This is a genomic window from Desulfitobacterium dehalogenans ATCC 51507, assembly GCF_000243155.2.
In the GTDB taxonomy this organism is placed as follows: domain Bacteria; phylum Bacillota; class Desulfitobacteriia; order Desulfitobacteriales; family Desulfitobacteriaceae; genus Desulfitobacterium; species Desulfitobacterium dehalogenans.
Genome location: NC_018017.1, coordinates 922,746 through 980,416, shown reverse-complemented (window position 1 = coordinate 980,416; position 57,671 = coordinate 922,746). Strand labels below are relative to the sequence as shown.

At 46.9% G+C, this 57,671-nt stretch carries 43 protein-coding genes, 1 riboswitch and 1 other annotated feature (1 of these 45 only partly in view); of the genes, 9 read left to right on the top strand and 34 right to left on the bottom strand.

What is annotated here, in order from left to right; genetic code table 11:
• A protein-coding gene (locus tag DESDE_RS04655; protein ID WP_014792881.1) for an Ig-like domain-containing alpha-2-macroglobulin family protein crosses the window boundary here: on the bottom strand, positions 1-638 show its beginning. The gene continues 4,267 nt to the left of window position 1, outside the view; the window shows 638 of its 4,905 coding nt (coding positions 1-638); its start codon is at positions 636-638; its stop codon lies beyond the left edge, outside the window.
• A gap of 197 nt (positions 639-835) precedes the next feature.
• Here DESDE_RS04655 and DESDE_RS04650 point away from each other — a divergent pair, with 197 nt between their 5' ends.
• The gene (locus DESDE_RS04650) at positions 836-1,285 is read left to right on the top strand and encodes a CBS domain-containing protein (RefSeq protein ID WP_014792880.1); all 450 of its coding nucleotides are present in this window, start codon (positions 836-838) and stop codon (positions 1,283-1,285) included.
• Positions 1,286-2,081: 796 nt separating this feature from the next.
• Here DESDE_RS04650 and DESDE_RS04645 read toward each other — a convergent pair.
• Positions 2,082-3,053: an MBL fold metallo-hydrolase gene (locus DESDE_RS04645; RefSeq protein ID WP_014792879.1), complete on the bottom strand. Its 972-nt coding sequence runs from the start codon at positions 3,051-3,053 to the stop codon at positions 2,082-2,084.
• A gap of 208 nt (positions 3,054-3,261) precedes the next feature.
• Positions 3,262-3,347, top strand: a riboswitch (cyclic di-GMP riboswitch).
• Positions 3,348-3,477: 130 nt separating this feature from the next.
• On the opposite strand from DESDE_RS04645, the gene DESDE_RS04640 reads away from it, so the two are divergent.
• A complete protein-coding gene (locus DESDE_RS04640; protein WP_014792878.1) occupies positions 3,478-4,539 on the top strand; it encodes an HD-GYP domain-containing protein in 1,062 nt (353 codons plus the stop codon).
• Positions 4,540-4,638: 99 nt separating this feature from the next.
• Here the strand turns inward: DESDE_RS04640 and nrfD are convergent, their stop codons facing one another.
• The 16 genes from nrfD to DESDE_RS04560 form a co-directional block, all read right to left on the bottom strand.
• Complete coding sequence (nrfD, locus tag DESDE_RS04635) at positions 4,639-5,937, bottom strand: NrfD/PsrC family molybdoenzyme membrane anchor subunit (protein WP_242831338.1); 1,299 nt, start codon at positions 5,935-5,937, stop codon at positions 4,639-4,641.
• A 66-nt stretch (positions 5,938-6,003) separates the two neighbouring features.
• A complete protein-coding gene (locus tag DESDE_RS04630) occupies positions 6,004-6,690 on the bottom strand; it encodes a 4Fe-4S dicluster domain-containing protein (protein WP_014792876.1) in 687 nt (228 codons plus the stop codon).
• Positions 6,690-9,272, bottom strand: a complete 2,583-nt coding sequence (locus DESDE_RS04625) for a molybdopterin-dependent oxidoreductase (RefSeq protein ID WP_014792875.1) — start codon at positions 9,270-9,272, stop codon at positions 6,690-6,692. The genes DESDE_RS04630 and DESDE_RS04625 overlap by 1 nt, the downstream gene beginning before the upstream one ends.
• Positions 9,273-9,601: 329 nt before the next feature.
• Positions 9,602-9,889 (bottom strand): ferredoxin family protein, encoded by a 288-nt coding sequence (locus tag DESDE_RS04620; RefSeq protein ID WP_014792874.1) that lies wholly within the window; start codon positions 9,887-9,889, stop codon positions 9,602-9,604.
• The gene (locus tag DESDE_RS04615) at positions 9,886-11,178 is read right to left on the bottom strand and encodes an FAD-dependent oxidoreductase (RefSeq protein ID WP_014792873.1); all 1,293 of its coding nucleotides are present in this window, start codon (positions 11,176-11,178) and stop codon (positions 9,886-9,888) included. Before DESDE_RS04615 ends, DESDE_RS04620 begins: the two co-directional genes overlap by 4 nt.
• Before the next feature lie 63 nt (positions 11,179-11,241).
• On the bottom strand, positions 11,242-12,480 hold the full coding sequence (caiB, locus tag DESDE_RS04610; RefSeq protein ID WP_174270139.1) for an L-carnitine CoA-transferase: 1,239 nt from the start codon (positions 12,478-12,480) through the stop codon (positions 11,242-11,244).
• 45 nt (positions 12,481-12,525) lie between these two features.
• The gene (locus tag DESDE_RS04605; protein ID WP_014792871.1) at positions 12,526-14,094 is read right to left on the bottom strand and encodes a class I adenylate-forming enzyme family protein; all 1,569 of its coding nucleotides are present in this window, start codon (positions 14,092-14,094) and stop codon (positions 12,526-12,528) included.
• Between the two features lie 59 nt (positions 14,095-14,153).
• A complete protein-coding gene (locus DESDE_RS04600) occupies positions 14,154-14,933 on the bottom strand; it encodes a TIGR03084 family metal-binding protein (RefSeq protein WP_014792870.1) in 780 nt (259 codons plus the stop codon).
• Between the two features lie 31 nt (positions 14,934-14,964).
• Entirely contained in the window at positions 14,965-17,022 is a 2,058-nt protein-coding gene (locus DESDE_RS04595) for an oxidoreductase (protein WP_014792869.1), read from the bottom strand.
• Positions 17,023-17,187: 165 nt separating this feature from the next.
• Positions 17,188-18,429 carry an MFS transporter gene (locus tag DESDE_RS04590; protein ID WP_014792868.1) on the bottom strand — a complete coding sequence of 414 codons (1,242 nt, stop codon included), beginning with the start codon at positions 18,427-18,429 and terminating at the stop codon, positions 17,188-17,190.
• A 162-nt stretch (positions 18,430-18,591) separates the two neighbouring features.
• Complete coding sequence (locus DESDE_RS04585; RefSeq protein ID WP_014792867.1) at positions 18,592-19,743, bottom strand: acyl-CoA dehydrogenase; 1,152 nt, start codon at positions 19,741-19,743, stop codon at positions 18,592-18,594.
• Positions 19,744-19,782: 39 nt separating this feature from the next.
• A complete protein-coding gene (locus tag DESDE_RS04580) occupies positions 19,783-20,730 on the bottom strand; it encodes an electron transfer flavoprotein subunit alpha/FixB family protein (protein ID WP_014792866.1) in 948 nt (315 codons plus the stop codon).
• Between the two features lie 14 nt (positions 20,731-20,744).
• Positions 20,745-21,515, bottom strand: coding sequence for an electron transfer flavoprotein (locus DESDE_RS04575; protein ID WP_014792865.1), 771 nt, complete (start codon positions 21,513-21,515; stop codon positions 20,745-20,747).
• 47 nt (positions 21,516-21,562) lie between these two features.
• Complete coding sequence (locus DESDE_RS04570; RefSeq protein ID WP_014792864.1) at positions 21,563-22,777, bottom strand: CoA transferase; 1,215 nt, start codon at positions 22,775-22,777, stop codon at positions 21,563-21,565.
• Between the two features lie 314 nt (positions 22,778-23,091).
• Entirely contained in the window at positions 23,092-24,669 is a 1,578-nt protein-coding gene (locus DESDE_RS04565; protein ID WP_014792863.1) for an MFS transporter, read from the bottom strand.
• A gap of 31 nt (positions 24,670-24,700) precedes the next feature.
• On the bottom strand, positions 24,701-25,468 hold the full coding sequence (locus DESDE_RS04560) for an enoyl-CoA hydratase/isomerase family protein (protein ID WP_014792862.1): 768 nt from the start codon (positions 25,466-25,468) through the stop codon (positions 24,701-24,703).
• A gap of 450 nt (positions 25,469-25,918) precedes the next feature.
• On the opposite strand from DESDE_RS04560, the gene DESDE_RS04555 reads away from it, so the two are divergent.
• Positions 25,919-27,898 carry a sigma 54-interacting transcriptional regulator gene (locus DESDE_RS04555; RefSeq protein WP_014792861.1) on the top strand — a complete coding sequence of 660 codons (1,980 nt, stop codon included), beginning with the start codon at positions 25,919-25,921 and terminating at the stop codon, positions 27,896-27,898.
• A 111-nt stretch (positions 27,899-28,009) separates the two neighbouring features.
• Here DESDE_RS04555 and DESDE_RS04550 read toward each other — a convergent pair whose 3' ends face one another.
• Both DESDE_RS04550 and DESDE_RS04545 read right to left on the bottom strand, forming a co-directional pair.
• The gene (locus tag DESDE_RS04550; protein ID WP_014792860.1) at positions 28,010-28,978 is read right to left on the bottom strand and encodes an MBL fold metallo-hydrolase; all 969 of its coding nucleotides are present in this window, start codon (positions 28,976-28,978) and stop codon (positions 28,010-28,012) included.
• A 130-nt stretch (positions 28,979-29,108) separates the two neighbouring features.
• The gene (locus DESDE_RS04545) at positions 29,109-30,770 is read right to left on the bottom strand and encodes a 2-isopropylmalate synthase (RefSeq protein WP_014792859.1); all 1,662 of its coding nucleotides are present in this window, start codon (positions 30,768-30,770) and stop codon (positions 29,109-29,111) included.
• A 49-nt stretch (positions 30,771-30,819) separates the two neighbouring features.
• Positions 30,820-31,090 (bottom strand) — a binding site (T-box leader).
• 212 nt (positions 31,091-31,302) lie between these two features.
• Here DESDE_RS04545 and polC point away from each other — a divergent pair.
• On the top strand, positions 31,303-35,643 hold the full coding sequence (polC, locus tag DESDE_RS04540; protein ID WP_014792858.1) for a DNA polymerase III subunit alpha: 4,341 nt from the start codon (positions 31,303-31,305) through the stop codon (positions 35,641-35,643).
• Between the two features lie 62 nt (positions 35,644-35,705).
• On the opposite strand, the gene DESDE_RS04535 is transcribed toward polC, so the two are convergent.
• From DESDE_RS04535 to DESDE_RS22395, 7 genes are all read right to left on the bottom strand, one after another.
• On the bottom strand, positions 35,706-35,954 hold the full coding sequence (locus tag DESDE_RS04535; protein WP_019849629.1) for a hypothetical protein: 249 nt from the start codon (positions 35,952-35,954) through the stop codon (positions 35,706-35,708).
• Between the two features lie 84 nt (positions 35,955-36,038).
• On the bottom strand, positions 36,039-38,255 hold the full coding sequence (locus tag DESDE_RS04530; RefSeq protein ID WP_014792856.1) for a molybdopterin oxidoreductase family protein: 2,217 nt from the start codon (positions 38,253-38,255) through the stop codon (positions 36,039-36,041).
• 48 nt (positions 38,256-38,303) lie between these two features.
• On the bottom strand, positions 38,304-40,061 hold the full coding sequence (locus tag DESDE_RS04525) for a sigma-54 interaction domain-containing protein (RefSeq protein ID WP_014792855.1): 1,758 nt from the start codon (positions 40,059-40,061) through the stop codon (positions 38,304-38,306).
• Between the two features lie 42 nt (positions 40,062-40,103).
• Positions 40,104-40,508 (bottom strand): hemerythrin domain-containing protein, encoded by a 405-nt coding sequence (locus DESDE_RS04520; protein WP_014792854.1) that lies wholly within the window; start codon positions 40,506-40,508, stop codon positions 40,104-40,106.
• 109 nt (positions 40,509-40,617) lie between these two features.
• A complete protein-coding gene (locus DESDE_RS04515; RefSeq protein WP_014792853.1) occupies positions 40,618-42,129 on the bottom strand; it encodes a sensor histidine kinase in 1,512 nt (503 codons plus the stop codon).
• Positions 42,126-42,809, bottom strand: coding sequence for a response regulator transcription factor (locus tag DESDE_RS04510; protein ID WP_028305457.1), 684 nt, complete (start codon positions 42,807-42,809; stop codon positions 42,126-42,128). Before DESDE_RS04510 ends, DESDE_RS04515 begins: the two co-directional genes overlap by 4 nt.
• Before the next feature lie 122 nt (positions 42,810-42,931).
• Positions 42,932-43,255, bottom strand: a complete 324-nt coding sequence (locus tag DESDE_RS22395; RefSeq protein ID WP_014792851.1) for a hypothetical protein — start codon at positions 43,253-43,255, stop codon at positions 42,932-42,934.
• Between the two features lie 249 nt (positions 43,256-43,504).
• On the opposite strand from DESDE_RS22395, the gene ilvA reads away from it, so the two are divergent.
• Positions 43,505-44,752 carry a threonine ammonia-lyase IlvA gene (ilvA, locus tag DESDE_RS04500; RefSeq protein WP_014792850.1) on the top strand — a complete coding sequence of 416 codons (1,248 nt, stop codon included), beginning with the start codon at positions 43,505-43,507 and terminating at the stop codon, positions 44,750-44,752.
• Between the two features lie 83 nt (positions 44,753-44,835).
• Here the strand turns inward: ilvA and DESDE_RS04495 are convergent, their stop codons facing one another.
• From DESDE_RS04495 to DESDE_RS04480, 4 genes are all read right to left on the bottom strand, one after another.
• Entirely contained in the window at positions 44,836-45,429 is a 594-nt protein-coding gene (locus DESDE_RS04495) for a Uma2 family endonuclease (RefSeq protein WP_014792849.1), read from the bottom strand.
• Positions 45,430-45,545: 116 nt separating this feature from the next.
• Positions 45,546-46,349 carry a hypothetical protein gene (locus tag DESDE_RS04490; protein WP_014792848.1) on the bottom strand — a complete coding sequence of 268 codons (804 nt, stop codon included), beginning with the start codon at positions 46,347-46,349 and terminating at the stop codon, positions 45,546-45,548.
• Between the two features lie 231 nt (positions 46,350-46,580).
• Complete coding sequence (locus DESDE_RS04485) at positions 46,581-47,360, bottom strand: energy-coupling factor transporter transmembrane component T family protein (RefSeq protein WP_014792847.1); 780 nt, start codon at positions 47,358-47,360, stop codon at positions 46,581-46,583.
• Complete coding sequence (locus tag DESDE_RS04480) at positions 47,354-48,865, bottom strand: ABC transporter ATP-binding protein (RefSeq protein WP_014792846.1); 1,512 nt, start codon at positions 48,863-48,865, stop codon at positions 47,354-47,356. Before DESDE_RS04480 ends, DESDE_RS04485 begins: the two co-directional genes overlap by 7 nt.
• Before the next feature lie 181 nt (positions 48,866-49,046).
• Between DESDE_RS04480 and DESDE_RS04475 the strand changes: the two genes are divergently transcribed.
• The 3 genes from DESDE_RS04475 (at position 49,047) to DESDE_RS04465 (ending at position 51,810) form a co-directional block, all read left to right on the top strand.
• Entirely contained in the window at positions 49,047-49,622 is a 576-nt protein-coding gene (locus DESDE_RS04475; protein ID WP_014792845.1) for a biotin transporter BioY, read from the top strand.
• A gap of 186 nt (positions 49,623-49,808) precedes the next feature.
• Complete coding sequence (locus DESDE_RS04470) at positions 49,809-50,144, top strand: hypothetical protein (RefSeq protein WP_014792844.1); 336 nt, start codon at positions 49,809-49,811, stop codon at positions 50,142-50,144.
• 301 nt (positions 50,145-50,445) lie between these two features.
• Complete coding sequence (locus DESDE_RS04465; RefSeq protein WP_014792843.1) at positions 50,446-51,810, top strand: monomeric [FeFe] hydrogenase; 1,365 nt, start codon at positions 50,446-50,448, stop codon at positions 51,808-51,810.
• Between the two features lie 33 nt (positions 51,811-51,843).
• On the opposite strand, the gene DESDE_RS04460 is transcribed toward DESDE_RS04465, so the two are convergent.
• Both DESDE_RS04460 and glnA read right to left on the bottom strand, forming a co-directional pair.
• Entirely contained in the window at positions 51,844-52,416 is a 573-nt protein-coding gene (locus tag DESDE_RS04460) for an ANTAR domain-containing response regulator (RefSeq protein ID WP_014792842.1), read from the bottom strand.
• 31 nt (positions 52,417-52,447) lie between these two features.
• A complete protein-coding gene (gene glnA, locus DESDE_RS04455) occupies positions 52,448-53,776 on the bottom strand; it encodes a type I glutamate--ammonia ligase (protein WP_014792841.1) in 1,329 nt (442 codons plus the stop codon).
• 326 nt (positions 53,777-54,102) lie between these two features.
• Between glnA and asnB the strand changes: the two genes are divergently transcribed.
• Positions 54,103-55,956, top strand: a complete 1,854-nt coding sequence (asnB, locus tag DESDE_RS04450; protein WP_014792840.1) for an asparagine synthase (glutamine-hydrolyzing) — start codon at positions 54,103-54,105, stop codon at positions 55,954-55,956.
• Positions 55,957-56,066: 110 nt separating this feature from the next.
• On the opposite strand, the gene DESDE_RS04445 is transcribed toward asnB, so the two are convergent.
• Complete coding sequence (locus DESDE_RS04445; protein ID WP_014792839.1) at positions 56,067-57,665, bottom strand: hypothetical protein; 1,599 nt, start codon at positions 57,663-57,665, stop codon at positions 56,067-56,069.
• Positions 57,666-57,671: the final 6 nt, after the last annotated feature.

Genomic DNA, 57,671 nt, shown 5'->3' with positions numbered 1-57,671 from the left:
TAGATGGTGGATGGTTCGAGTCCTTTAGGGACAAAAACCAAAGTCTTTTTGTGTTTTTCGAAAGCACCTTCCACATGAGGGGATATGCTAAAATAGTCTTTGAGGGTGCCGATTTCATAACTATCATGGGAAAAAGTTATCTCAATGCCCGTGCTGATTGGGACATGGGTACTCTCACGCCGGGGCAGAGCGTTGATGACCCGAAATTCCCCTTTGGTCTGGAAGGCCCAGCTCAGGTTCTCTTGCCCTGACCCGTTTGGGTCAAAGGTTAGGGTATAAATAGTATTGGCTGTTAACTGCTCTTGGGGGATAATCTTATATTCCAGTCCCCCGGTTTGCTTATCCAGGGTATAAGAAAATTGGGGGTTAATATGTAAAGCTGTGGTTATAGTCTTTTCGCTCAAAGGTTCCGAACTGGTTAAGACAAAAGGACTGTCAAGATCCACTCCCAGCTTATCTGTATGCAAGGCCTTAATGGTCACCTTAGAGGCATGTACATTAGGAGGGGTACCCAGTTCTCCCGCTCCCCAGAAAAAAGCTGCCAGCAAGAGAATTACAAGGCTCAAGCCGGCAGCGGCTTTCCAATTCTTTGGACCTCTGTACCCTTTTCCTTGTGATGGCTTCGGTTCATCCTTCATAGCACCCCATCCTTTCACCTTAAATATAGGCAGTAATTCGTAAAAGATGAGAAAAAATTCTTGTCTAAGAATTCTATGAAAGATTGTTATTTCCTTTTTTACCAGATTACCTCATTTGTTCTTGTCAAAATCGTGGTATACTAGTACTAAATTCAGACAAAATATGTCCCAAGGTAATTGTCAAGGGGGTATTAGCAATGAAGGTTCAGGATATTATGAAGACTAATGTTATTACAATTTCACCGAATACCGAGATTAGAGAAATCGCTAAGCTACTATGTGACCATCATATTTCCGGGGTTCCAGTCCTCGACTTTTTCGGCAATTTAATTGGTATTGTCAGCGAAGGCGACCTGCTTCATAAAGAAACCAACCCTCGGGTTCCTGAAGCGGTGGGATTCTTGGGTGCTCTGATCTATTACCGTGGAGTCAAGCAATATGAATCTGATCTAAAAAAATTAGTTGCCCTCAAAGCCTCGGAGATTATGACTCAAGAGGTTATAACCCTTAATAAAGACGCTACTATTGAGGAAGCCGCCTCTCTGATGATCAAGCATAATGTGAAACGATTGCCCATCATGGAGGACGGAAAAATGATCGGAATCATCAGTCGAAAAGATGTCATTAAGGTTCTTATTGAGGAGTAGACGGCTATGCCGCTGGCGCAGCACCAGCAGAGGATGAAAAAACGCTTGCTCGGGTCGCGTAGCTTTACGCACAACGCTTACTCCATAGCTCCAGGGCTGGTCAACTCGCTTTCTTAACAGCTACGCCAAACCTCTGGGTAATACCTGATGTGAACCGGCGGCTTCGCTACGTTAAGAAAGCGACATTGACCCGACCGCCCCTCCGCTAAATCCGTTCGCTTTTGTGCGTAAAGCTACGCTTGCGGGTCTTTTCGTGTCTTTTCTGGGGTCTTTTTCATCATCTGCCGGCCATGCCGCGGGGCGGCAGATGATGAAAACCTTTGCTCGGGTCTGGTAGCGTATCCTACAACGCGCCGCTCAAACCCGAAAGACAGCCCAAGGATTTTGCTTTACAAGAGTGAGCGAATTTAAGCGAGCGGAAACAAAACTTCGCGAAAGCACGCAGCGGAGAAAGGTTGGAAACAGGACGTTTCCAACCGGCTATTGAGAACAAGTGCGAAAGCAGTGCTTTCGAGGAGCAATTTGGCCACGAAACCCGGGCGAGGGTTTCGCCCAAGCCGCCTGCCACAGAGAAGACTTAGCGGCGCAGGTGTACCTTTCGGAGCGAAGAGCTTGAGCGTTAGTTTTGTCTGCGCAGCTTATCTAGCGACCAGTGTAAAGCAAAATCCTGGAGAATTAGCTTTCAGATTTTTTCCAAGTACATAAAATGTGCTCAAACAGTTAGCCCGCCAATTCCCTTTGAGAACCGGCGGGCTAACTTTATTTGTCCAAACTCCCTCTGAAGTAATTCCCTTTATCACGGATTAACCAATTCATAGTTATGCTTCCCATCGAAACTCACTCGCTGGGCCTCTCCTTTATACACCAGATGCTCCAGATGAGCCATGGCTTCGCCAGAGGCAAACCACTTTTGGGTTAGGGGAAAATCATTCCAGCTCTTATAGTTCAAATCCCAGCGCATTCTTGCAGCTGTCTCCATAACGGTTTTTTTACCATCACACAGAATCCCGGTGATTTCCTCGAGTCGTTCCTGGTGATGAGCTATCAATTCGTCAATTCGTTGCCGGTGGTTTCGAATAAGGCTGCGATGAGCTGGAAACACCCAATCAATATCAAACTGGCGAATCTTGTTCAGGCTTTCAATAAAGTTTCCCAGACTATCGATTTTGTAGTGCCAAAAGGTAATATTGGGAGTTATCTCATTAAGAATATGATCCCCGCCGAAAAACAGCTTATGCTTTCTTTCGTACAGACCTATGTGCCCTGGGCTATGACCAGGAATATCGATAACTTCGAATTGATAGGGCCCCACCTCCAAACAGTCCCCTTCTTGCAGTGGAGTGTATTCAAAAGGCTCCTTAGGAGCTATATCGAAGGCTTCTATCTCCTTTATCCCGATTCCTTGTTTCAAATTAAGGCCCTCACTCAGATGGTTCAGCACAAGTTCAGGAGAAGTTCTGAAGTTATTCAGCAGGGTGCCATCTTTCTTCCCGATATAGACCTTACACCCTTGTTTCCATAGATAGTCGGCCAGTCCGGAATGGTCGATATGCATATGGGTCAGCACTAAATCTGTCCGTTTAAGATCAATGCCTGATGCAGCAATCCCTTCCATAAGAGCCTTTTTACACTCTTCCTTATTAAACCCCGTATCAAAAATCAGGGGACGGTCTTCGGAAAGGATAATATAGCTATTTAATGCCTTCAGTGGATTTTTCGGCAATGGAACTTCATTTAAATAAATTTGGGGATAAACTTCACGAATCATTTCTTTTCACCTCAACGCTTTAAAGATAAACTATTCTGACTATTCTAACATAGATATTCCGTGATTCATAGAGGATGTACCCTATTATTTAAAATTCCCCATTTGGGCGAGAAGATGTTGTGAAGCTAAAACTTAACATTTATAATAGGATGAGTGATAAAAAAACTTATACTTTAGATACATAAAATATGTATAGCCTGCACTTTAGTGTCGACAATAGCAAACTTGGCGAAAGCCAAGGACGCAAAGCTATGGGTCTTCCAGGACATGCCTGATGATTGCCAAGCCACCGAAGCCTTAAGCTTTAAACTACTTTGTCGCCAGTTCACATGGCGATTTTTAATTTTATATCCCTTTTTTATAAATTGATCCCCTCTTTATAAATTTGATCTATGAAGATAAGTTTGAAAGGAAGAACAATTCAATGCGTCAGTTAAGTATAAACAGGCTTCAAGAAGGAGATATCCTGGGGCGAACCATCTATACCAATGACGGTCGTGTACTCCTGGGAAGAGGAATGTCTCTGACCAAGTCTTATATAGAACGTTTGAAAACCCTTGGTATCAGCATTCTCTATATTGACGACGAGGAAAGTAAGGATATCGTGGTGGAGGATGTTATCTCCGAAGAACATCGGCGTGAGGCCATGGCGTCCCTGGATAATGCCGTACAAGCTGTGAAAGTAGGAAAAGACTTTGATGGCTTTAATGTAAAAAAGAACATTGACAACATCATTCAGGATGTCCTTTTCCAAAAGGATATCTTCATCGGATTAGCGGATATGAGGACCTATGACAATCAAATTTTTGCACATTCCGTCAATGTATGTGTTCTCTCCACTGTACTGGGTAAGGCCTTAGGCCTGGAGCGGGAAAGTCTGGAAGGATTAGCCATCGGTGCCTTATTTCATGATATCGGCACCGTGAAATTGCCCAAGAAGCTGTTAAATAAGCGAGAGCCCTTTACTCCTGAGGAAGCGGAGCTTTACCAAACTCACACCAATCACGGCTTCGATATACTCAGAACAAAACGGGAACTGAATTTATTGAGCGCCCATATTGCCTTCCAGCACCATGAGCGTCTCAATGGCAACGGCTATCCCCGTAAACTGGAGGGAGATGCCGTTCATCAGTGGGCACAGATTGTAGGCATTGCTAACTTCTATGATAATTTAGTGAATGACGGCCCAGGACATACCCGCATCCCGCCCCATGAAGCCTGTGAAATTCTTATGGGTAGCGCAGAGAAATTTTTCTCTAAGGATCTGGTGATCACGTTTCTTAAACATATTGCCGCATATCCCACGGGCTGTACCGTTAAACTGAGTACCGGAGAAACAGGTATCATCGTCGATCAAAATAAGAGTCTGCCCATGCGCCCCATCGTCAGGGTTTTAGTCGCCGACGACGAGCTTTCCAATGTCCAAGCGAAAGAATACAATCTCGTGGAGAAGCGCACTCTTTTTATCGAGTCCATTCTGGAGTAAGCTATTTAGACAGAGTTAAACAATTTACATTCTAGGAGCGCAAAATGAGAGCGCAGCGAATTTACCCGTTCGTTGCGCTCTTTTATGCACTAGGGATGCTTATTTCTTCGGAGAGCTGGGCAAGAAGGAATACAATCGAAAGGCTAAAGAAACGACAAACAGAACCACGCCAAAAGGAAAGAGTCCTAAAGCCATTTCGATCCCCGTGGGAAAATAGGGCCAGGAACTGGTAAAGGACGATATTCCTTCTTGATATTCACCGATGGCTACAGGATATGCCCAGGCCTCGATACCGGTACCATGAATAGTGAAGCTTAACGGTATGGCATTAAACGACGGGAACATCAGCATCATACGGTGGGCAAAAACCCCTATAAAAAGCAGCACACAACCAAGAATTAGGGTTTGCCGTGTACTTTTGCCCTTTTGGGTAAAGAAAAACAGCATGGTAAAGGCCGGCAAAAGAAGCTCTATGCCGTAGATCATCCCATATTGGCCAAAGAGAAGGGCGAAAAGTTCATGACCTTCGGTCCCTCCCCACCAGCCATGAATCAGCAGATCTACAGCCACGAAGAAAAAATGAACCAGGAGTGCACCGGCTACTATGAGGGCTAACGTCTTAAAGGCATCCTGATATTCAGTAAACCCTTCTTTCCCTACATAAATGAGGGAAATTAAAAGCACTAGGGCCGTTCCCGAAGCCACCGCTACCGCAATAAAGTCCGGGGGTAGTATCGCCGTGTTCCACCAGCCCCGGGAGGCTTGGGTGGCAAAGATCAAAGCAGTGACCGTGTGAATCAGTACGGCAAAGGGCAAGCCAATGATCGCCACACGCTTCGACCACTTTTGGGAGAAACGTTCTATCTCCTCTTGGGAATAGTTCTTGGTCCAACCCTTAAAAAAACCATGTCCCTCCCTTTTCCAATCGGGAAGAAGCTGGACATACACACTTAAGAAGGTTACGACCATGTAAGCACTGATAACAACCATATCCCAAACAAGAGGAGAGTTCACATTGGGGTGGAGGAGTATATTATAGATCCGGTCGATGCGACCCATATCGGGCAGAATCATAGCCCCTGCTCCCAGGGTACAGGCAAAGGCCGACAAGGAAGCAATCCTCGTCAGGGGTTTTAGGTTCTCCAGGTTAAAAAGATAGACAGAGGAGGATACGATCAACCCACCTGCAGCGATGCCTACAAAAAAGGCAAAGGTGGCAATATAGAGTCCCCAGCTGAAGGAATTACGCATATTGGTGACAATAAGACCTTCCTTGAATTGAAATCCCCAGGCGCTCAAGCCTATCAGCAATAGGATTACCGCCAGCACAAGCATCCCATTGAAGGGTTTGCCGGCAGCAGGCACCGTTCGAGTGGTCACCACATTATTCTGTGCCAAAATTCTTTCACCCTTTCTATTCTCTTGATTATATTTTGTCATCACTCTTTTTATTTTCTATAATTTCTACCGGTTGAGCTTGCTGGCGGACAGATAATAAACTTTAGGTTGGGTCCCTAAATCCTCCCTGAGACGAAAGGCTTGACGTTCTCGGATTAAGCGGCTTACTTCCGAGTCCGGATCATCCAGATCGCCATAGATCCGCGCCCTGGAAGGACAAGATTGAACACAAGCCGGCTCTTCCCCTTGGGAGGTGTATTGGAAACAGAAGGTACATTTCTCCACAACCCCTACCGGACGGTTGGGCGTATACACTAACCTTCTATCCTTGTCCCTTACATCAACTGGATAGCCATATTCATAGTCCTCTTTATATCCAGCCCGCTCCTTGGCTTCTTTCGGATCTTCCCAATTAAATTGCCGAACATTATAGGGACAGGCAGCAATGCAATACCGACAGCCGATGCACCGTTCAAAATCAACCAAAACGACTCCCCGTTCATCCGTATAAGTAGCTCCTACAGGGCAGACCTTTTCACAGGGCGCATTGTCACACATCTGACAGGACACCGGCAGGAAGTTCATTTGCAGATTCCCCTCTTCACCGACAGCGCTTTGATGATAGGAACTCCCGAGAGTAAAGACCCGATTCCACCAAGTTCCGGGGGGCTGGGCATTATGGGACTTACAGGCAACTGTACAGGTACGACATCCGATGCATTTATCACTATCAATGACCATTCCCAATCTCATTAAGATTCACCACCCTTTTTAACATCACAGAGGCATTCATTCCATGCGGTATTGGGGGCCCACATCCCCGGTACAAAATAGGCTTCATGGGTGGGCTTAATAAAGGGATAGGTTAAGCTGTTATAGGAAGTCTCTTTAAGATAACGGCTCCACCAGCCCTGTTCAAACATGGCGACTTTCCGCCCCACTCCGGGATCAAGAACAGCATAGGCTTTGAGAATTCCCCGGGCATTATAGAGCTCCACTTCATCCCCTTCCCGAATTCCTTTTTCATCAGCATCCGTTGGATTGAGCCAAACCCTGGCTTTGCCTTCCTGCAGCTCGTTCATCCAGATATTATTGGAATGGGTGGAATGCACCCGGTAGATAGCGTTACGAGTAACAAAGTTGAAGGTATATTTCTCACGGGCCTCCGGGTGCAGAGCGTATTCACTTTCTACAAAGGGCGGCTTATGGACCGGCAGTTGTTCTCCCGATTCCAGGAAAATGTCCTCATCTTTGTAGAATTCAATCCGCCCGCTTTTGACGAATTGAGCCGTTTGCTCCAACTTAGCGGGGAGACTTTGAGGTGGAAAAGGCAGTTTTGAATGAACTTGCTCATAAAAGGGAATCTGCCGATCGCCGGGAACTTGTGATTTTAAGCGTACCGGTCCCTGCTTGAGCTGTTCCAGGCTAATCCCCGCCACCGCCGGCCCGCCGGTGCGGAGCATGAGTTTGATCGCCTCTTCGGCTGCCTGATCCGGTTCCAGTCCAGGGTAAAAATAGTTCTCAAATTCGGGGTTCAAACGTTTTGCTAATTCTCTTATAATCCAGAGCTCGGGTTTCCCCTCATAAACAGGAGGGATGGCCGGCTGCTGCAGCTGGAGGTAAGGATGGACAGGAGTTGCTACCAGATCCATTTTTTCGTACCAAGTGACTCCTGGAAGAACCACATGACTGTACTCACAGCTTGTGGTCATTTGGAAGTCCATCGTTGCCACGAATTCCAGTTCTCCGGATTGGACCCGTTCGCGAAGAATATTAGCCATATTGTGTTGATCAAAGGGGTTCCCCCAGCCGAAAATCAAGGCCTTGATTCCATGTTCTGGGTAGGCGGCTTTCATACGGGATGTAGGCCCATTAAGGACATAGAGGAAGGGCAGCCAGTTTTGCTTGCGTCCTTCCGGAACCCACCATTCACCTACTTTTAAGCGGATTCGATATTGCCCGGCATAGGTTGAAATCCCTGCACCCGGTTGCCCGATATTCCCCGTTAGGACATTGATTAGAGCCAAGGCCCGTCCCTTAAGATCCCCATGATACCATTGATAATTACTGGCCCCGTAGACGATATGAAGGGGTTTGGCAGTGGCCATTTCTCTGGCTATACGGACAAGGGTATCCGGCCCCATTCCCGATTCTTTTTCCACGGCTTCCGGGGTATAGTCATGCAGTTGTTCCCTAAGAAGCTGGAAAACAGTTTTAACATTGACCTTCTCTCCGCTCTTAAGCGGGACCTCCGCTTCTCCTTCCAGAATAAGATCTTGAGGCAGATCCAGCTTCTCCGGATGAACTGCCAAAAGACCTCCATTAAAGGCTACATAGACCTCCCGGTAGGCTGGTGTATCTGTTGGTTTCGTCAGGCCTTCTACTTCATCTGCCTTAAGTCGTTTTCCATTATCTGTACGCACCAAGAGAGGCAGATCGGTGAAGGTTTTTATAAAGCTTTCATCATAAAGCCCCTCATCGAGAATGACTTTGCATATGCCTAAGGCTACCGCGGCATCACTACTCCCCTGGATGGGAATCCACTCATCGGCTTTGGCGGCCGTGGGACTATAACTGGGGTCGAAGACAACCACCTTCGTTCCCCGGTTTCTCGCCTCCACCAGGAAATGGGCGTCCGGAAGACGAGTCGCTAGAATATTAGAACCAAAGATAGCCATATATTTTGAGTTCAGCCATTCTTTCGGTTCAAGCTCCTCAGATTGAACACCGAAGGTCATGGGCCAGAACATGGGAAGATCTCCATTTTGGTCATAGGCATGATGAATATTCCATCCTGCTAAGGTGGCCAGCCGTGATACGGCTCCCTTGTGGACATAACTTGTCCCGCCGACTTGGAAAGCGACTCCAATGGATTCGGGACCGTACTTTTCAGCGATTCCCTTGAGTCTCTGGGCTGTATAATCAAGGGCCTCTTCCCATGTAGCCTGCTGCAACTCATCCACACCAGGTTGTCCTTTTTGAATTAAAGGAGTTTGCAAGCGGTCCGGACCATAAACCAGATTCATCATGGATAGACCTTTCAGGCATCCCCGAGGATTATAATCCTCATCCGGATAATCTGCGGCTTGGATGATAGCCTTGATTTGGTTATTTTCTACAATAGCATTCATTCCGCAAGCCCCGGTACAGTTGGGGGAACAAGTGGTCCGAATGGTTTTGAGATCAGGAGCATTTTCTCCCTCTCCAGAGACAACCTCCCCGGCGGCAGCCTTCCGGGCAATTCCAACAGCTCCCATGGTGCCTACCAATACTCCTGTTGCTGCTGTACCTTTTAGAAATTGGCGTCGCGAGAGTCTAGCCTTGCCTTTTTCCACTACATATCACTCCAATTCCAACCTTTTGTCTTGAATAAGCACTTTTTAAGGTTTTAAACTATAAGAAGTAGCAAGTTCTGTGCCAAGATTAAAAGAATTGAATTAGTAATTGAAAAATCCCATATTAGCAGGGTTCCGGAGCTTTTGAGAAAAAATTTTTTGACTATCAATCTCGCAAATTCTCTAAGGAGACCTTCTAAAAAACAAGAAACCCTCTAGAAATCTAGAGGGTTAAAATCCCAGAAAAAGATCCTTTGCACATGCTCAGGAAAAATCCGCACTATGTCATTTTTTCCATTGATTTATTGCTTTCTATATCCAACAAAACATTATCCATATCTAAATTCCACACCTAAGGTCCCCAGCGGAAACTCCCACTTTTCGAGGAGGGTTTTACCGCAAAGCACCCGGCAGGTGCCGCATTCCAGACACCCGGCGTAGTCGAACTGAATATTGCCGCTTTCATTGATTGTATATAGTCCTGCAGGGCAGGCCAGGACCAATTTGCGATATTCCGCCCGGTCGATATTCCCCTCTTTTATGACAATATGGGCGTTCTCTTCATCCACATGGAACTTATTGACCCCAAGCTTCTGATCGACGTTAACCTGACTCATAGCGAACGCACCCCCTTCCAGCCGTCTTTGGCAAGGTTTAGCAGTCCTATCTTGCTCACATGCTGCATAATGGTTTTTCTTAGAGGCTGTGCCGGTTCTCCTTTGACCACAAACAGATCCGCCAACAAATCGGTGGCCATTTTCGGATATCCATTGAAGATTCTCGGAGTGTCCTCCAAGAAATGGGGGAAATCCTTATAGTGTTTTAAGTCCTGCATGACAAAGCTTTGATCCAATAAGCCTTGGTAACATTGAAGGTATCCCTCACTGAAATCTTGGGCTTCTTTGGCCTTAAGGACAGCTTTCGCTGCACATTCAGCCGATGCCACGGCAAAGTCCATCCCGCGTACCATATAACCTAAATTGATGCAGAATCCTGCCGCATCTCCGACGACTAAAACTCCATTCCCAACAATCTTTGGGATCATGGCTAAACCGGCTTCCGGTACAAGATGACCGGAATACTCGATCATCTTTCCATCCTTAATGAGCGGTTGGATAGACGGGTGTTGTTTAAAATCCTCCAACATTTGCGGTACTGTTTTGTTTCCCTTGATCACGTCGCTTAACGTCGTGACTACTCCCAGGGAAATGCTCGATTTATTCGTATACAGGAATCCACCGCCCACACGCCCGTCAGAGGGGGACCCGGCAAACAACCAGGCCGTTCCTTCATTGCCGTTGCAGTTAAAACGCTCTTCAATGACCCGAGACGGTAATTCAATAATTTCTTTCGCTCCCACGGCGACATGGTGCGTCGCTAACTCTCCCCGGAATCCTAATTTCTGAGCCAAGAGAGAATTGACACCATCGGCGAGAATTGTGATATCAGCCTCCAGTTCATCTTCCCCTGCAACCACACCGCAGACTTTCCCCTCACGAAGGATTAAATCATCGACCCGGATACCCGGTATAATTTGGACACCGGCTTCTTCAGCTTTTTCGGCCAGCCACTGGTCAAAGACCCCTCTCAAAACGGAATAAGAATCGCTGCCCTGCACTCCCAGCAGGGAAGAATAGAAATCCAGAGTAACATTGCTTTCTTCGGTCATTAAGCTGATTTTTTCTCTGGTAATTTTGCGTTCGACGGGAGCTTCCCGGGCAAAATACGGCATGATCTTTTCCAGGCTATGGCTATAGATCCGCCCCCCTGTCATATTTTTGCTGCCCGCATAATTGCCCCGTTCTACAAGGATGACTTCCAATCCTTCCTTAGCCAGCAAATAAGCAGCTACTGTTCCGGCGATCCCGCCTCCGACGACTATTGCATCGAATTTATCCTCTGACATTGCTTACACCCCTTTGCATCTTACTCATTGCCAATCACCGGCATCTTTTGATGCTTCTCTGCTTCAGATATTGTTTATATAATCTCTTTGGGTCAGGACTCCTTTGGCATATAATTCTTTAATCTGCTCTTCAGAGAGCCCCAGATCCGTCAGAATATCTTCGTTGTCCATGCCTATATTGGGAGCTCCCCGCCAGATTTTAGCAGGGTGGTTTTTAAATTTAGGAAAAATGTTGACTCCCCTTATAGGTTCCCCATTGGCTTTCTTCCACTGGGTAAACACTTCCCGGGCCACATACTGGGGGTCCTTAAGGCAATCGTTGTAATCCATAATTCTGGAACAAGGCACGCCATTGGCTAAGAAGGCTTTCTCGACCTCCTCTGCTGTATGGGACTGACAGAAAGCTTTAATCTTTTCCTCCAAAACTTGTCCTTCAGAGGAAGAAAGGTAGAGAAGATTTGTACTGGACGGGATTTTTTCCGTACCGAACTCGATACCCATAAAAGGCAGACCTCTTTTCAGCACTCCCGCACCTAAATAAAGCATATAGACTTCTTTTTCATCCAGACAGCTATAAGTCCCATAGCCGGCAAAATATGCACTATGGCTGCCCTCTTTAACAAAGGGAATCCCCTGTTCCAGAAAATCCATGGGATATCGGGACTGAGTGCGCATCAGGACTTCATATTGGGCTAAATCAATGCTTTCCCCCCGGCCTGTTTCCCTGCTTTTCATGACAGCCGCTACAGAGGTTCCGAAGGCGAACAAAGCGCTCATATAATCAGCAGTTAAGGGATTAGTGGGCATGGAAGGCATCCCTGGAAATCCATTCATAGCCATATAGCCGCCAAAAGCCTGAGCGATGGGATCATAACTGGGCCGGTTCATATAGTCCGGCAGACCGGTTTGCCCAAAACCGGAAATCTTTACGATAACCAGGCGGGGATTTCGCTCCCAGAGCACTTCATCTCCCAGGCCCATTTTTTCGTACTGCCCGCCCCTGGCTGCTGAAATAAAAACATCCGTATCTTCCATCAGCTTCAGGAATATTTCTTTTCCCTCGGGAAGGGATATATCAATAGAAAGATTCCGCTGATTGCGGCGGTCCTGCTGCCAGGCATTGCCGGTGGCTACACGGCTCATACAGGGAACCTTGGCATTTTCGATCCAAATGACATCCGCCCCATATTCGGCATAGAGCTCCGCCGCAAAAGGGCCGGCAATAGAAACGGTATTGTGAACGACTTTTACACCGGATAACAGGCCAAAATGAGGGATTTCTGCTCTTGTTACCATGATCATAACCTCACTTTATTTAGCACTCTCTGATAAGCAATCCGCCCCGGCTCAGGATTCAATAAGATGTCCGTAGATTCCCCGGTATTTTTTTCTGAGTCTGAATTTCTGAATCTTGCCGGCACTATCCACGGGAAACTCATCGAGAAACTCCACATAGCGCGGCTTTTTATAGCTGGATAAATCCCTTTTGCAGTGTTCCTGAATGTCTTCCGCCGCTGCGGTGTATCCCGCCCTGAGTTTGATGACGGCCATGACGGCCTCCCCAAAGGTTTTGTCAGGCACCCCAATCACCGAGCAATCCAAAACCGCGGGGTGTTTGCGAATGACGGCTTCCACTTCCTGGGCGAAAACATTCTCGCCCCCGGTTTTTATCATGTCTTTTTTCCGATCCACCATATAATAGAGGCCTTCCTCATCCTGCCTCATCATATCCCCGGTACGTGTCCAGCCATCAGCGATGGTCTCGTCCGTTAACTCCGGTTGCTTGTAGTAGCCTGAAAAGATAGCCGGTCCTTTGGCAATCCCTTCTCCCACCTCACCTTGGGGAACATCTTTTCCTGCCTCATCCACAATTCTCAGTTGGAAAAAGGGCATCGGTCTTCCTACGCTTTGGGTCTTCTCCGGGTGATGCAAAGCCATTTCCCTGGTGATCCGGTGAACAGTCCCTGCTCCCGTCTCGGTTTGCCCCCAGCCGTAATACACTTCACAGTTGGGAAAGGCCTCAACCATCTTCTGTACAATGGCAGGAGAGGTACCTCCTGCGGAAGTATGCACGACTTTGACCGAGCTCACATCATAGTCTCCAAAAGCCGGTGCATCGATTAAGCGCAGATAGGTGCTCGGCGGCAACAGCAGCATATAGGTTACCCGTTCTTTCTGAATCTGCCTCAGGATCTCTACCGGATCAAATCCGTCGCAAATAACAAATTGCGCACCGGTAGCCATAACACAAAGCATCCAGGTTATCCCGCCCTGATGATGCAAGGGGGACTGGGTCAGCACCACCTCATCCGAGCTGGCTCCCATTTTATTGGAGGTCATGACCCCAATCGTCTGGAAGAGGTCAGCCTCGTGGGTGCGCATAACTCCTTTGGAACGCCCTGTGGTCCCTCCGGTGAACTGAATTCGGAATAAATCCCGGCGGTCAACAGCAATATCCGGTTCACTGGTATTGCCATACTCCAGCAGTTTCTCGAAGGAATATTCACCAGGGGCGGGCTCTCCCAGGCGAATAATATGCTTTACCGTCCTGAAGCTGCCCTTTACTTCACTTACCGGCCCATCATACAACCGGCTGTAGACAAAAACATCACATTCCACTGAGTCCAGCAGGCATTTTATTTCTCTGGATACCAGCCGATGATTGAGGGGCACGGCAATGGCACCGATCTTGGCAATGGCAAAGAATAACTCGACAATTTCGATGGAGTTCGGAAAAAGATAGCCGATCTTATCCCCCTTGCCAATGCCGAGATCCAGGAATGCATGAGCCAGGGCGTTTACCCTGCAATTCAATTCTTGATACGTTAAGCGCTCGTCCTTGCAGACAAGGGCAATTTTGTCAGGGTATCTGGCTGAATTCAGGGTCAGAAAGTTCCCTACGTTCATCGGATACATGATTGATTCTCCTTTCCGACAAGGTAGTGTTGAATACTTCATCTCAGATGCGCAGGATCTTACCTTTGTCGTTTTGCTGCCGGTGCCGGGTCGGCCCATCCTGCATAAGTCTGAACGATCGAAGCATAGCGCCGGGCTTCTTCTCCCACGACTTCCAAATCCGTGTCCATCCAGTTCCGGCGGCGAATGGCCACGAGAGCCCAGTCTTTGGCACTGCCCTTAATCCTGTTTTCTGCGCTTGGCTCTCCTTTGGCCCAGATCTCCCCGGAGGGAAGGATAAGCTCCAGATAAATGGGAGTAGCGGGCATTTCCAAATCATTGATCCGATAGGCATTAGGTCTGGCTTGCCAGGATAAGAACAGGGTACTGGTAATCCGCTCCCGAACCACCGGCTCCAGTCCCAAAGCGTCATAGATATCCACAGAGTGAGCCCACAGCTCCATTAAGCGGGCAGATGCCAGTGACTTGGCCGACATAGGCAGCCCTGGGGCCCAGGGTATCCTGTCTTTGGGGTTTTTCTCATAAAAAGAAGCTGCCATCCGTGTACGTTCTTCCCGCCACCAGCTTAGGACTTCAGCTCCGGTCAGGTGATGAAAGCTTGTCGCTCTGACATATTGATCCTGACCTGACTCAGCATCGGCCAGCTTCACCAGGTCTTCCGCTTCACCGCTCATCAGCTTGTTGGCTGCATAATCAAAGAATGCAATATGAATAATGGCATCTTTAATATTCCACATTTCTACGGGCAGGGGTTTCAGCCACTGTTCCTCACTTAAGTCAGACACCAAGGTATCCACCAGGGATTGTTCCGCTAATAAATCACTAAGAATTGCCTTCATGAGCCTTCCTCCTTGCTTCATCCGAATTATCTTAGATTTGGCAAGCCGCTTTGTAGCCTGCTTTGGTCGCATCAGCCATACGGGCAGGACTGCTGCAGTCTCCTACGGCATAGACTTCGGAAACTTTGCCCTTGATGGCTTCCGCCAGCTCCATGTTCTCTTCAAAGCCCAAAGTTACCGCCACTGTATTGGCTTGATGGAATGTCTCTGAGCCATCTTCATGAACGACCTTAACTCCTGCTCTGGTGATGGCCTTTACTTTTGTCAGGGTCTCCATCTCTACCCGGGGGGATTTCTTAAAGACTGGAACAATATGGAAACGGTCACTGCCGCCCACATCATGACCAATTTTCTTTTTTTCTTCGATGATTACAAGATCCCGGTCATAATGCATCATTTCTTTGGCCAGCTCACAGCCCGGCAAACCGCCGCCGATGATGGCAATTTTCTTGCCCAGAGGCCAGGGGAATCTGCCCATGAAGGTACGGGCTAAATCCGGGGTATAGAAAAACTTCAAGAAGACAGAACCGCAGTTATACATAATTTTATTCATTATCCCCGGTTTTTGGGGAGGCTTGCCATTGAGCAATTCCAGGAAGTCATGGGATTTGACCACATTCCCGCCTTCCGCTCCCGGTACCTTCAGATCAATCGGATGTCCCCCGACGGCCACAACGACTGCATCGGGTTTTTCACGGGCTGCCAGATCAGGGGTAACGGCAGTATTAAAATTGACTTTAATTTCAGGATGTTTCTTGAGCAGGGTTTTATAATAGGTGTTCAGGCGATCATAGGTCGGGCTGAAGATGGCACTCATGACCAAACAGCCTCCTAAACGGGGTCCCCGCTCGTAGATCGTCACTTTATGCCCTCTTTGGGCTGCAGTAACAGCTGCCGCCAGTCCCCCCGGCCCACTGCCGATGACCATGACCTTCTTGGTCTTATTCGCTTGGGCAAGAGGTTTTTCCAATTCCTCTCCCAAGCGGGGATTCACTCCGCAATAATTCAAAGGTTTTCCCTGGCTGATGACGTCATCCAGGCAGCGGCAGCAGCAGATGCATTTGTTAATGTCTTCCGGTCTGCCTTCCATGACTTTTTTGGCAAATTCAGGGTCGGCAATATTGTATCTCAGGCCTGCGATCACGTCGGCCTTATCCTTCGCCAGAATTTCTTCCATATTAAAAGGATCTGTATTTCTATAGGCGGTGGCCACCGGTACTTTGGCTACGGATTTGATTTTTTCGGAAACCCAGGACCAATGCCCTTCCGGCACATCCTTAATGGTTAAGGGTACGGAAGTTTCATGCCAGCCCGGAGCTAAGTTGTGCAAAACAGCGCCCGCCTTTTCCAGGATCTCCACAATCTGTAAAGACTCTTCCATGGTTAAGCTGCCTTTGATAAAATCCACCGGGGACCAGCGGACAATGATAGGATAATCATCCCCGCAGGCTTTTTTGATCTCTGCCATAACTTCAACCGTCAGTCTGCATCTGTTTTCCAAGCTGCCGCCGTATTCATCCGTCCGATCGTTGGTCGCCAGGGACATAAAGCGGTTCAAAATGCCACCGACACCTGCCATGACCTCCACCCCGTCCCAGCCGGCTTTTTGCAGCGTAACAGAGCATTGGACGATATTTTCCTTGAAAATCCGTATATGCTCTTTCGTCATGGGTTTGGGACTATGCTTGGAGATAGATAAGGTGGATGGGCCCCAGTATTCTTCCTTCTCTTCCGGCGCGGACTTCCAGTCATGCACGGCATAAGGCTGGCCAACGATCAGCCCCCCATGTTTATGCACAACCTCAGCCATCTTGCTCAGATGGGGGAGATGTTCCTCCGCATAGCCCAGGGGCAAAGGATGGAGATGATCCAACTGACTCTTAAGTCTGGGATAAAAGCAAACGGTTTGGCAAATTAAGGCCGTTCCGCCGGCAGCTCTTTCCTCCAGGTAATTATAAAATCTCAGAGTCGGCTGTCCTTCTTCATTGGTATAGTCATGGCCCGGGGACATGGATGTAGTTATCATGCGGTTTTTCAGAAGCATACTGCCTAATTTGATGGGAGAACTTAATAATGGAAATTGTGACATAAGCGTTCCTTCCTTTATCCTATGGGATTATTCTTTAGTGCATTGATGACTTCAAGGGGCTATTTAGAATGTAAACCTCAATCGAGACTGTCCATGATTGAGGTTTACATCATGCTTAGGATCTTTATTTCAGTTCAGGGGAGTTGGAATGGGAATCAGCCTAGTTTATACATGGACCAGCTTTTTGCCGACCTTAACGGCTCCGAAGAGCATCAGGATAGCAATGGCCAGGGTCACAATATTCATCTGCCAGGCAAAGACAAAGCTTTGAGTGATATCGAAGATTCTTCCATAGATAATTGCAGCTGAGGCGGCCATTAACTGCTGCACCAAGGTAACGTTGGCATAGATTTTTCCATAATCTTTTTCGCCAAAGATCCCTTTGACAATCAGAGGCAGCATAACGGTCAGTGAGGAAAAACAAATACCAAAGAAAACCAAACCGGCATAGAATACGCTGACATTGGAGCCCCCGGCCAAAATAATCAAGACCCCTGCTATGCCGCAGGACAGAGCCGCAACCATAGAGGGAAGGAAGCCTTTGCGGTCCGTTAACCAGCCCCAGAAGATTTTCCCGCCCATATTGGCAAGGTTCAGAATGGTCATGGCATAGGCCCCAAAAGCAGTCGCCAGCCCGATTGAACTAGCATATCCCGGAATCTGAGTGTTCATGGAGGAATACAAGACCACCGCACAAGCTATGAACATAACCATATATAGTGCAGGGGATTTCAGGGAATCAGCGGCAGATACCCCTTTCAGAGATACAGCGGCTTTCGTCTGCTGCCCTGAGGCTCCTTCTTCATAACCATAAGGTTTCAGACCAACATCGGCAGGTTTAAAATTAACAAATAAGAGAATACCGGGGATGGCAATGACCCAGGCCGCGATGGACATGGCGAGGCGGGCGGTTCTCCATCCATACTCCGTAATCAGCATTCCGGCAACAGGGTTGGCTATGGCTGAGCCCAGGGTTCCAATGGCCAGGGCGATACCTAAAACCATACCGGTCTTTTTGTTGAACCAGTTGCTGATGATGACCGGAAGGGTCAGGTACATAATGACAGAATAGCCCAGACCCATGAGAACACCGGAGATGTTCCAGGCCATGACGGTTTGGAACTGAGACGCAGCACCGGTAGCAGCACACACAAGGGTCATACTGACGAAGAGCAAAACTTTTGAATTCACTTTATAAAGAAGTCTGCTGGCAATGGGCTGGGTTAAAGCCATGGTCAGCATATAAATGGTCAAATACCAGGATGCATCGGTCCTGCTCCAACCCATTTCTTTGGAAACCGGAGTCAGATACAGACCATTGGTATTCCCAAGCATTCCCAACGCGGCAAAGAACAATAGGGCTAAAGATAGAAATACAAGCCATGGACGAGTCGATTGTTTACTCATGTCTTATCCCTTCCTTTTGAAAAATAAACTGATAAGTTCCTCGAATGATTATATTTGCTTTCCCCATCCGCTTACTTCCCTGACACCTCTTTTCCTTGGATTTGGGGAAATAAATAACTGGAAAAAGGATTGAGAAAACAGTGATAAGCTGTGCCCGGCGGTTTATTTATATTGCTTTAAAATGGCTCTTCCCGCTGCGTGAATCATGATCTCGTCCGTACCGCCACCAATCCTAAAGACCCGGGCATCCAGCCATAACCTGGAAATACGGGCATCCTTGGTGTAACCGATTCCGCCCATGATTTGCAGGGCATCGTCAATGACCTCATTGGCCGCTTGTGCACAATATAATTTGGCAATTGCCGAAGAGATTTGTACCGGAAGTCCGTTGTCCACTTCCCAAGCGCATTTGTAGACCATGTTTTTCATGTTTTCAATTTTGGCTTTCATAAAGGTGAGTTTTTCTTGAATCAGCTGGAAAGATCCAATCGTTTTACCAAACTGCACCCGTTGGTTGGCGTAACGGACGGCATCTTCAAAAGCGCACTCTGCCATGCCCAGTACTGAGGCCGCCATCAACAAGCGTTCCATCTCAAAGTTGTATAAGACTTGCATAAAGCCATTGCCTTCCACACCGACAAGATCTTTTTCTTCGACTTCCACATCTTCCAGGTAGACTTCACAAGTATCCTGCATATGCCAGCCGATCTTTTCCAGCTTTTCGATCTTAATGCCGGGAGCATTCATGGGAACCCACCACATACTAAAGGCGTTGCGTTTGTCGGCATTGCCGGCCTCTTCCGAATTGCGGGCCAGGCAGAGCATATAGGGTGCCCGCAGTGCTCCGCTCATGAAGGTTTTGTGGCCGTTGATATAGACCTTGCCGTTTTTGCGGGTATAAGTGGTCGCAGCGGCACTGCTGTCGGAACCAGCTTGAGGCTCTGTAAACCCTAAGACGAAGGCCACTCCGCCTCTTTGCACTTCAGCCATGGTATCGGCGATTTGCTCCTCGGAACCAAAGTGGAGCATATCGGCAATGGATAATGCTTGTCCGAATACAAAGTGAGGACCGCCGTTCTTGGTGATTTCCTCAGCAACCAGCATCATGGTCAGGTTATCCACCGGGGTGCCGCCGTGTTCTTCCGGAACTCCTAACATCCCAAAACCATTATCCATGAGTGCCTGGACGAACTTCATGGGATGCTCGCCTTTTTCGTAGCATTCTTTCATATAGTCTTCTGTACAATCCCTGGCCATAACTTCCCTAAGGCTTTCGAGCAGTAATTCTTGTTCTTCTGTCAGTCTAAAATCCATTAACTTTCCCTCCGATAAGTTCCTTATATTTGCCTTTGCCTATTTTTCTGCCTTAAACTTCTCAATTAAGGAAGGAAGAATCTTATAAAAATCTCCCACGATTCCATAATCGGCCTGGCTGAAAATCGGTGCTGCTTTATCCTTATTGATGGCTACGATGGCCTTGGCCTGATTGACTCCCACCATATGCTGAACCTGACCGGAAATACCTAAGGCCAGATAGAGATCGGGTTTGAGCATAGCACCGGATACACCGATATACCTCTCTTTGGGCAGCCAGTTCATTCCTTCAGCAACAGGTCGGGAACAGCCCACTTCAGCTTCCATCAGGCCGGCCAGTTCTTCAACCATCTTGAGGTCTTCCTGTTGAGCAAGGCCACGGCCAATACCTACAACCCGTTTGGCCGCATTCAGGTTGACTTCTGAACTTGCTTTGCTCTTTTTCTCCAGGAGCTTGATTTTAGCGGCGGGTTCTGAAAATTCCACCTTGATGATTGAGCCTTGACGTCCGGCATCTTCCGCAAGAGGAGTAAAAACCCCGGTTCCAACCGTAATGATCGCTGTTTGCGGCTGAATTCTCTCGGTGCGGAAAGCCGCTCCTCCATAGACCATGTGCTGGATTTGAACCTTATTTCCGTCCGTCAGGATCTCAACTGCATCAACCAGGGCAGATGTCCCCAGCCCTGCTGCCAAACGGCCGGCGATCAGTTTTCCTCTTTTGGTCGGCTGGACCAACAGAGCATCCGGTTTTTCTTCTTGGAGCAGCTTCAGAATAGTCTCCACATAATCTTCCCTAAGGGTCTCCGGCCTGAGAGTACCTAGCCAATAAACTTTATCCGCACCCATCTCAATGGCTTTGTCAGCCTCTTCCTTTTCTCCCCATAGAATTGCGGAGACTTCCTCTCCCAGCTGGCGTCCGCCTGCGCATAGCTGACCTAAGCCTATTTGTTTTTCTGCCAGTATCCAAACTTTTTTCAATATGCTCATCTCTTTCACCATCCTTAAAGAAGTTCTTTGCGAATATGCGCAAACAATTGCTGAATGACTTCTTCCGATTCGCCTTCCCAAATGATCTTCTTGCGATCCGCTTGTTCCGGTGCCAGAGTGCTCACCACTTCAGTGGGAATATCAATACCAGTCATACCAATGGCCGTAAGATCCCAAACTGTCGTCGGCTTCTTCCCGGCAGCCAGGATATTTTTCATGCTGGGAATCCGGGACAGGTTAATATCCGTAGTTACCGAGATCACCGCAGGTAAGGGGATCTCCAGTACTTCAATCTCGTTCTCCAGGGTGCGCTCTGCAATCAATCGATCTCCATCTGGTGTCATTTTGCTGATCCCATTGATCGTCGCGACATTCAGCATCTGGCCCAGTTGGGCTCCCACCTGTTGTGCATATAAGTCCGAGGACCCTTCACCGCAGATAACCAAGTCAAAGGCGCCGATTTTACGGATGGCGGCAGCTAAGGTCTGGGCCGTTGTATAGCTGTCTGCATTCCCTAATTTCTCATCGACGACCAAATAAAGCTCCTCTGGGCCTCTGGAAAGAATCCCTTTCTTGAGTTTGGAGTTATCCAACTCCTTGCCGCCAATACTTAAGGCCATGACTTTGCCGCCTGCAGCTTCGGCAATTTCCACCCCGGCTTCCACGGCATTCAGGTCATATTGCCCGATTTTCCATTCGGCCCGGGCGAAAGACAAGCTGCGATCCTTCTCAACCACAATATCCTGTTCTTCCGGAACGATTTTGTAGCATGCAATAATGTTCATCAATTCCCACCTCATTTTTGTGTAAAAACGTTTTAGCACATAAAAGTCTATTTTTTCTTGATAACACCTTTCTCATAGAAAGCTTTGATCTCATTTTCGCTGTAGCCGAACTCACTCAGCACATCCTCGTTATCCATACCGTAGGTATGCCCGCTGCGGAAGATTTGGCTTGGGTTATTCCTGAACCTGGGAATGGGTGCTACCCCTTTAACCTTGCGGCCGCTGATCTCGTCATACCATTCCGTTATGGTCTCCCTGGCTTTGTACTGTGGGTTATCCAGCATTTTGTCATAGGTCATGACAATACTGCAGGGGATTTGATTTTCGTTCATAATGCGATCCACTTCTTCGGCAGTATGACTACGGCAGAATTCCACGGCGGCTTTCACGAATTTTTCAGCGCGGGGGCCATCCTCTTTGAAGATCACCGTATGAGGCTCCTGAAAGTCCGGATCACCGTCAAGACCCCAAAGCTTTTCAACTCTCCTTAATACTGCGCCTCCCCCTAAAGCCAACATAACGTAATTGCCATCTTTGCATTTCTGGACGTTTTCCAGGGCGGATTTCAAATCTTTATTGCCCATACGGGGCGGTTGTTTGCCGGAATTGACTCCTTCCAGGAGAAAATTCCCTTGAATACGGACCAGGCACTCGTACTGGGCGACATCGACACTTTCCCCCACCCCGGTTTGTTGGGTCCGGTAGAGTGCCGCCAAGGTGGCCCAGGTGGTATTCAACGCCGTCACATAATCCCCGGTAAAGGGTTTTGGTGCATAAGGAGGGGCCGGTTCCGGTTCTCCATTAATGGCCATATAGCCGCTGAAGGCCTGACCGATAGGGTCAAAAGATCCTCGTCTGATGTAGTCCGGATCGCCAGTCAGTCCAAAACCTGAAACATGAGTGATGACCAGTTTGGGATTGATCCCCCAGAGAAATTCGTCCGTAAGCCCCCACTTGGCCCAAGTACCTCCTTTGGAGGATTCAATCAGGATATCGCACCATTGGACAAGTTTGACTAATATTTCCCGGCCTTCGGGAGACTGAATATCCAAGGCCATGGTTCTCTCATTTCTATGCTCGCTTGACCAAACATCTCCAAACATACGAAACATATCGGGAACAGCCGTATTTTCCAGGTAAATAACCTCAGCACCCTGCTCTGCAAAGAGCGCCCCGGCAAATGGGCCTGCAATTGCCGACCCGGATGTAATGACCTTTAATCCCTGCAGGTTCCCAAATTTCGGAATCTCAGACTTTTTCATGCTTCACTTTCCCCTTTCAATCTGTCATGCACTGGTAGCTTCGATATCTATATAAAGCAAGAATGATGCCAACTCAAAGAAGGAAGAAAAATAATTCTCTTTGGCCTGATATTGCTGGGGAAATCCATTAGGAGACTTTTTCCATCCCCCAAAAACGAAACAAAGTGTTCAGTCAAAGTGTCTCATGCAAACACTTTCACAACAGAAAACATGTTTACTTTATACGTATTTCCTGAATGCCGAATAGCCGAGAAGCTGTGGTTTAAGGCACACAGCTTCTCGGATTAATCTTTTTAAATGGGTCTGTTTCTGTATTATTTGCTTCTATGGTCAAGGCCACTGGGACTTCCGTTGGTATTCGGCAAAGCAAATACAGCTACTATAAATGCTGCTACCGCTATAGCAATAATGATCGTACTCATCTGGTTGACCGCAATGACCATTCCATCAAAATTTGCTTTGGCATAGAGATCCTGAAAGCTAACCCCAATTTTGGCCAGATGATCTGCTAAGGTCGGGTCAATGACTTTGCCGGCTGTTTTTCCCGCTTCCACCACGGCAGGTATCATGTCTTCGCTTACTCCTGAATTCTGAGCCTCAGCAGCTATCTCTGTCGCCAGGGAGGAGGCAGAAATCGCTCCAAAGGCAGCCAGCATGGTCGTTTGTCCGGTGGGACTTCCCAAATCGCGAATCATAATATAAGTTCCTGAGCCGCTGCCAAGCTTTTCCGACGGAACAGCGGACATGGACATTTTCATGCAGGCGGGGGCAATAAACAACAAAGAACCGGACATAAACACCAAAGTCAGTACAATATACCAAAACGGTGTATCCACTGTGTACTGGGAATAAAGCAACGTACCGGCGATAAAGGTTCCCATTCCTATCAGCAAGACCGTTTTAATTTTAAACGAATCAATCAACTTGCCGCTGAGCAGCGATGTTGCCGCTCCGGCAAGATAAATCGATCCCGTCATAATGCCTACATAGGCAGTGCCTAAGCCCGGTTTGGCTGTAACGAAGTAGGAGTTAGTAAATACGGAGCCCTGGGAGCAGAGAGCAATAAAGAAATAGAGCAGGATCGGTGCGGCAAAGTAGCGGTTTTTAAGGATGGATAAGTCCATAAAGGGGTGACTGGTTCTTTTCTCCACATTCCAGAAACTTATGGCAAAAACAATGGCTAAACCCAGCATACCCAGGGTATAGGGTGATACCCAGCCAAAATTGGCAACCAGTACGGAAAGGGATAACCAAGTTCCTATGGTAAGCAGAAGCAAGATCGAACCGATATAATCAAAGGGCTTTCTCTCCGCAGTGGGAGTCTCGGGAACCGTTATATGCACCAGCGCAATGCCCAGGACTGCTAAGACGCCGCTTATAATATAAAGAGATTGCCAGCCGAATTTCGCAATCAAAATCCCGCCTAAAAAACCACCCATCGCTGAAGCAAAGGTCCCGACGGCAGTATACACTCCAACCGCTATTCCCCGCTTGTTGGGCGGAAATAAATAGCTGGCATAGGAAAGGCCGGCAGGGAGAACAGCAGCCACGCCAATTCCCTGACACAATCTGGCCAATAAGAAAAAGGGATAGTTTGTGGCAAAAGCAGCCATAAATTCACTTATAGCAAAAATAATCATACCGATCATGGCAATGCGTTTGCGGCCTATCTGATCGGCAATATTGCCAAAGACAGGGCCGCACACGGTAGCCGTCAGATAATAGCATAGACTGATCAAGGCTGCTGTGGCTACCGGGACTCCAAATTCCTTCGTCAGCACCGGCAAAGCGGGAATTTGAAAGGCCATTGCCTCGATCATGGTGAAAGTTCCCAATAATAACCCCAGATATGAAAACCACGGAGATTTCCGGCTCAGCTGTTCATTGGTCATATTGCTTCCTCCCAGCATGTATTACTTACTTCTATTTTTTCCGGTTTTTAAACGCTTCAATTAAAGCCTTATGCTCTTCTGTCTGGGTACAGAAAGGAGTCGATTGCAGTTCCGCTTCCAGCACAGAGTTCAATAAATTAAACAGGGTTGAATTGGTAATTCGTTTGGTGATTCTCACCGGAAGAGCAGGCATTTGGGCTAAGTCTGTGGCAAAATCCCGGGTAGCGCTTTCAATTTCTTCCGAAGAACAGACTCGGTTAACAAATCCCAACTCCTTGGCTTCCGCCGCATCAATAACTCTTCCCGTAAACCATAATTCTTTTGCTCTTTGAGCACCCATCATCAAGGGCATCAAGAGCATAGCACCCATTTCCGGTGTAATCCCTACCTTGAGGAAATTAGAGCTGAATTTGGCGTCTTCCGACGCAAAAACAATATCGCAAGCCATGGCCAGACTCATGCCTCCACCTATGGCATAGCCTTTTACCATAGCAATGACAGGCTTTTCCATCTCTTGTATCTTTCTTACTGCAAAAACAAATTTTTGTAAGGCCGCTCTGGAATTTTCAACAGTGGGTTCACCGCCAACCCCTGCTTTTAAATCGCCGCCCGAACTGAAATGATCCCCTTGTCCTTTGAGAATGATGACCCTGACATCCTTATCCTGATCCAGCTGATCCAAAACCTGAACCATCTTTACCATCAGATCAGCATCCATAGCATTTCTGCGTTCTGGTTTATTAATAATTACGTAAGCTATACCGTCATTTTGTTTTTCCCATAATAAAGTCTCGGACATTTAGTTACCTCCTGTTGAGCCGTGTGCTTTTATTTTGGCAAAGCTGTGAAATGATGTACTAGAAATTGCTCGCGTTTTTATCCCTCCTTTTTACTGTTCATAAACTTATCTTTTGGCAATTTATAATCAATGCAAAACTCATGCCAATTCATTGCTAAATCATTTACCTTTGGAGCCGTAGTGGGATCACTCCAAAACCAAATGTCCCATTGCTCACAAGGCGGAACACTTTGTTTGAACAAACTGTTCCACGTTTTTACGAAAAGGTTCGGAGTTGAAAATATTATTAATGTGGTGTAAGATGGCTATAAGATTGGGAAAGTTATTACTAACACCTCAAGTCACTACTGCTCAACCCTTTTGTTCATGATTGGTTTCTCGAAGTGAAAGAAAGGACATAAAGGTTTAAAAAATACTTTCACCATGATTTCTTCTGAGGAGGTTGTAACTATGCATTATACCCAGGAAGGAATTCTTGAGGCTTGGAAGAACTTTGTGATCCGCGGAGTGATCCAGGAAGACAACGTTCATCCTTCTGTGGCCCGATCATGGGAACGGTGCCGGAATCTTGGCCTTGATCCATGGTCCACGGAATTTCCTAAATGCAATACCTCCTTGTTGCAGGAAAAAAGAATTCAATATGCAGAATTGCTGTCTTTAGCGGCTCCGGTCATGAACTATCTTTATGCCTTGCTGGATTGCAACATAAGCATCTGTGATTCTGACGGTTTTGTTTTTGAGTTAATTACCCCGATCAAAAACTACCCCCGAACTTTAGGAGCCTATACCGATGAAGCGACTTGTGGAAACGGCGCTGTTACCATCGCTTTAAAAGAAAAAATCCCTATGAGAACCGATGGATATGAGCATTACCGCATTATCAGCCAGAACCATTCCGGCGTGAGTTCTCCTATCATGATCAACAACACCTTGGTTGCAGTTCTCAATGGAGTCAATCCCTTTGGCAGCCTTCACGATAATGCCCTTTCCATGACTATCACTGCAGCTAAAATTATAGAGTATTATCTGACGGCAGGACCCAAATCAACTAAGCCCCTTGAACTCAAACCTCTGATCAAAGAAATGATCGATGATTGCTCCTGCTTGGTTGTTGTTCTGGAGCATGATGGGACAATCCATACAGCAAACCAAATCTTCGCCAGCTCTTTTACCGGCTCCGACACGACCGGCAAATCCTTAGGGAGCTATCTTCCTAACAAAAATGATTTGGCTCGTCTCATGGCCAACAATTACGAGCAACCCAGTGAAGAAATTGAGTTTAAAGCGGATTTCGCAACCCATAAAAGAGAAACCCTCCGCTGCCGGCTGCTCAGAAAACAGCATATCCGGCTTCTTAACGGTGAAGTCCATACCCTGCTTATTTTCAAAAAGCAAGGCTCAGCCGAGCAAAAAGTTAACCATTCCAGTCCCTCCTGCTCTCCCGTTTCTATTTCCCATAAGCTCTCCAAGCCTCATGAGATTGACTATATTGGTGAAAGCACCACTTGGTCCAAAGTGGACAGCATTGTTCAAAAAACCGCCAAATTCCCTTCGAATGTGCTGCTGCTTGGGGAAACCGGGACGGGCAAAGAAGTGGTGGCTAAGGCCATTCATCAGCGCAGCGGCCGGAAAGGCAATTTTGTAGCTATCAATTGCGGGGCACTGCCGAAGGATTTACTCCATAGTGAACTCTTCGGCTATGAAGAAGGCGCTTTTACCGGTGCCCGTGCCCATGGTTCCATCGGAAAATTCGAACATGCTCACGAAGGAACCTTGCTTCTGGATGAAATAGGTGAAATGCCTCTGGACATGCAGGTAACTCTTCTGAGATTTCTCCAGGAGCGAACCATTACGCGGATTAGCTCCAATAAACCTAAAAAAGTGGATGTGCGCATTATCGCCGCAACCAATACAGATATGGCTGAACTCGTCAGACTGGGGCAATTTCGTCAGGATCTCTATTATCGGCTCAATGTCATTGAGATCAACCTTCCGCCGCTCCGTGAACGAAAATGCGATATTCCTTTATTGGCAGAACATTTTATATCCGAATTGTCCAGACAATACAACGTCCAATCCAAGCAAATCCATCCGGCTGCTCTCCAAATCCTTTGCAGCTATGATTGGCCGGGAAATGTCAGGGAATTAAAAAACGTTATCGAAAAAGCAATGATTTTGTCCGAAGGCCTGGAAATCACTCCCGAATTCTTACCCGAATATATTTTGCATTCTCAAAATACGACCTCTCAATCCAAACTATTTACTCCGCAGAATGGGGAATCTGAACGCGAACGCATCATTAACTTATTAGAAAGTTATAACGGCAATATCTTCCAAGCGGCAAAAGCTTTAAAAATGTCCCGCAATACCTTATACCGCAAGATGGAAAAATATAATATTCAATTAAAAACTTCAGCAGTCAAAAAATAAAAAGAAGCCAAGGCACATTTCTCCGCTTAAAATGTTGGAGGGCGAAATGTTACCTTGGCTCTTTTTCTATTTAACCATCTGCGTAATACCTTGATTTGTCTTATGGAGCTTTTAATTTACCAATTCGTAATAATTTCCCCCGTCGTGCCTCACCCGCCGAACTTCTCCTTTATGCACTAAATGCTCTAAATGAGCCATAGCTTCCCCGGAAGCAAACCATTTTTGAGCTGGGGGGAACTCATTCCAGCTGTTATATCTCAGCTCCCAGCGCATTCTTGCCGCAGTCTGACCCACTGTCTTTTTTCCATCACCCAGGATCTCTGCAATTTCAACAAGGCGCTCTTGATGGTGGGCAATCAGCTCATCGATCCGCTGTTGGTGATTTGCGATAAGGCTGCGATGGGCAGGAAATACCTGATCAATATCATACTGGCGTATCTTTTCAAGGCTCTTGATAAAGTTCCCGAGACTATCAATGTTGTAGTGGAAAAAGGTAATATTGGGGGTAATCTCATTGAGTATGTGATCACCGCCGAAAAACAGTTTATGAGTTCTTTCATAGAGACCGATGTGTCCCGGACTATGTCCGGGAATATTGATAATCTCCAATTTATAGGATCCGGCTTTTAAGCAGTCTCCCTCGTTCAGGGGTGTATATGCCAAAGGCTTTTTAGGAGTAATATCAAAGACCGCTTTCTCCGTTGAATTCATTTCCTGGCTTAAATTCAACACCTTATTCAATTCGCTCATAATGAGATCCGGAGAAGTTCTGTAGTTATTGAGCAGGATACCATCCTTTTTCCCAATATAAACTTTGCATCCCTTCTCGGCCAAAAAGTCAGCCAGTCCGGTGTGGTCCACATGCATATGGCTTAGTATCAAATCCGTCTTTTTCAGATCGATTTGGAGCTCCTCAACACCTTCCATGAAAGCAGTCTTACAAGCTTCCAGGTCAAATCCAGTATCCAAAATAAGGGGACGGTCCCCGGACAGAACGATATAGCTGTTCAATGTCTTTAATGGGTTATGGGGCAAAGGTATCTCGTTTAGATAGATACGAGGGTAGATTTCACGAATCATCATGTCACCTCAGCATAACATCATTCTGTTCATTCTAGCACAAAAAAACTGTGATTCCTAGGAAATGCAACGCCCCACAACGCCACCTTTGAGAAACTCAACCTTTACTGAGTGAGCGTTATGCATAAAGCTACCCCCTTATCATGGTGTTGACAGCACTGATTAACGCTTTAACCGAAGAAGTAAAGATATCGGTGTGAATTCCGCACCCCCAGTGAATCACTCCGTCCGGATCGGTTACTCCCACATAGGAAACGGCTTGGGATTTGGAGCCTAACTCAAGGGCATGCTCTTTATAAATTAGATTGGAGTAGGATAGCCCCAAGCGAGCCTGAAGGGCATTACTGATAGCGTCCAGGCGGCCGTTGCCTTCCCCGGATAGTTCTTGAATCTCGCCCTTGAACTCTATGGTGACCGTAGTATGAAAATCATCATCGCTAAGGAAGCGGAAGTTGACGAATTTAATGGGGCTCTCAATATTGACATATTCCTTGAAGAAAATATCCTTAATTTCTTCAGGCATGAGTTCTTTGTGCAGGTTATCGGAGACGTTTTTCACCTTATAACCGAAGTCTTCCCGCATCTTAGCCGGTAAATCAAGAGCATAATGCTGTTCCAGCATATAGGCGATGCCCCCTTTACCCGACTGACTATTAATGCGGATGACATCCCCTTCATACTCTCGGCCAATGTCCTGGGGATCAATGAGCAGATAAGGAACCGTCCAGCATTGACAGTCATGCTCTTCACGCCACTTCATGCCCTTCGTGATGGCATCCTGATGGGAGCCGGAGAAGGCCGCAAAGACCAGCTTGCCGCCATAAGGCTGACGGTCGTGGACTTTCATCCGGGTCAGTTTTTCATACCCGGCCGTAATTTCCAACATATTTTCAAAGTTCAGACCAGGGTCCACCCCATGGGAAAACAGATTGAGTGCTAAGGTGACGATATCCACATTGCCGGTGCGTTCCCCATTGCCAAACAATGTCCCCTCGATGCGTTGACCACCGGCCAGCAAGCCCAGCTCCGCATCAGCTACCGCAGTCCCACGGTCATTATGTGGATGGAGTGATAAAATCACATTGTCCCGATACTTGAGATGCTCGCTCATATATTCAATCTGACTGGCGTAAACATGGGGCATGGACATGGAAACAGTGACCGGCAGGTTGATAATCGCTTTATTTTCGGTCGTGGGTTCAAAAACATCGAGGACTTGATTGCAGATCTCCAGGGCGAACTCCATCTCCGTACCGGTAAAGCTTTCCGGGGAATATTCGAATTGGAAATTACCCTCCGTCTCCGCAGCATATTTTTTCAGCAATTGAGCGCCGCTTACGGCGATCTCTATAATCTCTTCCTGGCTCATTTTAAAGACCTGCTCCCGTTGGGCCACAGAAGTGGAATTATAGAGATGGACTACTGCCCTTTTTGCTCCTGCCAAGGCCTTAAAGGTCTTTTCGATAATATGGTCACGGGATTGGGTTAAGACCTGAATGGTCACATCCTCAGGAATCAGATCCTGTTCAATGAGGGTGCGCAGGAAAGCGTACTCTGTTTCCGACGCTGCCGGGAAGCCCACCTCAATCTCCTTAAAGCCAATCTTTAAGAGCATTTGAAAATACTCCAGCTTTTCTTCCAGGCTCATCGGTACCACCAGGGCCTGGTTGCCGTCCCGAAGATCAACACTACACCATGTGGGTGGCGCATTAATATACTCCTTTTCTGCCCACTTTAAGCTTTTTACAGGGGGCATGAAATACCCTCGGCGATAATTTTCTACATTTTTCATTGTTCATCATCCTCCCTCACAATTAAAAAAATCTTTCATCTCTATAACCTATAGAGACGAAAGATTTTAACATCTTACGCGGTACCACTCTCATTCATGCCCAAAGCATGCTCTCACAGATACGGGTCCACTATCTTCAAAGAGATTTCCGACCTTATATCCCCCTACTATAACGGTTAGGATCCGGCTCCACCTACTCTTTACCATTTCAGCGAGCTACTCCGAGGTGAGTTCAGCTCCATCTTTGCCGCTGTTTTACACCAACCAACAGCTCTCTAGGCGCTTAGATAAAACTTACTATTCCTCTTCGGCGTATTTATAAACTATTTAATGTATTCTATAACAGACTTTCAACTCTTGTCAAGAAAAAAAGCTTCTTCTTTCCGATTCACTCTCATGGTAAAATAGAAATAATGTGAGTCAAGCCTATTTGTAGTTAAACATCCGCAACAGATAGGCTTCCTGGTTTATTTTGAAGAAAACCCCAAAAACAAATAATTCAGAACAAGTATATGGAGAGTTTAGAGATAGTATGAAAAGAGTTCAGGAGATTTTTAGGGATTTTGAGGCTGGGGTCAGCTTAAACACAGCCATCGTCAAAGCAGTGGTGTTGAAGGAAAAGAGCAAAACCCTGGAAATGAAGATCAGCTCGGATAACTATATAGAGGTCAGCGACCTTGAATCTCTGAATCAATTTATAAGAGAACACCTGACCTTAGAGGATTCCGAGATTATCGTCGAGTACTCCGAGGGGACTCCCAAAAAACCCATCGAAGAGGAGCTCAAGAAAATCATCAGTTTGCTGGCCCGCAAACATCCCCTCTTGAAATCAGCCCTCAATAATTGTGACTACGACATCACGGATCAATCCATACAGCTTACCTTTAAGATTGCCGTTTCTTACTTACTCAAAGGCAAGGGCTATGACAAGATCATTCAGGAGGCGATTAAAAACCTCTACGGTGCCCATTATTCCATTCATTTTGCCGATAAAGTCAACCCTGAAGATTTGGTCCGGCTTCAAGAGGCTACCCAGGAAAAAGAACTTCAGCTGATTCAAAAAGAAAGGATGACGGCTCCCCCCAGCCTTGCCCCTGCTGAACATAAGGAAGCCGCGCCCGTGCCGGTGGAGAGTAAAGCAGATGACGGTAAAAAAAGCGACCCCAATCTCATTTTGGGCCGTAATGCCGCCATTAAAGACAAGGTCATCAAAATTACCGACATCACCCCGGATGAAGGTAGGATTGCTATACAGGGGGAACTATCCAATATCGAAGCCAAAGAATTGAAAAGCGGAAAAACTTTAGTTTCCTTTGATCTTTATGACGGCTCAAGCTCCATGACCTGTAAGGCCTTCCTCAAGCCCGGTGAAGAGGGAGAGGTCGTGTCCAGGCTGCAAAAGGCTAAAGGGGTTAAGCTTTCGGGAAATGCCGGCTTCAGCAAGTTTTCCGGGGAAATTGAGCTTATCGCCAACACCATCGTGGAAACTGAAGGCATGAAAAAATATATACGGCAGGATCTGGCCAAGGCGAAACGGGTAGAGCTGCACCTACACACCCAAATGAGTCAGATGGATGCCATGAACGGGGCCACGGATCTCATCAAACGGGCCATGAGCTGGGGAATGAAATCCATTGCCATTACCGATCATGGTGTGGTTCAATCCTTTCCCGAAGCCCATAAGCTCCTGGGCAGAGATAATCCCAATATGAAGGTGATTTATGGTGTTGAGGCTTATTTGGCACCGGATAAGAAGCCTTCCGTGACCAACCTTAAAGGTCAGAGTATTGATACCACCTATTGTGTCCTGGACTTGGAAACTACCGGCTTCTCAGCCGTCACAGAAAAGATTACGGAAATCGGGATCATGAAGATCCAGGGGGGCAAGATCATCGATCAATTCGGCTGCTTCGTGAATCCCGAAAAGCCCATCCCCGCCAGAGTCGTGGAAGTGACCAACATCACCGATGATATGGTCAAGGATGCCGAGACCATCGACCAGGTCTTCCCTAAGCTTTTGCAGTTTATAGAAGGAAGCGTTTTGGTCGCTCATAATGCTGATTTTGATATGGGCTTCCTGAAGCACACCGCCAAAGTCTTAGGTTATAATTTTGACTATACTTATTTGGATACCTTGTCCTTAGCCAGAGAGCTTTTCCCGGATTACAAAACCTATAAATTAGGGAGAATCGCTAAGAATCTGGGCATTAAAGTGGAAGTCGCTCATAGGGCTCTCGACGACGTGGGTACCACCGTTAAAGTATTTAATATCATGGTAGACATGCTTAAGGAACGGGGAGTGGAGACCCTCGCGGACATCGACCTGAAGGCGTCGGACGAATCTGCCAAGAAGGACGAATATAAAAAACTTAAGACTTATCATGCTATCATCTTAGCCAAAGATTACACTGGACTGAAAAACTTATATAAGCTGGTCTCCTATTCTCACCTGGACTATTTCTATAAAAAGCCCCGCATTTTAAAGAGCCTCTATAAAAAGTATTCAGAAGGCTTAATTCTCGGCAGTGCCTGCAGTGAAGGGGAGCTTTTCCAAGCTATCCTGCTGGGAAGATCGGACGAGGAAATCGAGTCCATCGCCGAAGAGTACGATTATCTGGAAATCCAGCCTCTCGGCAACAATGATTACCTCATCAGAACCGAGCAGGTACCGAATAAAGACTACCTCATGGAGATTAATCGCAAAATTGTCGCCCTAGGTGAAAAGCTCAACAAACCGGTAGTGGCCACGGGGGATGTGCATTTTCTGGATCCCGAAGATGAAGTCTACCGGCGGATCCTGGAGGCAGGCCAGGGCTTTAAGGATGCGGACCAGCAGCCCCCCCTCTATCTGAAAACCACGGAAGAAATGCTGGAGGAATTCTCCTATTTGGGCGAAGAAAAGGCCTATGAAGTGGTGATCACCAACACCAATCTTATCGCCGATCTCTGTGAGCCTATCAATCCGATTTCATCGGAAAAAGCCACCCCTCATATTGAGGGCTGTGAGGAGACCATTAAGGAGATTGCCTTTAGCAAGGCTCACGAACTCTATGGAAATCCTTTACCGGATATCGTTCAGCAAAGGCTGGATAGGGAGCTGGATTCCATCATCAAAAACGGCTTCTCCGTGATGTATATCATCGCCCAAAAGTTGGTCTGGAAATCCAACGAAGACGGCTATCTGGTTGGATCACGGGGTTCCGTGGGTTCTTCTGTAGCCGCCTATATGACAGGGATCACAGAGGTCAATGCCCTGCCTCCTCACTACCGATGCCCTGGCTGCAAGTACTCGGATTTCTCCGATTATGGTCATAAGATCGGTTTTGACTTACCGGATAAAGAATGCCCTGTCTGTGGAGCAAAGCTGGATAAGGATGGCATCGATATTCCCTTTGAAACCTTCCTGGGCTTCAACGGGGACAAAGAGCCGGATATTGACTTAAACTTCTCAGGGGAATACCAGGCTAAAGCCCATAAATACACAGAGGTTATCTTTGGTAAAGGCACCACCTTCAAGGCGGGAACCATCGGCACCATCGCCGATAAGACAGCCTTTGGCTATGTGCGGAAGTATTTTGAGGAGAAGAACCGGACCGCCAATAAAGCGGAAATCATCCGCATCGCCAAAGGCTGCACAGGGATCAAGCGAACCTCGGGACAGCATCCGGGGGGCATCATCGTGGTGCCCAAAGGCCGGGAGATCTTTGAGTTCTGCCCTGTGCAGCACCCTGCCGACGACCCCAATTCAGATATCATCACCACCCATTTTGACTACCACTCCATTGACCAGAACCTTTTGAAGCTGGATATTCTGGGCCACGATGATCCCACAGTGATCCGCATGCTTCAGGATATTACCGGTGTGGATCCGAAAACCATTCCTATGGATGATAAAAAAACCATGTCTCTCTTCTCCTCCACAGAAGCCTTAGGGGTAACCCCTGAACAGATCAACTCCAAGGTGGGAACCTTCGGCATTCCCGAATTCGGCACCCGGTTCGTCCGGGGAATGCTCCTGGATACCCTGCCTAAAGCCTTCGAAGACTTAATCTGTATCTCAGGTCTTTCCCATGGCACCGATGTGTGGCTGGGGAATGCCAAGGACTTAATCGATGCGGGTACAGTAACCTTAAGTGAAGCGGTCTGTACTCGCGACGAGATTATGACCTATCTCATCCGCAAGGGTCTCCCCCCCAACACGTCCTTTAAGATTATGGAAACGGTGCGTAAAGGTAAAGCTCTGAAGGATTCCAAATGGCCGGAGTACGAAACCTTAATGAGGGAGCACAATGTTCCGGAATGGTACATTGATTCCTGCCGTAAAATTAAATACATGTTCCCTAAAGCCCATGCTGCAGCCTATGTGATGATGGCCTTCCGTATCGCTTGGTTTAAAGTGCATATTCCATTGGCCTATTACGCAGCCTATTTCACCATTCGTGCCAAGGCCTTTGACGCCGAATTTATGACCTTTGGCAAAGAAAAAGTCAAGGCGAAAATGAAAGAGATCGAGGCTCTGGGTAATCAGGCGGCACCTAAGGATAAGGATATGTACGATGACTTGGAGATCGTCTTGGAGATGTATGAGAGGGGCTTCTCCTTCCTGCCCATTGATATCTACAATTCCCATGCTACAAAATTTCAGGTAGAGGGCAATGCCTTAAGACCCCCTTTGAACAGCATCTCCGGCATGGGAACCGTCGCTGCTGAAGGATTGTACAGCGCCGCCCAGGAAAAACCCTTCAAATCCCTGGAGGATGTCAAGAAACGGGGCAAAATCGGGAATTCCACTCTGGAATTGCTGAGTAAATTTGATTGTTTAAAAGGGATACCGGAAAGTGATCAGATAAGTTTCTTTGATTTAATCAGTTAAAAATTGCCTGGATCTTTGCTAAGCGAAGATTCCAGGCAATTTTAGATTAATAGTCAGACTTCTTATTCTTTCAGAAAATCCAGTAGTTTTGCTTGAAGAATTGCCGTGCAAGGAATAACAATAATCAGAACACCAAATAGGGCAAGTACATCCATAATCGTGTCTTGCGGGGAAATCAAATTAAACGCCGACCAATACACTTTCCAAACAAAAAAGAAGCTAATGATCACCGTAAAGAGTTTCATTTTTTGTTGGCTTACCCTTATAAATATTTTTTCATCTTTTTCTTTTTTGATTCCACTATTATTCATAATATTACCATCGATATCTTTATTTTGGCTAGGACTTAATCCGAGCCAATAAATACATTTATTAACCTGATTATACCACATAGCTTATTGAGCGAGGCCAACTTTTTCAATACGGCAGGCTGAGGTCTTATACATCGGCTGTTTTGAAAAGGGGTCCTTCCAATTTAAGGTCAAATGGTTAGCCGCTTGCTTAAGATGAGCTTCTGAAGGATCAAGATCTCCGAAATGATAGGGTACAAAAACTTGCCCCGGACTCAAGGTGGTGCTTATATGGGCGGGAACTTGAATCCATCCCCGGCGGGAAACTACCCGAATACGTTCACCCTCTCGAATATCCAGTCTTTCCGCATCAAGAGGATGAAGCTCTACAAAACCTTCCGGTGCAGTAATCACCAGCTCAGGGATGCGCTTGGTCTTGGTGCGGGTATGGTAATGCTCAAGGATGGAACCGGTATTCAACCAAAGAGGAAAGTCTTCATCAGGGCTTTCCGGCGGAGGAGTATAGGGAATAGCCCAAAGTCTTGCCCGTCCTTCTTCATGATTAAAATCACCGTATTCCTGAGCTATCCCTTTGGACGTATTAAAGACCCTGGCCGTATACAAGCGTTTGGTGCCGGGATGATGGATATCAGGACAGGGCCAACAAATTCCCTGTTCTTTTTCCAACCGCTCATAGGTCATCCCGGACATGTCGTTCGGTCTGCCTTTGGAGAGTACTTTCCATTCATTAAAGACTTCTTCAGGATTCAGCCAGGAAAAGCCTTCTTCGGCCCCGAGACCCTTGGCGATTTCCTGAAAAATCTTCAGATCCCCTTTCGCTTTTCCCGGAGGTTCCACCGCCTGATTAGCCAGATTGACCCGTCTCTCGATGTTGGTGTAGGTCCCGGTTTTCTCTCCCCATTGTGCCCCAGGGAGAAAGAGATCCGCATAGGCCGCTGTTTCCACAGGGTAATACACATCCTGCACCACGAGAAAGACATTCTCGAGGGACTTACGAACGCTCTTTTGATCCGGGAGGGATACGGCCGGATTGGTGCCGATCACCCAGAGCAAATCCAACTTACCCGTATCAATGAGTTCCATCATCTTCATAATATCATGAGTATAGGCAGGGATCTTCTCCACATCCAGCTTCCAAGCTTCGGCCACTTCCAAACGGTGCTGAGGATTGGCAGGATTCCGAAAACCCGGCAAGGAAAAGCTGCCTCCTACATCCCGGTTGCTCATGGCAGAAGCCTGCCCGGTTAAAGAAATAGGAGCACATCCTGGTTTACCAAGCTTACCCGTTATCAGATGCAGGGTATTGATCAAGGCTGCTGTATCCGTAGCGGACATACTCTGATTAACCCCTTGTCCATAAAGAGTTGTCCCTCGTGCCGCCTTGCCAAAAAGCAAAGCCGCCTCCACAATGGTTTCAGCCGGAATTCCCGTTAACTCTTCTCCCCGCCCAGGGGGATAATCTTCCACCAGAGCTTTTACGGCAGAAAAGCCCACGGTATGCTCATCGATCATTTCTTCATCCAGGAGATTTTCCCTGATGAGAACATGGATCATGGCATTAAGCAAAGCAATATTGGTCCCCGGGCGCAAGGGCAGGTGAATATCGGCTATTTGTGCCGGTAAGGTAGTGCGAGGGTCTGCCACAATGATCTTGGTCCCTTTAACTTCGCGGTTATGCAAAATCCGCTGCCACAGCTGGGGATGCATCTCCGCCGGATTGGCTCCGAAGATTAAGAGCACCTCCCCTTCATCCACATCCTCATAACAACCGGGGGACCCATCCGTACCAAAGGAGCGAATTGTGCCCTTCACTGCGGAGGCCATACAAAGACGGGTATTGGAATCCACATTCGGTGTTCCAATGACCCCTTTGGCCAGTTTCCCTAAAGCGTAATACTCTTCCAACAGCAACTGCCCCGTGTGGTATACCCCTATAGCCTTAGGTCCTTTTTCATTACGGATTTCTTCCATTTTATTGATCATAAAGGTCAAAGCTTCCTCCCAAGACACAGGCTCCAGCTTATCCTTTTTACGAATCATAGGGGATGTAGCTCGCTCCGGGTGCTGGAGAAACTTCCATTCATAAAGCCCTTTGACACAGAGCCTTCCCCTATTGACAGGAGAATCCTGATTCCCCTCTACCGTTACAGCCTGGCCGTCTTTGACTCCGATATAGAGACCGCAACCTACTGAACAATACCCGCAAGTAGAATAAACCCATTCATCCACCTCAATCATGGGATTGGAATCCAAGGGGGATTTATCCATCAAATGTTTAATAACCTCTCTGAGTTTGGTCATAGGCCCTTTGGCTCTCCTTATCAAAATAGTAAGGGTAACATACTTTAGCTAGGATTCGATAGAGTCCGCATATTTTTTTAGCTTTTGATAAAGCCCAGAGACATGGATTCCGAGAACTCGAGCTGCGGCCTGCTTATTGCCCTGGGTTAGCTCCAATGCCCGAAGAATAGCTTCAATTTCCGCTTTGGCTACGGCATCCTCTAAAGAAATATTGACCGGCTGCGTATCTGAAAAAGGATTAGCATCTCTGCTTAATGGTTTTCGCACCTCTTTAGAAGAGGAGGTAAGCTGGATAATATGGGATGGCAGGTGGGATTCAGCAATGACTCTTTCTCCCGGCTCTAAAAAATTGAAGGCATACTCAAGGACATTCTCCAATTCCCGTACATTACCAGGCCAGGAATAGTTATGAAGTATTTTTTCCGCTTTTGTTGTCAGTCCGTGAATAGGTCTTCCATACTTGACCTGAAGTTTTTGGATGATTTCTGCAGCCAAAGGCTGAATATCTAGGGGACGCTTCCGTAAAGGGGGTAAATCCATGCTGATCACCGCGATTCGATAATACAGATCTAAACGGAATTGGCCTTCATCGATTAATTTCACTAAATTCCGGTGGGTTGCGGCAATAATGCGGACATTTACAGTCAGGGTCTTACTCCCCCCAATCCTCTCAAAGGATTTTTCCTGAAGAACCCTCAAAATTTTGGCCTGCATGGTTAGGGGCATATCTCCAATCTCATCCAGGAAAATTGTCCCCCCTTGGGCCAACTCAAATTTACCGGGCTTTCCGCCCTTGAGCGCTCCTGTAAACGCGCCTTCCTCATAACCGAACAACTCCGACTCCAAGAGGTTCTCCGGAATGGCAGCACAGTTGATTTTAATAAAAGGCTCCTCCTTGCGTGGGCTGAGCTGATGAATTGTCTGGGCCACCAACCCCTTCCCCGTACCGCTCTCCCCTGTAATCAGGACATTAGCATCATGCTGGGCTACCCTCTCCACCACCTGCTTTAACTTGAGTATTTCCGAGCTTTTCCCTTGAATTTCATCTAAAGGAGATCTCTGACTGCGCAGCTCCAAAAGCTCTTCTTTATAGAAGAGGAGCTTGTTCTCCAACACCTGAACCCGCTGAGTCAAGGAACGGAAATCCTGCCCCTCAATCTCTTCACGGGACAGTACTTTACTAATCCCCCCAATAGTTTGGCCTCGGGATACAATAGGCGATTCGGATAATAGGAAAACCTTACCCCGATATTCTATATCGATCTGCAGTCGGGGTTTTCCTATATGTAAAATCTCGGCGATTTTGGAAAAGGGAACATGTTTTTGTAGAGGCAAACCCATTAAGACTTCTGAAGAACATTCCATTGATTGACTGTAATAATCGTTCATAAACACCACTCGGCCCTGCCGATTAACAACGGCAAGGCCCAAGGGCAATTCAGAGAGAATCCCTTCATAAAGGTCAATTAACGCTTGATGCTCCTGATTTTCGGGAGGCACCGGCGATAAAGACTCAACAACCATGACTACTCCGGAAAAATCCTGAACCGTGGTTACCGGATAATAGCCCACCCGCACCTTCCTTTTATTAATAACCTGCTCTGTAAGTAATTGCTGTTGCGTGACAAGAACCTCGAGGAGGCGAGTTTCCGGAAAAATCTCCGTCAAGCGGCGCCCTAAAGCCTCTGAAGGTTCAACATGGAGAAGTTGCGCAACCTCCCAATCAATGGAGCAAACCACACCCCAGCCATCAATAAGTACACATCCTGTGTTCAGTATTCGTGCAACCACTGTCTCGACTCTCACCTCTTTTCCTCGGGTTTGAATCTCTTTACTCGAATCCAGGTATTAGATGAGTTGGTAGAGCTTTTTATCCTCAGTATTCAGCCTATTCTTTAATGCTGAAAAGATTTCCTTAGATCCCTCTATGAATTGAGGGATATCAGCTTTAATTTTTGTCGCTGACATATAAATACTCTTATACTGCAAAAATTCTGCGGATAAGGTGCCCATTTCCTGATAGAGCTGCTCCGCCGTTTTGCTCAGTGTTTCATCCTTTGAGTTTTTCAAAGCAGGATAAAGGTAATCATCTTCGGATTTTAAATGCAAAACAAGAATACCGGACAGCTTGCTGATTTTCAGAGAAAGGTCGAAAGCCTTACGGTCAAGATTCCCTAAACGAATCTCTTCCTCGATCTCCTGAATAAGCTGACGAATAATACTATGCTGGTTCTTTAGTAAATCATGATTCATTCTTATCCCCCCTTAGCTTGTAAGATTATGGTACGTCATAAATAAAAAAAGTGCCGTGACATGGGTCACGACACTCAGTGAGCATTCTCACCGGGCTGGCCTATCCCCTTCATACTTTGGGCAGGCGGACAATAAATCGGCTTCCTTCACCTAGTTTACTTTCTACACGAAGAATTCCTCCGTGAAGCTCCACTAAAGAGTGGGTAATGGCTAAACCCAGTCCGGCTCCCCCATATTTCCGGGTTCGGGAGGAATCACTGCGGTAGAACCTCTCAAAGAGATGGGGAATATGCTCCTTGGGAATTCCCGGTCCGTTATCCTGGACTGACAATTCAACTCCGGAAGCCTCAGACTTCAGACTGATTTGAATTAAACCCTTGTCCGGATCCGTATGCTGAACCGCATTATGGAAAAGGTTAAGAATGACTTGCTTCATTTTATCCACATCAACGAGGACCAATCCCTCCGAGGACAGATCCAATTGAACTTCCCGTTCCTCAGCCAGCATACGCAGCTGGGGCTCCATTTCCAGAATCAATACCTCAAGATCCTTTTCCACCTTTTCCAGATGGGGAGAACGGTCTAATTTAGCCAGGAGCAACAGATCCTGAATAAGCTTTTTCATTCGCTCCGATTCCGCATACATACTGGTTAAGGACTTCTGCAGCTTTTCCGGTTGGTTCATGGCCCCCCGCAGCAGGACCTCTAAAAAGCCATGAATCGACGTGAGAGGGGTCCGCAGTTCATGAGAAGCATCGGCTACAAAACGCCGCATCTGTTCTTTGGCTTCCTTTTCTGCCGTAAAAGAGGACTCCAGCCGCTCCAGCATCCCATTGAGGGACACGGCCAGAGTATCGATTTCTTTCTGACCTTGTTCCACAGGGAGGCGTTCGTTAAGGTTCCCCGCATCAATACTCTCCATGGTATGAACAATATTGGATAAAGGAACCAAAGTCTTTTTAATGACTGCCTGATAAGCCACCAATCCCCCCACAAGGGCAAGCACAGAAAGCATCATAAATATAAACAACTGCCGGAACAAGAGATCTTGAACAAATTGGGTACTTAGGCTAACTTGAATAAAGCCAATGAGATAGCCCCGAAGCTCCAGGGGATGAAGAACCACCAGCAATTCCTTTCCATCCGATGCGTCCACTACCCAAAATTGCGGTGATTCAGACGGATTCAAGGCTTGTTGATACTGGTCGGAACTAAGGGCCGGTGGGACCCCTGACCGATTCAGGGAATTGGATAGGTTGGTCATGTTCCCGCTTAAATCCACGAAAGCAATGGTAGCGTCCATCAGGGAGAAGGGAATACGGTTGGAGAGATTATCCTGAATCTTACCAGGTTCCACTTCCGCCAACCCTTTATCCAAATTGAATTTCGCATTAATCTCCGCATAGAGCAGCATTTGCGTCCAAGTGTCCCGGGGAACTGAAGCAATTTGGGAACGAATGCTTGCAGCAGTGCTGCCCAGAATGAAATCCTTTAAAAAAGCATATTGAAATATCCCGATCAACACTAAGATGATGGCCAAAAAAAACAAGGAACGGGAGAGCAACTGAAATCTCAAGGAGTTGGGGGTTACGATCTTGTGGATGGAAAATCGCTTCTTCATAGTAGGTCCATCCGATAGCCGGAGCCCCGCAATGTGCGAATCAGGCGATGTTCCTTATCCCCCAGCTTTTCTCTCAGGGAGCGAATATAGACCTCCACAATATTATCATCCCCGACAAAATCATATCCCCACACTTTATCCAGAATCATCGCCTTGCTCAAGACCAGCCCCTGGTTAAGAATTAAAAACTTGAGCAGTTCATACTCTGTCGGGGAAAGTTCCAGGACTTTATCATGAAGCTGGATTTCCTTGCGGCGATCATCCAAACGAAATGGCCCCATCACCACTTCCCCTAAAAGGGTAGGGAACTGATTGCGGATACGGGCGTGGATTCGAGCGAGGAGTTCTTCAAAACTAAAGGGCTTGGCCATATAATCGTCGGCGCCGATGGTTAAGCCCTTGACCCGGTCCTCCACTTCATCCTTAGCAGTCAACATAATGATGGACACATTCTCACTCTTCTTCAGCATACGACACACTTCAAAACCATCCATCCCCGGCATCATGATATCCAGAATCACGAGGTGGGGATGGAATTGTTTGGCTAGAGTAACTCCTGTCATCCCATCAGCCGCTGTCTGCACCTCGAAGCCCTCGTTCAGCAATCCCATTTCCAGGAACTCCAGAATATTCGGTTCGTCATCAATAATAAGGATTTTGATTCCTTTCAACTTCTGCATAGAGTATATCCCCTTTAAAGGCGAAATCGTTTTCTTCTCATTATCTGCTGCCCAGTTGAAATGGGTCTGAGGGCTGACTGAAAATTGGCTGAAAACCTTGGGATAACCTCCCATTTAAACAGCTACTCTTTCGGGAAAGCACTCCGCGAATCCGTAACTTCCTCAACCGGCATATCGATAACCTCTCCGTCAGCGAAGCCCCGTGGGGGATGCTGACCGGCGGATTGGCCGGGTCCTTGATGATTGGTATAAACCTTATAATAAACACGCCGGCTCTGTCCGGCTCTGCCATGACCTATCCCTTTCTTCTGAGCAAAATAAAGATAGACACGGTAAAGAGCGTAGAGTACAGCACCAATAATCACGGCCCAAATAGAAAAAACGACAACGGCCAAAATGAAAAAAATGATCGCCAGGGACCATACAATTCGATATAACCAAGGCATACCAAACCCTCCTTCGTCCTTTCATATTAAAACGCCATAGTCCGGCCTTATCCAATGACAAATCCACACTATCCTGAGTAAATTGTAGCATAATTCCTCTTTGCTTTGTAGTTTGGACCTTATTTTTAGATCAGGTTAAGGTTGACTAAGGGCAAAAGCAAGAGTAATATTAATAAAATAATCTGTTATATAACTCATCGATGGTGATGAAGGATACTGTAGGAATGTGGAAAGGGGTAAATCTTTTATATGGAAAAAGTCGTCCTAGAGGATATTCTCAGAGCCGGTCAAACCTTAAAAGGGGTTATCAATAAAACACCTTTGCATCGTCATGACCTTCTTTCAGAGAAATACCAATGCAATGTTTTCTTAAAACGGGAAGATCTTCAAGTGGTCCGTTCCTTCAAGCTCCGGGGAGCTTATAATATGATCCATAGTATTCCCCAAGAACGGCTTAACAGCGGTGTCGTTTGTGCCAGTGCGGGGAACCATGCCCAGGGAGTCGCTCATTCCTGCAAAATCCTGGGTATTAAAGGAAGTATCTATGTGCCCTCCACTACACCAAAGCAAAAAATCTCTTCCATCAAACGCTTTGGAGGAGATTTTGTGGAAGTGATTCAGATCGGTGATACCTTCGATGACGCTTTCAATAAAGCGAAGGCTCATTGTGAAGAAGCTAATAAGACCTTTGTTCATCCTTTTGATGATCCTTTAGTCATTGCAGGTCAAGGAACCATTGCCATGGAGATTCTTAATGATATGGAAGCGCCCGTTGACTATATTGTGGGTGGTGTCGGCGGCGGCGGCCTCATGTCCGGCGTGGGAATTGCCATGAAAAGCTTAAGTCCCAAAACCCAGGTCATTGGCGTGGAAGCTGTCGGTGCAGCTTCCATGAAGCAAGCCTTAGCCCAAAGTGAAGTAGTCACCTTACCCCACATCGATGGATTTGTGGATGGTACCGCTGTAAAACGAGTAGGAGATCTTACTTTTGAAATCTGCCGCGAGGTTCTCGCAGATGTCATCGTGGTTACAGAAGGAAAAGTATGTACCATCATCCTGGAAATGTATAACGATAGTGCCATTGTGGTTGAACCGGCGGGTGCTCTTTCCATCGCAGCTCTGGAGACCTATAAGGATAAGATCAAAGGCAAAAATGTCGTCTGCATCATCAGCGGGGGCAATAATGATATTGAAAGAACTCCTGAAATTAAGGAGCGTTCCTTACTGGATCAGGGACTCAAACATTATTTCATTGTCAACTTCCCTCAGCGCCCCGGTGCCCTAAAAGAATTTGTCGGGGAAGTCCTAGGTCCTAATGATGATATTGCCCGCTTTGAGTACACCAAATCCAATAATAAGGAAAAAGGCCCAACACTCATTGGTATTGAGCTCTCCCGTAAAGAAGATTACCAGCCCTTGATTGAAAGAATGGATAAGAAGGGTTTCCAATATACACGCATCAACGATAATCCCGAACTGTTCGGGTTGCTCATCTAACAAAGCATAAAAAAAGGACTGTCACAGAGACAGTCCCTTTTTTATGCTTTTCTTGGTATCACCGAGACCACGCAAGCCTTCCATCAGCGGAAAATCTCAGCAAGGGGAATGATAAGATCCGGGAATAACCCTACAGGAACTTCATCAGAAGCTTTATAAAATTTGGGGGTATCATAAGCCCCCTCCTTTAATTTAAATGTGAGAACTGTCCGATCCGTAGGATGAACTACCCAATATTCAGGGACTCCCGCTTTTTCGTAGATGCGCAGCTTTAAATACAAATCTCTATGCATAGTGTCCTCTGCTAAGATCTCGATGATGAGATCAGGCGCTCCTTTACACCCTCCCTCATCCACTTTCGACAGTTCACAGATCACAGTAAGATCCGGCTGCACAACAGTGGGGATATCCTCATCTTTTTGATCAGCATCACCAGGCAGCCGCACATCAAAGGGAAAAAGAAACACTTTCCCCGGTTTTTCCCTCAGATAATGGGCAAAAGCTATATACAACTCCCCCAATACCTCCAGATAGTGTATGGAGGGAGCCGGACTTCTGCCATAGGGTACTCCGTTGAGGATCTCACCAGGTTGGGTCTTGGCCCAGGTTAGATAGTCTTTATAGGTATAGCATACGTCATTTACGCCATTTTCATCAGGTTGTTGATCTCTGGACATGATGCACTCTCCCTATGTTTGCAAATACCATAATGATATTCTGACCCTTTATTCTTTTTGTTTCACCATAGTATACCATGCGGTTTTCACATGACAAAATTTTACAATGTCCTTTCTTACTTAGAAGCTGCTTTTAGATTAAGCTTGCCATGACTCCATGATTCTCCGTAATGCTCGATTTGGTATTCCGGTTTAAGGATTTTAACTTTGGCTTTGCTCAAGAGATATTCCCCATAATCCTCCCAGGCATTTCCCCGTTCCATCTGGGGAAGGTCAATATTGGGAAGCTTATCTGTCATAACTTTGTCGAACTCATAGTTCATGGTATTGATGGCCATGGCTCGAGCCGTTCTATCAATGCGTTTGTTTAAATAGTCATCCTCGGATGCAAACCCATACTGATGATAAATTGACGCAGTCTTTTCCACATATTCATTGTATTCTTTTAGTGCTTCCTCGTTTTGAGACATAGCCTCCATGTTTATCCTTTTACTTTCTTCCATAATCTCTCTGACTTTATCGATAGACGCGTCATGCCCTTCCTTGACTGCCTCCTGATGAAGGACTTCCTCCACAAGCAGAATATTCAGGGCTTCATTCTCGGTCGGTATCTTAGCAGAGGATCGTTCAATACCCTCAAAGAATCTTTTCTGACCCGGCGTCATATCCCCTTCATTAATTCCGAAGGCTTGGATCATGGCCTCTCTTTGCGGCATACTGCTTTCTCCATTAACTAACCGCAAGGCTTCAGTTAAATCAATAAGTAGTTTCCTCTCCTTAATTACTTCAGCGATCTCTTCTTTGGTAATCGTTTCTCCATTGACAACAGCGACCACATTCTCGGAATAGCTTTGACTAGCACAACCGCCTAAAACCAAGGCAGCCATTAGAAAAAAGACCCCTGCCCGAATTAATTTCATTTTTTCTGCTCCTCACTGCTCAATTTGGCTAATCAGAAGTTTCACATACTCATTCGCTCTCCCTTTTCCTAACCCCTGAGTTAACCCGCTTCTTCGTTTCTAAAAAATCCACATAATACCTATGCACTATAATAACGGAAAATAGTGGAGGTTACTAGTGGGTAGGCGGCATATTATCTGACAACTTTTATTCTTCATAGGCACCCGAACCCCTTATCGTGCGCACGATCACTACGACCTCCAGAATTGCTCAATAAGCAAAGTCCCCATGCACCATAGTATTAGAACCACAGCTCCCCAACTATCCCTTTCCTCCCACTCCTTTGTTCCCAAGGCACGGTAACCGCCGGAAACATAACCCCGTGCCACGAGATTTTCTGCCACCTCTTCAGCCCGTCGCAATGTAATTCGAAGCAGGGGGAGCAAAAGAGCCGCTAGCTCCTTTATCCTCCCTATCCATTTTACGGATAAATTCCCCTTAGCCAGGCGGGCTTTATAAAGCAAAGCAGCCTCCTCCAGCAGCAAAGGGATAAAGCGCAGGGTCAAAGTAATTAAGAGGGCAAAATCTGCTGCCTTAGGGGTAAGGCGATAAAAGGGTGTGAAAAAGAAAGCGATTCCTATTCCTTGTTCTGAGGGTAAGGTAAAGGCCGCAAAAATTCTCGTTAAAAGGAAAACGAGAAGAATCCGCCAGCTCATAATCAGCCCCTGAAGTATTCCTTCTCTGGACCAGTATCCTTCCCAGAAGATCCAGCCATCTTCCCAATGCCAACCCATGATTAAGGTATAGAAAAATCCTAACACGATCCCTGCCTTAATGACGGATTGAAAGGCTTTAAGAGGGAGAGGACAGAGACAAAGAATGACGAAGAGTCCCCCCGTGAGACAGAGCAATCCTCTCCAATCCACGATGGTCATTAATAACCCCAGGGTAACGAGACCCCCGATTTTTAACCGGGGGTCTATTTTATGCCATGTACTTTCACCGGGGTGATAAAGTCCTCTTTCTAACAACGGACCCCTGCCTCCTTAAGCCTCTCATCATCGATTTCCATAATTCCATCTTTTTTTCTCTTGCACTTGTAGGTCATTCGTCCCTCTTCCACCAGCCATACTTCATCCGCCAGTTCTCGAACCTCCGGCCAATCGTGGGTGATGTATAAGATGGTCATGCTGCCTTTTAGGTCCTGTAAAAGATCCAGAACCATACTCCGTCCAACATAATCCAAGCCCAGCAAGGGTTCATCCAGCAAGAGGATTTCTGGTAAAGATTCCAATGCCGCGGCTAGAGCCACCCGTTGCCGTTCCCCTCCGCTTAAAAGCTCCGGATAGGCCAGGGCCTTTTCCAGGGGTATCCCAAATACTTGGAGATACTCTTCGTTGCGCTGAGCCTTGGCTTTCCTCTCCTTTTTATTCTGAAGGTAAAACACTTCATCATAAACCGTACTGCCGATGATGTATTCTCCAGGTTCTTGAAGAAGGAGGCGGGCTTTCTGCCTCAAATGTCCACTTTTACGGGTCGCTTCCTGACCAAAGGCCAGAAATTTCCCTTGGGAAGGATGAATGAGTCCTATGGCACTTTCGAGAAGAGTGGACTTTCCCGCTCCTGAGGGACCTAGTACTGCGAGAAAGCTCTTCTCTTTTATTTTCTCTGTAAGTTGCAGCCGCAAGCCATACTCCGCTTCCTGCCACTCCAGAACAGAGTTCCCTGATGCAGTGCCTTCGGAGAGTCCCTCTGCACACCTTAATTTCTGCACTCTTTGGCACTTCTCCCCGATCTTCTCACCAATTGAAGGGCAGGCCGGAAAATCACCTGGATATAAAACACGAATCCCGTACTCTTTACAAAGGGTTTCATCCTTGAGTGCCTTTTGAGGCTTCCCCATATCCCATAGTTTCCCTTCCTTCATAACCCAGAGACGATCCGCTTTTGCCGCTAACTGCGGATCATGAGTAATCCAAAGCTGCCCCATGGATTTCCCTTTTTCCTCCAACAGTTTCAGACAAGCGTCCTGAGCCAGTCTATCCAACATGCTTAAGGCCTCATCCAGCAATAGAAACGCCGGATTGAGAGCAAGGACAGCCCCCAGCACCAAGCGTTGCCGCTCTCCTCCGGAAAGGGTGGCGGGGGATTGATTGAGTTTACCTTCAAGACCCATCCGGAAAGCCAATTCCTTGACCATCTCCTGAACCTTCTTCACTTCATAACCCAAGTTCAAAAGTCCAAAGCCCAGCTCTTCTCCAACCGTCGCTCCGATGGTCTGTCTTCTGGGATGCTGACCAATGATCCCAATCTCCTGCCAGCGCCGGACTTCCGTCCAGGGAATTACCCGGCCATCCTTGAACAAATTAAGCTCCCCCGAAGTGGGTTCCTGGAAGCCGGCAAGGAGCCGGGCCAAGGTGGATTTACCTGCTCCATTAGGCCCCATTAAGGCAATAGCTTCCCCTTGGTGGAGGGTAAAATTAATTTCCTGAATTATGCCAAAGCTGAGGGTTCTTCCTTCCAGTGATTTCGTCATAGTTTTACACTCCATATACTACTACTACCTAAATCCAACCAATACTCCCGGCCATCAGCGATTCTGCCATGAGATATCGGAATCTGATATGTAAAAAAATCTCTTGTCAGTTATAATAACATATTGTAAACTTAAATTCACCAGTTAAGTTTACAAATCTTTTTAGAAAGGATGTTCCTCAATGAACGCCCAACATTTAGCCAAGACTGCGGCTATGGCTGCTCTTTTATGTTTAGCAGGTATGATCATGCGCTGGGCTTCCCCAGCCTTAGTTCCTTTCAGTATTCTCCCTGTCTTTGTCTTCTTAGCCGGCCTGATCTTAGGACCCAAATACGGAAGCTTAGCTGTCATAGTCTATGTATTTCTCGGTTTATTGGGCTTGCCGGTCTTTGCCAGCCCACCTTTTGGCGGCATAGGCTATGTATTAAAGCCTTCCTTTGGCTACCTCCCGGGGGATATTGCCGCCGCTTATGTGGTGGGTAAACTCTACAACCGGCAAAATCTCTTATCTGCCCTACTGGCCGTTCTAGGCGGTATTATTGCTTTATATATCATTGGCTTAACCTATTTTTATCTGGTCATGCATTTTGTTCTCCATAAACCCACCACCATGGCTCTCGTCATCACCACAGGCTTTCTCCCCTTCATTGCCGGCGATCTGATTAAAGGTGGAATAGCCGCCTGGGTGGGAAATCAGCTCATTAAGCGTCACGCTCAAGCAGCAGATAGAAACATACAGTCTGAACAAAGTCGATAAAGCTGTCTGCTTGGTCCCCGTCACCGTAGGACTATCTTACAATAGAAAAAACTTATACTTATGCGAATTATATTTTATAGACCCAACACCTGCTTTGAAGGGGATTTGAAGCAGGTGACGGATGAATCTTCAGCACAAATACTGTATAATGGATGATGTCGACCATTATCAGAGGAGGAGTACCTAATGGCAAAAAGTCTTTCTGATCTTAAAAGTAACTTTGTGGTAAAATACACTATCGGTCTCATGATGAAAGGCGAAGGAACCAGCATGCTGCGCACCGAATTATCCTGTGATGTATGCGGAGAAACCTGTCTCGCCTGGGAAGTTCACCAAATCCCTTATTATCCGGAGGGTAAACTCTCGGAAAATTACGAAGCAGGATATACAATGATGGCCTGTGACAAATGCATCGAAGAAAAACATATTATTCCTTTGGATACGGATGCTTCGGTTCGTTTTGACGCTTCCAATCTGGCCATTAAGGAAATCCTCGAAACCAGAAAGGACCAACAACAATAATCAATAAAGGTATTGGATAGCCGCAGAGTGTAAAGAGTTTTGTGCAAAGGATCATATCTTCCATAAAGGAAGGAATGGTCATCGAGGCAAAACTCTTTTTCTGTAGGGAAACAGGGCCAATCCCCTGTCATTTTTTGAAAATATTCTATTGAGGAAATAAACTTCCAAGTTAAACATTTCACATCTTCATTGAATTCTTATCCCTCAATTGCTACACTTCTTTTAGAAGGAATTATACTAAATAAGTAGTTTCTTAATTTTAAAGATTAAATAAATTAATCTATTAAGGGGGAAGCCGGCTATGGCCCGATCAGAAATTTTAAATATCCGCCGCCAAGTCTTAAAATCTGCCTTGGACTGGGTCAGTCGTGACCAGGACCGCAATGACCGCGCGACCTTGGCTCGTCTGATTATTCCCGATGGAACGCCCCGTTACCGTTGCTGTATCCATAAAGAGCGGGCTGTTATTGAAGAACGTTTAAAAGCTGTACTTGAACCGGATGAAGGTCCGGTGGTACGTGTTCTCAAGGAAGGGTGCAACGGATGTGAAATGCACCGCTATAGTGTAACCGACCATTGCCAAAATTGCGTTGGCCATTTCTGTTTCTCCAACTGCCCTAAAAAAGCGATTCTCTTTATTAACAATAAAGCTTTTATTGACCAGACCCGCTGTGTAGAGTGCGGTCTTTGCGCCCGGAACTGTCCATATCATGCCATCATCGAACATCGGCGGCCCTGTGAAGACAGTTGCCCCACCAAAGCGATCTCAGTCCGGGAGGATCGTATTGCCAGTATTGCGGAAGCCCATTGTACAAGCTGCGGAAAGTGCATTGTCAGCTGCCCTTTCGGAGCCGTAGCTGAATCCTCTCAGCTTGTCAACCTTTTTGAGGAACTGCGCAAACGGTCGAACACGGTCTATGCTGTCATCGCACCGGCCTTTGTAGGGCAATTCGGAAGAAAAGTTTCACCAGGACAGGTGAAGTCAGCCCTTTTAAAGCTGGGTTTCAAAGATGTTCTGGAAGCTGCCCTGGGAGCCGATCGCACCATTGAATTGGAAGCCCAGGAATATGATGAACGCCTGGCCCACGGAAAAGAATTCATGACCAGTTCCTGCTGCCCGGCTTATGTTAGTGCCGTTATAAAAGAAAAGCCCGATTTATTCCACCATATTTCTACCACCCTCTCCCCTATGGCCCAGGTTGCCCATATCCTTAAGGAAGAAAATCCTGAAGCAAAGGTCGCCTTTATCGGCCCCTGTATTGCCAAAAAAGAAGAAGGAAAGCGGCCTGAGACTAAAGTGGATTTTGTGCTTACCTTTGAAGAGTTGCTGGTCTGGTTCGACTATGAAGGTATCGATCCTGCCGAAGAGCCCACTCAAGTTTTAACCGGACCCAGCTCCTTTGCCCGGGAGTTCTCCAAAGCGGGAGGGGTGGCTGCGGCACTCAGCGCTTATCTGGGCAAGGATGCTCCCCCTACCTATCAGACCGAGGGGATTCAAAACAGTCTGAAAGCCCTGGAAACCCATGTCAAGAACGAGGACAAAGGTTTTCTGGAATGCATGGCTTGTGAGGGCGGCTGCATTAACGGGCCCCGGACAATGATTGCCCGTCCCCTGGCAGAACGGGCTCTTAAAGATTTTGTACAATCAGCCAATACGGCGCAGTAGCCAAAGGAGAAACCCTCTCGAGGGTTTCTCCTTTTAAGTATAGTCCTTGATGATCTCTTCAGCCACCTGGAGTTGGGGAAGGCGCAAATCCATCGCTTTTTTCTGGATATGACGGAAGGCCTCCGGTTCACTCATGTTTACCTTTTCCACCAGCAGCCATTTGGCTTGTTCGATAATCTTACGCTCATCCATGCGCTTTTTGAGCTGATCCCGCTCACTTCTTAACTGATACATGGAGTTCCTTACAGATAATGCAAAGCGGGCGCTTTGAATCAAAGTAAGGCGGTTGATGGGTTTAGGCAGAATCATCGCCCCTGTGGATTCCAGGGCATCCTGCATATGGGACACCTGCTCCGGCCGCGCTATAACAATAATTCCAGCCGAAGTTTTCTCATGGGCATCAAAGACTAAATCAATCCCTTGCTCATCAGGAAGGGGCGTACTCACGATGATCAAATCCGGCTGTGCGAAAAAAAACTGCCGTCGTGCCTCATTGGCTGAATGAGCGCAGTTGACCGGATGGTACCCCTCTTTGATAAGTGTGTTTTCTATGCTGCCGGCCACTTCAGATTTTCCACAGACGATGAGGACATTCCCTGCGCTCATAACTCATCCCCCCTTATGCAGGGTTCCCTATCTAATAAGCTTTGAGATAACTGTCAATCTCCCATTGATGGACCATATCATCATAAGCTTTCCATTCTCTAGCCTTGGCCGCAGTGTACTTGGTAAAAATATGCCCGCCTAAGGTGGATTGAATCAAGGGATCTTTTTGCATCTCTTCAAGAGCCATGAGCAGATTGGAGGGTAAGCGCTCCAGATTCAGAGACTTTTCCTGCTCCGGGGTAAGGTGATAGATATTCACATTAACAGGCTCAGGCACCTTCATTTCCCGTTGGAGTCCGTCCAGACCGGCTTCCAGGAGTAATGCCAAGGTCAGATAGGGATTGCAGCTGGGATCAGGGCTGCGCAGTTCAAGACGGGTTCCCGCTCCTCGTGGGGACGGCACCCGCAGCAGCGGACTGCGGTTCATCGGGGACCAGGCAATATGGACAGGTGCTTCATAGCCGGGGGTTAAGCGTTTATAGGAGTTGACCAAAGGATTGGCAATGGCTGTAATCCCCTTGATATGCTCCAATAATCCGGCAATGAATTGCTTCGCTGTTTCGGAGAGCTCACCAGGTTTTTCAGGGTGATTAAATACATTGTTTCCCTCTTTGGCTAAGGACATATTGATGTGCATCCCCGAACCATTGACTCCGGGAAGAGGTTTGGGCATAAAGGTGGCATGAAGGCCGTTCCTTTGCGCCACAATTTTCACTACATATTTGAAGGTCATAATATGATCCGCCGCCATCAAGGCATCAGAATATTTGAAATCAATTTCATGTTGCCCTGCAGCAGATTCATGATGAGAGGTCTCTATTTCGAACCCCATCTCTTCCAGAACTAAACAAATTTCCCGACGGGTATTTTCTCCCTGATCGATAGGGGCTAAATCACAATACCCGGCAGTGTCGTGGGTCGTTGTGGTGGGCCGCCCTTCACTGTCCGTATGGAATAAAAAGAATTCACATTCCGGGCCCACCTGGAATACATAACCTAAGTCCTGAGCTTTTTTCAAGGTTCGCTTAAGAATATAGCGGGGATCCCCCTCAAATTGAGAGCCATCGTGATTCTTCACATCGCAAATGATTCTTGCTACCTTCCCCTGCTGAGGACGCCAGGGAATAATGGTGAATGTACCAGGGTCGGGAAGAAGAAGCATATCCGAAGCCTCAACCCCTGCAAACCCTTTGACCGCCGAGCCGTCAAACAGCACACCCTCATCCAAGGCCTGAGCAAGCTGGTTATGGGTTATGGCGATATTTTTCATCTGGCCAAAAATATCTGTGAATTGCATACGGATAAAGCGGACATCATTTTCTCCTACATACTTAAGACACTCTTCTTTAGTAAACCCCATGATTAAGCTCTCCTTTCCAAATGGGTGAAATAACCGGTTTTATCCCTCTGCGCTGCCGCTAAAAGGCATGGAAACCTGATACCTATAAAAAAGGGCGCACTAAGCTCCCTATTAGGGTCCTTAGAACGCCTTTGTTCTATACCTAATATATACTTTGTGAAAGTCCGCTGTCAATACAAGGACTTCATGCATGCTGTATTCATAGCAAAACCAAAATTTGTTTTCATAGAGGCACGATTCTTCCTCTCTCACATATATTGATTCTGAGACAAAGGAGTACTCTGACGGGTACTTCTTTGTCATTTTTGCTTGTGAGGTGCTGGTTCATGTGTTCCATTCTTGGTTTATTGAATTTTACCCGAAAAATTTCTCCCCAGGAGATACAAACTCTTAACACTATGGGAAAAACTTTAATTCATCGAGGGCCGGACCAAAACGGCCTTTATTATGGAGATCATTTTGCTTTTCAACATAACCGTTTAGCCATTATCGACATCGAAAAGGGCAGGCAGCCCATGACCGCCAGCCACGAGGGCTACGAATATACCATCGTCTACAATGGAGAGCTTTACAACACCGGGGATTTACGCCAAGAACTCCTTAAGCTTGGAGTTAAGTTCAGAACCTATTGTGATACGGAAGTGGTGCTGTACTCCTATATCCTCTGGGGAGAACAATGCTCCAGCAAGCTTAACGGTATCTATTCCTTTGTGATCTACGACTCTAAAGAAAAAAGGGCCTATCTTTCCCGCGACCGCTTCGGCGTCAAGCCTTTTTTCTACACCTTTGTAGAGGATGCCCTGCTCTTCGCTTCGGAAATCAAAGCCCTCCTTAAGCATCCCCAAGTGCAGCCCCAACTGGATCACCAAGGCTTGTGGCAGCTTCTCTATATGATGCCTGTCAAGGAAGAGGGCACCGCTCTCTTTAAGGGTATCTCCGAGCTGCCCACTGCCTCCCATGCTTTTTATACTCCTACTCCGGGATCTCCTGAAGAAGGGCTGAAGATCTCCAACTATTGGACCCTGGAAGCTTATGAGAATAGGGACAGCGAAGATACTATCGTGGAAACCACCCGGGGTCTTTTGGTGGATGCCATTGAACGTCAGCTGGTCTCCGATGTCCCCCTTTGCTCTTTCCTTTCCGGAGGGCTGGATTCTTCAGTCATCACCGCAGTGGCGGCCCAAAAATACAAAACCGAGGGACGGCAGCTTGCCACCTATTCCTTTGAACATGAAGGGAATAAGGATCATTTTCAGCAGACTCTCTTCCAGCCTCAAAGGGATGAGGAGTTTGCACTTTATCTGGCCCAGCATTTGCATACTCATCATCGGACTCTGACCGCTACAAAGGAGGATTTGGTAGGCTACCTGAATGATGCGGTAAATTATCGGGACTATCCCGGGATGGCAGACATCGACTCCTCCCTGCTCTTTTACTGCCGCCAAGTAAAAAACCACCATACGGTGGCTTTATCCGGAGAATGCTCAGATGAAGTTTTCGGAGGCTACCCCTGGTTCTATCGCCCGGAAATGCTCACACGCAGCTTTTTTCCCTGGATCCACGACCCCCATGCCCGTATCGGCTTGTTCAAGCCCGAACTGGTTCGTCCCCAAGAGGGCTTTGAATATACTTCGGGAATTTTCCGCCGGAGCGTGGAAGCTTGCCCTACGCTCCCCGGCGAATCGGAAACTATGAGAAATTCCCGCATCGCCAGCTGGCTTTCCATTCATTACTTTATGACCTCCTTGCTGGAACGCAAAGACCGGATGAGTATGGCCTCGGGCTTGGAAGTCCGGGTTCCTTTTTCAGATCACCGATTGGTCCAGTATGTCTATAATGTCCCTTGGGAGATAAAATTCAAAGGCGGTGTGGAAAAATCACTGCTCCGGGCCGCTATGCAAGACTATCTCCCCGATAAAATCCTCTATCGTAAAAAAAGCCCCTTCCCCAAAACCCATGACCCTCATTATGAACAGCTGGTATTCCATCTTTTCCGCAAGCGTCTGGGCTCCGGCAGCGGAGTACTGGCGGAACTATTGCAAAAGGATGTGCTCAATCGCCTTATAAATCCTGAAAACAAGACCTGGTTTGGCCAGCTGATGGGGGTTCCTCAATTAATGGCTTGGCTGGTGCAGCTGGATTATTGGTTTGAGACCTACCAGGTTCAATTGGAACTATAAGCCGATCCCCACATGGGCTTGTCAATAGAAGGCGGGTAAAAAAAGAGTATCGCTCTGTTCCTGATCGAACAGTCAGCGATACTCTATAAAATGTCATATCCTAACCTCTACTACAACCTAACTATCTCATGAACTCCCTTATATCTCTCCACATATTGACCTTGGATTTCATCACCAATTTTTAAGAAGGGTAATTTTTCTGAGACTTTGACATTGGCTATGAAGACATCACTCCGGCCATCGAGAAGGATGTAGAAATAGGTGTTGCCATCCATAACCACGCTCTTAATATCTGTGATTTTCCCTTGGATGCCGAACTCTTCTTTCGGTTCCTCAGGCGTAGGCTCTGTCACCGTTCCAGTTCTGCCGGTAAATGATTTTACAACCTCTTCAACCGAGTTCCCCACAATAACCTTTTGGTAATTCTGAGCATCCACCAGTGCATACATCTTGATTAACCCTGCCGCATCCTTTAAAGACATAAAATAGACCGGCTCACCTTCAATATTAAGGAGAAGAGGGAAAGTGGATAAATAGCGTTTCTCCTGAACTGCCCCTTGAGCGCTGTCCATAGCCGAGTATTCTTCGGCAGAGGGAATGCTGTAGAACGTGGTTTCTTTCGTCCGCATATTGATCAGGATAAATCCGATGTTGGATTCATCCCGCACCACGGAAGTGATCCCTGTATACAGATATACATCGTCGTTGAGAGCCAGGTAATTATACCCTTCGGTGGTGGCAAGAACACCCTTCTGACCAAAAATCGAGTTGATAAAGCCGTTTTGATAGCGACCGTTATAATTAACCTGACCAATGACAAGATCGGCATCATAGACCCGGTCCACCCATTCCGGAACCTCTTCTAATTTAAGCTTCTGATGTTCACCGGTGGTCGCATTAAGCATGATAACTTCCTTAATATCCGTTCCCCCAAAGAGTCCAATGGTATTATACCGCACAGAAACAATCCAATAAGGTACTCCTTGTTCATCGATTTCGAAGCTGAAATCGCCAAAGATATCCATAGGATAGTTCATCCGCAGATAACGCCGCACATTTTTAAAGAAGAGCTCACTCTCAGAGTATTTGATGCTTTGTTCCGGGGTAACGAGATCCACGACTCCAGTGACCATATCCACCCTGATATAGCTGGGAAGTCCCTCTTTGGTGTTATTCAGCCATTTAAAGAAGTCTGCATACTGCAAAGGAGATACCCGGACCGGTTTTCCTTGATAATTGATTTGCGTGTAATCGGGAGCTACATTGAATTGGGAAACCAACTCGACGATCTCACCCATTTTTCGGTCGCCAAGCCTCAAGGCAGTATCCCGGTCTACTGTGGGAATTTGATTGATGGGAAGTTCCGCTACATCCTTGGCAAAATCTCCTTCTTGCTTGTTAATAAGATTGGCGTAAGTTTTGGCATGGAAGATGGGCATGGAGTAAAGGAACATAATCCCGCCAACAATGGTCACAAGCAGGGTAGCCATAACGAGATAGGAGCCAATATGCTTTGTGAGGGTCAGTCTTTTTTCCACAAATATTTGATGAAGCAAGAACAGCCCGGCACCTATCCCCAAAACATAAATCAAAAACACCCAAAAACCGGGAGATTGCAGGTTGATGGGAACGAGCGCAAAATAATAGGAGATTAAAATGAACGCTATCCAAATTGCAGCGAGGATAAACTTACTGTTGGATTTTTTCATAGCCTT

Excerpts from the sequence above, each read along its gene's own strand:
- polC (WP_014792858.1), top strand. The coding sequence starts at position 31,303 with ATGAAAAGAGTTCAGGAGATTTTTAGGGATTTTGAGGCTGGGGTCAGC.
- DESDE_RS04570 (WP_014792864.1), bottom strand. The coding sequence starts at position 22,777 with ATGAAAAAGTCTGAGATTCCGAAATTTGGGAACCTGCAGGGATTAAAG.
- DESDE_RS04590 (WP_014792868.1), bottom strand. The coding sequence starts at position 18,429 with ATGAGTAAACAATCGACTCGTCCATGGCTTGTATTTCTATCTTTAGCC.
- DESDE_RS04630 (WP_014792876.1), bottom strand. The coding sequence starts at position 6,690 with ATGAGATTGGGAATGGTCATTGATAGTGATAAATGCATCGGATGTCGT.
- DESDE_RS04585 (WP_014792867.1), bottom strand. The coding sequence starts at position 19,743 with ATGGATTTTAGACTGACAGAAGAACAAGAATTACTGCTCGAAAGCCTT.
- glnA (WP_014792841.1), bottom strand. The coding sequence starts at position 53,776 with ATGGGGTTTACTAAAGAAGAGTGTCTTAAGTATGTAGGAGAAAATGAT.
- DESDE_RS04490 (WP_014792848.1), bottom strand. The coding sequence starts at position 46,349 with ATGAAATTAATTCGGGCAGGGGTCTTTTTTCTAATGGCTGCCTTGGTT.
- DESDE_RS04555 (WP_014792861.1), top strand. The coding sequence starts at position 25,919 with ATGCATTATACCCAGGAAGGAATTCTTGAGGCTTGGAAGAACTTTGTG.
- DESDE_RS04545 (WP_014792859.1), bottom strand. The coding sequence starts at position 30,770 with ATGAAAAATGTAGAAAATTATCGCCGAGGGTATTTCATGCCCCCTGTA.
- DESDE_RS04475 (WP_014792845.1), top strand. The coding sequence starts at position 49,047 with ATGAACGCCCAACATTTAGCCAAGACTGCGGCTATGGCTGCTCTTTTA.
- DESDE_RS04520 (WP_014792854.1), bottom strand. The coding sequence starts at position 40,508 with ATGAATCATGATTTACTAAAGAACCAGCATAGTATTATTCGTCAGCTT.
- DESDE_RS04620 (WP_014792874.1), bottom strand. The coding sequence starts at position 9,889 with ATGAGTCAGGTTAACGTCGATCAGAAGCTTGGGGTCAATAAGTTCCAT.
- DESDE_RS04470 (WP_014792844.1), top strand. The coding sequence starts at position 49,809 with ATGGCAAAAAGTCTTTCTGATCTTAAAAGTAACTTTGTGGTAAAATAC.
- asnB (WP_014792840.1), top strand. The coding sequence starts at position 54,103 with ATGTGTTCCATTCTTGGTTTATTGAATTTTACCCGAAAAATTTCTCCC.
- DESDE_RS04640 (WP_014792878.1), top strand. The coding sequence starts at position 3,478 with ATGCGTCAGTTAAGTATAAACAGGCTTCAAGAAGGAGATATCCTGGGG.
- DESDE_RS04495 (WP_014792849.1), bottom strand. The coding sequence starts at position 45,429 with ATGTCCAGAGATCAACAACCTGATGAAAATGGCGTAAATGACGTATGC.
- DESDE_RS04510 (WP_028305457.1), bottom strand. The coding sequence starts at position 42,809 with ATGCAGAAGTTGAAAGGAATCAAAATCCTTATTATTGATGACGAACCG.
- DESDE_RS04530 (WP_014792856.1), bottom strand. The coding sequence starts at position 38,255 with ATGACCAAACTCAGAGAGGTTATTAAACATTTGATGGATAAATCCCCC.
- caiB (WP_174270139.1), bottom strand. The coding sequence starts at position 12,480 with ATGATCATGGTAACAAGAGCAGAAATCCCTCATTTTGGCCTGTTATCC.
- DESDE_RS04465 (WP_014792843.1), top strand. The coding sequence starts at position 50,446 with ATGGCCCGATCAGAAATTTTAAATATCCGCCGCCAAGTCTTAAAATCT.
- DESDE_RS04575 (WP_014792865.1), bottom strand. The coding sequence starts at position 21,515 with ATGAACATTATTGCATGCTACAAAATCGTTCCGGAAGAACAGGATATT.
- DESDE_RS04645 (WP_014792879.1), bottom strand. The coding sequence starts at position 3,053 with ATGATTCGTGAAGTTTATCCCCAAATTTATTTAAATGAAGTTCCATTG.
- DESDE_RS04595 (WP_014792869.1), bottom strand. The coding sequence starts at position 17,022 with ATGTCACAATTTCCATTATTAAGTTCTCCCATCAAATTAGGCAGTATG.
- DESDE_RS04560 (WP_014792862.1), bottom strand. The coding sequence starts at position 25,468 with ATGTCCGAGACTTTATTATGGGAAAAACAAAATGACGGTATAGCTTAC.
- DESDE_RS04650 (WP_014792880.1), top strand. The coding sequence starts at position 836 with ATGAAGGTTCAGGATATTATGAAGACTAATGTTATTACAATTTCACCG.
- ilvA (WP_014792850.1), top strand. The coding sequence starts at position 43,505 with ATGGAAAAAGTCGTCCTAGAGGATATTCTCAGAGCCGGTCAAACCTTA.
- DESDE_RS04600 (WP_014792870.1), bottom strand. The coding sequence starts at position 14,933 with ATGAAGGCAATTCTTAGTGATTTATTAGCGGAACAATCCCTGGTGGAT.
- DESDE_RS04515 (WP_014792853.1), bottom strand. The coding sequence starts at position 42,129 with ATGAAGAAGCGATTTTCCATCCACAAGATCGTAACCCCCAACTCCTTG.
- DESDE_RS04550 (WP_014792860.1), bottom strand. The coding sequence starts at position 28,978 with ATGATTCGTGAAATCTACCCTCGTATCTATCTAAACGAGATACCTTTG.
- DESDE_RS04565 (WP_014792863.1), bottom strand. The coding sequence starts at position 24,669 with ATGACCAATGAACAGCTGAGCCGGAAATCTCCGTGGTTTTCATATCTG.
- DESDE_RS04580 (WP_014792866.1), bottom strand. The coding sequence starts at position 20,730 with ATGAGCATATTGAAAAAAGTTTGGATACTGGCAGAAAAACAAATAGGC.
- DESDE_RS04615 (WP_014792873.1), bottom strand. The coding sequence starts at position 11,178 with ATGTCAGAGGATAAATTCGATGCAATAGTCGTCGGAGGCGGGATCGCC.
- DESDE_RS04480 (WP_014792846.1), bottom strand. The coding sequence starts at position 48,865 with ATGACGAAATCACTGGAAGGAAGAACCCTCAGCTTTGGCATAATTCAG.
- DESDE_RS04535 (WP_019849629.1), bottom strand. The coding sequence starts at position 35,954 with ATGAATAATAGTGGAATCAAAAAAGAAAAAGATGAAAAAATATTTATA.
- DESDE_RS22395 (WP_014792851.1), bottom strand. The coding sequence starts at position 43,255 with ATGCCTTGGTTATATCGAATTGTATGGTCCCTGGCGATCATTTTTTTC.
- DESDE_RS04605 (WP_014792871.1), bottom strand. The coding sequence starts at position 14,094 with ATGTATCCGATGAACGTAGGGAACTTTCTGACCCTGAATTCAGCCAGA.
- DESDE_RS04445 (WP_014792839.1), bottom strand. The coding sequence starts at position 57,665 with ATGAAAAAATCCAACAGTAAGTTTATCCTCGCTGCAATTTGGATAGCG.
- DESDE_RS04460 (WP_014792842.1), bottom strand. The coding sequence starts at position 52,416 with ATGAGCGCAGGGAATGTCCTCATCGTCTGTGGAAAATCTGAAGTGGCC.